Genomic DNA, 57671 nt, shown 5'->3' with positions numbered 1-57671 from the left:
CAGCTGGCGAAGACCGCTACGCTTTCCGAGGTGAAGGCGAAGATGAGCGCGACCTATGATCAGGACGAGGCGACTCAATGCAGTGAAACAGCGCCGCCATCGGATCCTCCCTTTCCACGCCTGTCTTCGGCCGAGGATGCCCAAAAGCGTCCTTTGCATGGCCTGAGTGAAGTCTCGACCGATGGCTTTGGTCGCGCGATGGCGACACAGCATCCCTTTTTCTCGACGCGTCTTGTTCAGTTCTATGAAGGGATTGAACGACAGCAGAATTGGGTCTGGAAATTCAAATGGGAAGGCGCGCCCGCGAGCTTTGAAAGCTTTCCTCCCGGTTATATTGCCAATCTCAGCACGATTGATGCAGAGAACAAAACAGTCGTTTTAAGAAACCGGGCCCTGAGCAACGTGATCCCGTCGGTGGATGTCGGAGCGAAATCGTTCCGCCTGACTCCGAGCATCCTTTATCCCACCGAAATCAGTCGCTACGAACTTGTCATAAAAACTGCGGATGCGAGCCGCACAGTTCTGCGCTGTCAGTATACAATAGATCAGGAAACACTCGTGATCCCGGATGACCATTATCAAAAGCTGGCGGCAGGGGAGTACCTGGCGACATTCGTTTTTGAAACCAACCAGATTCATTTTAAAGATGGGGCTGCCTATCCTCCCTGGTTGATTACGGCTCAGGATTGGATTCATTTCAAAATCAACAAGAAGATGTGAGGTCAACAACTGTGATCAGGACGATTCGATGGATCATCTTCCTTTTGTCCGTAAGCGCCACACCGGGCTTTGCCGCCAAGGTCATCAAGATCGATGCTGCTAAAAAAGTCATCACGATTGATGAGGGGACGGATACCCAGTTTCTGAAAAAGTCCAAGGTCTGCTTCTATGATGCGAACAATGTGAAGGTAGGCTGCAGTTTCATTCGGACGGCCAAGCCCAAGATCTCCTTTATTAAAATTAAAGGCGACAAGCTCTTCGCGAAAATTCAGATGGGAATGATGGCCAAGGTGGAAGCGGGGCCTCCGGCACCTGGCACGCCTGGAATTACTGCAGATCCTGCTGCGGCCGCTCCGGCTACACCCAGCGATACACCGAAGAGCTATGTGACAGGCCTCGTGCTTCTGCCTTTGGTGGGACCGATCAGCTATCAGAACCTGATCTATGAAACGCCGGTCGGACGCCAGGTGGATAGCATGTGGTCGGCGGATTCGGCGGTGAAAAGTCTGGGCTTTGGTCTGGAGCTGGGCCTCGGCATCAGTTCGTTTCAGCTGACAGCCGGTCTGCGCACGCGGATGTTCCTGCCGAAGAAAATTTCGTCGGACTATAATGACGAGAACAGTGACAATACTTTTGAACAGTATATGGACACGACGGCCACGGGTACGGGCTTTGGTGCGTGGCTCGACTTTTATTGGCTGATTGTGGATTTTGGAGTTGTCGATTTCCGTCTGGGGAATGGTCTTGAGTTTGATAGCTCGACCGTGAATTTCGAGGCGACCCAGCTGTCGGATTTGAATGGCGATTCCAAGGTGATGTATTCCGGCAAGTCGTCTTTGACCGCTCTTTCCTTGCGCCTTCTGCCCACACTTGATTTTATCTTTGGTCCGATTGATTTCACTTTGGGCGCGGTCATCTATATTCCGGTCTCGCAATCTTCGAAGTTCAGCCTCGGAACGTCCGAAGATCCTTTTGTGCAGTTCCTGAATCCGGAAAAAACCGTGGAAGAGGATCTGAAAACCTCTCTGAAGCATGAAGCAAAACCGGGCGCGGATCTTCTTTTAAGTGCCGGCTTTGTGTTCTGATCGGCTGAGGGGGCAGTGCCGTGGAGGACTGCCTGGAGCACGACGGCCGCTTCGAAAAAAGCGGCTGACATGAAAAGCTTCCCCAAATTCACTCAGGGGTTCTCCCTGAAGTTCACAGAGCAGCTGCTCGGCGCAGAGGTCGGCCAGCTGCAGGCCGTTCTTATAAAAACCTGTTAAAACTGAGAGTTTGGGCTGTTCAGGCCAAAGGCCGAGCGCAGGCATTCTGTCGGCAAAGCGAAGCCGCGTGCCCCAATTGGATTCAACGACATCGGAGGATGGGCGGGGAAAGCCGAAGGCAGCTGCTCCCTGATCCAAAAGCTGATCGCGGTCCAGGGCGATATCATGCGGGTGATGGGGATCGGGCTTCCACGAACTGGAGCCGAGTATTTTCCGATCAGAAAGAACGGCAAGGCTGAGTGTGGCCTTGACCAGAATACGGGGCGTGGCTTCAGGCTGGTGTTTCCACACAAGACTCTGGCCCGCGACCTGAAAGGATTTTGGGACTTCGAGTTTTAACGCTTTTAAGAGTTCCATGCTGCCCGCGCCGGCGGCTATGATGGTGTGATCATAACGATCGAGCAGAGTTTTCAGTTCGGTGACATCGGAGTCGATGAATGTGGCGCCTTTGAGTTCGCAGGCTTTTTCCAGGGAATTCATGGTGGCATCGACATCGAACCAGGCGTCATCAGGATAGTGGACGTAGCCTTCCGGTGTTCTGAAATCAGAGAGCCAGTCTTTGGCGGGACGATTCTGCGGCCGATAGCAGCCCCAGAAATTGCCGCGATAGACGCGCTGAAATGTTTTCTGGAAATCATCAGCAGACCAGTAGGGCTCATCCACACCAGTCCAGGTACGTGGGATGGCAAGGCCACTGGCTTTTTCCACAGAGCTGAGCCAATCTTCGAGCTTTTTTAAACTTTGAAGCTTGGCACGAAACAAAGGCGAGTCGGCGAAGATCAGGCCTTTATTGCAGACGATGCCCTGGGCGCAGCGACTGGCGTTGTCAGGACCGCGGGCGGCACCGAAAAGTGTAGGCTGATATCCCGCCTGGACCATGCGAAAACCGAGCGTGAGTCCCGCCAGGCCGCGGCCTATGATGGCGATTGTTTCATGGGCCAAGGCTTGCATCCAGAAGTTGAAAGACCTTCCTGCGAATATCGGTGATGCGTGGCGACACGCGGCCACTGATCACGCGATTGCTGAGGAAGATGCCATATTTTTTGCTGGACCATTCCAGCCAGAATGCGGTTCCGGTGAAACCAAGGTGGCCCATGCTGTTGCCGTTTGCAAAAAGGGCCGCGCTGACGCCGTTGCCGCGGCGGAATCCGAGCAGGCCTTCCCTTTGCGTGTCGCGGCGGACCTTGTCATTGGCTTCGAAATACTGAACGCCCATCGAATCGCGCAGCAGAGCTTTCAGATACTGACTGACAGAGGGCCCACTTCCGAAAAGGCCTGCATGACCGGAGATACCGCCGAAAGCTGCGCAGTTCTCATCATGGACTTCGCCGCGCAGTTCGCGCTCACGGATTTTGCAGAAGCCGGTTGGGATATAGGATTCCTTGGGAAGGTTCAGATCAGGGGCGTAACCGAAAGGCTCTGATACTGCTTCTGAAAGCCAGGGTTTCAGGCTTTTTTTGGCCTTTTTTTCGAGCAGATAACCGAGCAGGATATAGCCGACGTCGGAATAGAGATCTTTTTTTTCAGACCCAAAAGGGATTCGATTCAAGACCTTTTCCATGAGACCCAAGGCATCGGCACGGGTTGGCTTCTGCCTTTCATCCAGATGACGCATCCAAAAGTTCCACCAGGCAGGCAGACCCGAGACATGACCTAAAACCTCGTCCGTGGTCAGCTGAAGAAGAGACGCGGGCAGGCTGATGTCTCGGGGTGCCCACGCTGCAAGTGGAGCCTTCACGTCGAGATTTTCAGCCTTGAGCGTGATATGGACAAGAGGCCCTGTGACCAGGGCTTTGGTGAGGCTTGCAAGGTCGAAGATTCGAGCGTCGGGGCCCGTAAAATACTGTAAAGCCGGTTGAGCCTGATCGAGCTTACCGGATTCGACATAAGCCGCCGTGAAATAACCCTGCTGACGTTCCGCCTGCAGGAGGTTCTTCAACTCCAGCTCAGGACTTGCCATGCAAGGCTTCCTTCAGACATTCGTTCAGAAGGTTCGGGTTGAAGCGTCCGGCCGAGATCTTCATAACCTGACCCACCAGAAATCCGTAAACCTTTTGCTTGCCCGAGAGATACTGCGCGACCTGCTCGGGATGCGCGGCGATCACCTGATCCACAACGGCTTTGATGGCCGCGCTGTCGCTGATCTGCACAAGGCCCTTGGCTTCGATAATGCTGTCCGGATCGGAGCCGCTCGCCGCCATGTCCTCGAAAACGGCCTTGGCGATTTTGCCGGAAATGGTGCCTTCACCCAATAATTTCAAGAGCCTCGCAAAGCGTTCACTGGACACGAAGGGTTTATCAAAATGCCACTGGCGGGCGTTGAATTCCCGCAGATATTCACTAAGCATCCAGTTGGCCACGATTTTCGGAGCCACGGCGCCATCGACTTTCTGCACGACATCTTCAAAGAAGGCGGCCAGTTCCTTTTCCTCGGTCAACTGGCGGGCATCGGCTTCGGGAATGCTGAAAGTGTCCTGAAAGCGCTGGACCTTTTGCTCGGGCAGCTCAAGGATATTGGCGCGCACGTTCTGAACGCGGGCCTCATTGATAAGGAGAGCGCCGAGATCCGGATCAGGGAAATAGCGGTAATCCGGTGAATCCTCCTTGCTTCGCATGACGAGGGTGCGGCCGATGGCAGCATCAAACTGCAGTGTTACCTGTTTGACCTTGTCGCCGCTTTCCAGAACATCCGCCTGGCGCAGGATTTCATAGGTGATCGCCTTTTCCACGTTGCGAAAGGAGTTGAGGTTTTTAATCTCGGTGCGCGTCCCCAGGGTTTTCGAACCGACCGGGCGCAGGGAAACGTTGGCATCACAGCGGAAGGAGCCTTCTTCGAGGTTTCCGTCACTGATATCGAGATAGCGGGCGATCGCCCTCAATTTTTTCAAATAGTCGGCGGCTTCGGCCGGGCTTTTGATTTCCGGTGCGGAAACGATTTCAAGGAGAGGAATGCCGGCCCGATTAAGATCCACGTAGGAGGCGTTATCACCGTGAATATTTTTGCCGGCGTCCTCTTCCATGTGAATGCGCTGGATCGTGATCTTGCGGCCGTTGTCGAGCGTCAATGAACCGTTTTCGCAGTAGGGGAGATCGTATTGGGTCAGCTGATAACCCTTGGGCAGATCCGGATAGAAATACTGTTTGCGCGCAAAAACACTGCGCTCCCGAATGATGGCGCCGACGGCCAGAGCCATGCGGATGGCATATTCCACGGCTTCGTGGTTGAGGACGGGCAGTACACCCGGCAATCCAAGGCAGACGGGGCAGGTATTTTGGTTGGCCATGGCCCCGAAGTTGGTTTTACAGCCGCAGAAGAGTTTGCTCTCGGTCTTCAGCTGGCAGTGGACCTCAAGGCCAATGACCGGCTCGAAGCGGGAGAGGATGCTGTTAAATCCGTGGTCGGAACTTTTCTGTTCCGTTGATTTGCTGCTCATAGACCTGGGCGCTCCTTAGCAAAGTCTCTTCACCAAACGCCGGCGCCATCAGCTGCATCCCGATGGGCAAACCCTTGCGGCAAAGGCCGATCGGCTGGGAAAGCGCGGGTATTCCGGCGAGGTTGGCGGCAAGCGTATAGATGTCGCTGAGGTACATGGCCAGCGAATCCTGAGTTTTCTGTCCGAGTTCAAAGGCCGTGGTCGGGGAGGTCGGCGAGGCGATCAAATCGAAGCCCTGCTCAAAAACCCCCTGAATTTCCCGACGAATCATCTCGCGAATCCGATTGGCCTTGGCATAGTAGGCATCGTAGTAACCGGACGAGAGCACATAGGTGCCGAGCATAATGCGCTGCTTGACCTCACGACCGAAACCCTCGGAGCGGGACTGCGTATAGAGTTCACGCAGGCTGAGCCCTGGCTTCTGACTCCTGACGCCATAGCGAATGCCATCAAAACGCGCGAGGTTCGAGGAGGCCTCGGCTGTCGCGATGATATAATAAACCGGGATGCAGTGCAGAAGATGGGGGAGGGACACGGTTTCCACCGTCGCTCCCGCTGCGCGATACACATCGAGGGCCTGATCAAAATGCGTGCGAACGTCCTCGTCCAGGCCTTCGCTCATGAATTCCTTGATGATGGCAATCCTCTTGCCCTTCAAGGAAGACGTGGATGCGAGCGAGCCCTGAGGCGCAGCGATCCTGGCTGATGTGGAGTCCGCGGGATCATGACCGGCGATCACTTCATAGAGAAGCGCAGTATCCTGAACCGAGGTCGCAAAGGTTCCGATCTGGTCAAGCGAAGAACCATAGGCAATCAAACCGTAACGGCTCACGCGACCATACGTTGGTTTTAAACCGACAACCCCACAAAAGCTGGCTGGCTGCCGCACCGAGCCGCCGGTATCCGAACCGAGGGCGAGGGGCGTAAGGCGTGCCGCCACCGCAGCCGCCGATCCACCCGAAGATCCGCCTGCGACATGACGCCGATTCCAGGGATTGATCGTCGGACCGTAGCTGCTGTTTTCACAGGATGAACCCATCGCGAATTCATCCATATTGGTTCGACCGAAGAGCAGCGCCCCGGCCGCTTTGAGTTTTTGAATAACGGTCGCATCATAGGCGGCCCGATGATTGCGCAGAAGCTGTGAGCCGCAGCTGACCGTCTGCGAATCGACCATGATGTTGTCTTTGATGGCAATCGGCACGCCGGCGAGCGGCAGGGATTTTTGCGCGTAACGCGCGGCTTCGATGTAAGCGAGCTGCTTATCGACTTCATTCAGCACCGCTTCCTTATCCCACTCGATGTGAGTGTTGAGTTCGCGGTGCAGATTTTCCACACGCCGGGCATATGCGGCCGCCACATCATGGGCCTTCAGGCTGCCGGCGTTGACCTCCTGAGCCACTTGAGAAGCGGAAAGAGCCAAGGGTTCGAGTGCGCTCATAGGTGGCCTCTTCCGTCAATTACTCAATGATTCTAGGAACTTGAAAGGCCGTCCCAACGACCTTGGGAGCGGCCCTTAAAACTTTCTCCACGGCGTTTGAAGGCCGGGCAACATCCGGTCTTTCCGGTGTGACAGGTCCTACAAGGTCCGCCCGCCAATCGGCAGGCAGACTATCGGTGACACTGTCGAGCTGCTGCATGTAATCCAGGACGCGATCGAGCTGCTTTTGGTAGTAGGCGATTTCGTCTTCGCTCAGCTTGAGATAAGCAAGCGAAGCCACCTTTTCCACCGTTTGCCGATCAATCCGCGACACTAGATTTCTTCTCCTTCAAGCACCTGAATTTTTGCAAGACTGGTGACTTTTTCACCGGTTTCAACGTTCATCAAACGCACACCCTGGGTCAGACGACCGATGAGGCCGACTTCCGCCACGGTAAAGCGCATGACCTTGCCGGCGGATGTCATCACCATAAGGTGATCGTCATCAGCCACCTGCATGATACCCACCACAGGGCCGTTCCGTTCGGTGACCTTGATGGTGTAGATACCTTTGCCGGCGCGCGTTTGAACGCGATATTCCTCGATCGGAGTACGCTTTCCGTAGCCGTTTTCACAGACGGAAAGAATGGCATCCTTATTGTTCACCACTTCAAGGCCGATAACTTCATCGTTATCTTCCGAGAACTTGATCCCGGTCACGCCACGCGCGGAGCGGCCCATGGGGCGGGCTTCCTTCTCGTCAAAGCGGATGGCCTTGCCGAGTTTGGTGGCGATCAGGATGTGGTCCTCGCCCGAGGTGATTTTACAATCGACCAGGCGATCGCCTTCGTCCAAACCAAGACCAATGATACCAGTGGTCCGAAGGTTCGCGTAAGCCATGAGGTCAGTTTTTTTGATATAACCTTTGGCCGTAACAGAGATGATGTACTGGCCTTCCTTAAACTCCTTGACCGGCAGCACCGAAACCACCTTTTCGGTAGGATTCAGCTTGATCAGGTTGGCAAAGTGATTGCCGCGACCGGCCAGTGGGACTTCGGGAAGCCTGTAAACTTTCAGCTCGTAAACCCGGCCCTGATCCGTGAAACACATGATAGACTGATGGTTCGAGGTGATGAAAAGGTCCTTCACCACGTCGTCCGTCTTGGTCTTCATGCCCGAACGGCCTTTGCCGCCGCGTTTTTGAGCACGGATTTCCTCGAGCGGGGTTCGCTTCACGTAACCAGCCACTGTAATCGTGACCGCAACTTCCTCGTCGGCGACGAGGTTTTCCATCGTGAATTCATCGGCATCGCTGCTGACGATTTCCGTTTTGCGCTGATCACCGAACTGCTCGCGGGTTTCGTTCACCTCGGCTTTGATGATCGCCACAATCCGCGACGGAGTGGAAAGGATATCTTTCAAGTCCGCGATGATCGCCATGACTTCCGCATATTCGGCCAGAATCTTGTCGCGTTCCAGGCCGGTCAAGCGAGCAAGGCGCATATCGAGGATGGCCTTGGCCTGAATATCGGAGAGGCTGAAGCGCTGGACCAATCCCTGATGCGCGCTTTCAGTGTCGGGCGCGCTGCGGATCAGCTGGACGACTTCGTCCATGGATTCCACCGCAATCTTCAAACCTTCCAAAATATGAGCACGCTCTTCCGCCTTGCGCAGCTCAAAGGCCGTGCGGCGGATGGTGACTTCCTTCCGGTGCAGGTAGAACTGCTCCAGAACGTCCTTCAGGTTCACGATACGCGGCGTACCGTTGACCAAAGCCACCATGTTCACGCCGAAGCTCGACTGCAGCGGTGTGAGTTTGAAAAGGTTATTCAGAATGATCTCGCCCATCTCGCCTTTGCGGAGCTCGATGACGATACGCATGTCCTCCTGCGCGGATTCATCCCGCAGATCGGTAATGCCTTCGATCTTCTTTTCGTTGACCAGCTCGGCGATCTTCTCCACGAGCTTGGCCTTGTTCACCTGGTAGGGCAGTTCCGTCACGATAATGCGCTGCTTGCCCGAGTTGGGCATATCCTCGACGTGCGCGCGCGCCCGCATGCTGATGGCGCCACGACCGGTGAGATAGGCCTGCTGAATGCCGGCGCGACCATAGATCAAGCCGGCCGTTGGGAAGTCAGGGCCGCTGACATGCTCCATGAGTTCCATGATCGTGATATCGGGATTATCGATCAGGGCATCGAGGGCATTGAGTATTTCGGTCAGGTTATGCGGAGGAATGTTGGTGGCCATGCCGACCGCAATCCCGCTGGCTCCGTTGACCAGAAGACTTGGGAATTTGGCAGGCAGAACAAGGGGTTCCTCCTCCTTGTTGTCGTAGTTCGGACCGTAATCGACCGTATCCTTTTCGATGTCCTGCAAAAGGAGTTCGGTTAATTTTTGAAGGCGAACCTCGGTGTAACGCATGGCGGCAGCAGAGTCGCCGTCCACGGAACCGAAGTTGCCCTGACCATCGGCCAGGGGATAACGCATGGAAAAGTCCTGGGCCATGCGCACAAGGGCGTCATAGACCGCAGTATCACCATGCGGGTGGAAGCGACCGATCACGTCCCCGACGATACGCGCTGACTTCAGATAAGGTCGATTCTGAAAGTTCTTCAGCTGGTACATCGCATAGAGGATGCGTCGGTGCACAGGTTTCAAACCGTCTCGGATATCCGGCAGGGCCCGCGATACGATGACGCTCATCGAGTAGTCCAGGAATGAGGATTTCAGTTCTTCCTCAATGTGGACAGCCTGTATATTCTTGGTATCCATGCATCACCTAAAAAAAGTTAAGTATCCAGGTTCTTGACGTTCAGGGCGTTGGTCTGGATGAAGTCCCGTCGTGGTTCAACGTCATCACCCATCAGCGTCGAGAACAAAAGGTCGGCTTCGATGGCATCATCGATCTCGACCTTCAGGAGCGTGCGCTTCTCCGCGTCCATCGTCGTTTCCTGCAGCTGGTCGGCGTTCATCTCACCCAGACCTTTATAACGCTGCACATAAGCGCCTTTGCGGCCTTCCTGCACGATGAAATCACGGAGTTCATCGAAGGTCGCGAGCTGTCCACTCGCCGATGTATTGGTCACCGGGGGAGCGCCATCGGATCCTTCTTCCACTTCCGCTTTTTCCTTTTCCTTCTTGCCGCCTGTGCGTTCGAAGGAGAAGGGGGCTTCGGCGATTTCCTCGATCTGCTTTTTGATGCGGCGCAGCTCGATGATTTCACCGCCGCTGAAAATGCCTGCATCAATGAACGAGACCTTGGGCACGTCCCGCACGCGGGTTTCGAGCTTGATTTTATAGCGACTGTATTCCTGATCGAAGATCACCTGGCCTTCCGCTTGAATGCGGCTGGCTGGGTAAGCGGTCGTCAGATGGTGGACGATCGCGTCCAGGGTTTCCTTGGCCTTCTCTTCGCTGCTCATGGAGCTGGCGTCGATCTCGGGATGGGTCACGAGATATTCGATCAGCTCCTTGATGCGGCGCTTGCTGGCCATTTCCAGGAGCTCGCTGTAGCGGGCGAAACGGGACAGAAGGCCTTTGACCGTCGGCTTATCCAAAGAGCGGCCGGCCTTGTCCTTGATTTCCACGTTATTCATGCCGACTTCGCTCAGGAATTCGAGCAGTTCACGGTTGTCCTTGAGGTAGCGCTCCACCTTGCCCTTTTTATATTTATAAAGGGGTGGCTGGGCGATATAGAGGTAACCGCGTTCGATAATTTCCGGCATCTGCCGGAAAAAGAAGGTCAGAATCAGGGTTCGGATGTGGGCGCCGTCGACGTCCGCATCGGTCATGATCACGATTTTGTGATAGCGGATCTTGCTGACATCAAAATCCTCTTTGCCAATGCCCGTGCCGATCGCCTTGATCAAAAGCTTGATCTCCTGCGACGACAGCATCTTGTCATAACGGGCTTTTTCCACGTTCAGGATCTTACCACGCAGGGGAAGAACGGCCTGAACGCGGCGTTCACGAGCCTGTTTCGCGGAACCACCGGCGGAATCACCCTCGACGAGGAAGAGTTCGCACTCGGCCGGATCACGGGATTGGCAGTCAGCCATCTTCCCGGGAAGACCAGCGAAATCGAGCGCACCCTTGCGGCGGGTGAGTTCGCGGGCTTTCTTCGCAGCGAGGCGCGCGCGGGCCGCATCAATGATCTTTTGCACCACGCGTTTGACGATCGCGGGGTTCTCGGTGAAATAATCGGTAAGTTTTTCGGCCACGACGGTTTCCACCCACTGGCGGACTTCCGTGTTGCCGAGCTTGGTTTTGGTCTGGCCCTGGAATTCAGGGTTTTTCACGCGGACCGAGCAGATGCCGACAAGGCCTTCCCGGATATCTTCGCCCGTGATGCCTTCCTTGAAGTTCTTCAGCATGCCCGAGGATTCCGCGAAGGCGTTCACGACACGGGTCAATGCCGCTTTCAGACCGGTGAGGTGGGTTCCACCTTCCATGGTGCTGATGTTGTTGACGAAGGAGAAAAGGCTTTCGTTGTAAGCATCGGTCCACTGCAGAACGACTTCGACCTGGCCTTGCAGCTGGCCGCCGTCATTGAACTGCTGACCGAAGATATAAAGGGGCTTATCGTGCAAAGGCGTTTTGCCTTTGCCGAGAAACTCGCAGTAGGACACCAGTCCACCTTCGTAGACGAAGTCACCAACTTGATCGGTGCGCTCGTCATTCAGCTTGATGCGAAGGCCGCGGTTGAGGAACGCGAGTTCCTTCAGACGGCGACTCAGCGTTTCAAAGCTGAAACTCGTGTCCGGGAAGATGTCCGGGTCTGGTTTAAAGCGGGTATAGGTCCCATGCTCATCGGTGGTGCCGGTGATTTCCAAAGGACCAGTGGGTTTGCCGCGCTGATAGGCTTGCTTGTGGACCTTGGCATCGCGGCGAACTTCCACGTAGCACCACTCGGAGAGAGCGTTCACAACCGAAGCGCCCACACCGTGAAGACCACCCGAGAAGGCGAAGGCCTTGTCATCGAACTTGCCACCGGCGTGAAGGACAGTCATGACGACTTCCAGCGCCGATCTATTTTCCTTGGGGTGCATGGAAACGGGAATACCGCGGCCGTTATCACGAACGGATGCAGAACCGTCGAGATGGAGCATGACTTCAATGTGACTGCAATGCCCACCCATGGCTTCGTCGATGGAGTTATCCACGATCTCGTAGACGAGATGGTGAAGTCCGTCGACCGAAGTCGAGCCGATGTACATACCAGGACGCTTGCGAACCGCATCCAGGCCTTCGAGAACCTGGATATTATCGGCTGTATATTCCTCATCGCGGTTTTGCGCCTGCGTGCGATTCAGATCGCTCGTGGGTTCGTTAGGAGTGATCTCGCTCATACGCATCCTTTAGCTTTCTTTTATGGGAACCAAGACGTGCATCGAATGGCAACTGGTGGGTTCGGAAAAGGGTACCAGGACTATGGGATCTTCATCCGAGCCGAAATTAATCGTCACCTCGTCACTCGACATAGTCGAGAAAACATCTGTTAAGAACTTGCCGTTGATAGCCAGCTCGCGCTCACCGTCAGAGTAATCCGCCAATGCGATACTTTCCTGTCCTTCTGAGCTTCCCAGCGTCCTCGATCTTAGGGTAAGCGAGTAATCTGAAAAGCACAACTGCAAAGCTCGGGTCTTGTCCGAAGCCAGCAGTACGCGTTTGGCAACGTTTTGCAGGTACGGGCGCTGTACTTTCACATGGCTCAGACTGTTGCGCGGCAGGACCCCGTAATAGTTGGGATAACGCACTGCAGACAGTCGAACGAACAGCTGATAGCCGGGCACGCGGGCTTCCATGGTGGTCTGATCCTGCGAAACAGCAAGGGCAATCTCCGTGAAACCCTCGGAGCACATGCGATGCAGCTCCTGCAATGCGCGCTTGGAAAGACAAACGCCATTTTTCAGGAAGTGCTCGGGCAGTTCGAGTTCCACTTCGGCATAGGACAAGCGATAGCCATCGGTTCCGACGAGGCGCAGGCTGTTATCCTTGGGTCTGTGCAGATATCCAACAGAGCCATAGTTCCGTGGGGAATCCGGGACGACGCAGAACTGAACCTGGTCGATAATGTAAGCCAGTTTTTCCGTAGGAAGGAGAGCTTCGCTGGAGGCCTCAAGAACGGGAGGCTCCTGCCAGGCGCGATCTTCCACCCGCGGCAGCTTCATCGTGAATTCCTTCTTCTCACCTGCGATCACGATGACCTGGTTGTCCTCGGAAATGATCTCGACCATTCCATCGGGCAATTCCCTCACAACGTCCGAGAAGAGCTTCGCAGGGACAAAGACCGAGCCCTCCTGAAGAACTTCGCAGTCGAGGCGATTGTAGATGGCAATCACGCGATCTGCGGCTGCAATGTGGAGCTGACCCTCCCGAGCAAGAAAGCCCAGTTGAGCGAGGTTCCTTTCGGATACCGCTCCTTGCGACCTTGATGTCGCTGTGCTGAGTTGTCCCTTTTCGATCTTCACCCGCATTGTCTTTTTTCCTCCGGCTGCCTTCTTCTGTTTTTAAAATTATTTTTAATTTCTCTAGTAATAGTAGTAGTAGGTGAAGGGGCTTATCTGTGGAAAACTCGCCATCCTACTGTTTTTATTAACTTAAGAACCGCTTTGTCTTGTGGACAACCCTGTGGAAAACTTGTGGATTAAAATGTGGATAAGTTTTGGTTCGAAGTTATCCACATTTTATCCCCAGCTTATCCCCATGGTTATCCACAGCTTGTCCACAGGCGCATAATGACTCTGGCTCAGGAAATAACGTCCAATTTGCGTTCAATCGCCTCGAGCTGAGCCTTGAGTTCCAAGTCCTTTTTGCGGTCCTTCTCGATTTTCTTGACGGCGTGCATCACGGTTGTGTGGTCCTTGCCGCCAAAAAAGGTTCCAATCTCCGGAAACGAGGACTGGGTGCGAACACGTGCCAGAAACATCGCGATTTGCCTGGGAAAGGACAGGGCGCGCTGGCGCTTTTTGGACTTCAGATCGGACACCTTGATCTTGAAATGCTCCGCCACGATCTTTTGAATCGCTTCAATCGAGATGTTGCTGTCGCTATTTTTATCAACCAGCACGTCCTGGAGGATTTCCGAGGCCAGCTGCACGTTGATGGGCCGCCCCTGAAGAGCGGCAAAGGCGATCACGCGGCGTAAGGCGCCTTCCAGAACGCGGATATTGCCCTTGGCATGGGTGGCGATATATTCCGCCACGGCCGACTGCAGGATCATGCCCTGCTTCTCCGCCTTGTTCATAAGGATCGCCACGCGATGCTCGATATCAGGCGGCTGGATATCCGCGATCAGACCCCATTGAAAGCGGTTCCTCAGGCGGTCCTCGATATCCGGGATATCCTGGGGAAAGATATCGGAGGTCACCACGATCTGCTTTTTCGCTTCATAAAGAGCGTTGAAGGTGTGGAAAAATTCCTCCTGGGTCCGCTCTTTTCCCGAAATGAATTGGATATCGTCGACCAGAAGCACATCGCAGTTGCGATATTTCCGGCGGAAATCCCACATTTTATTGAAGCGCAGGCAGTAGATCAGTTCATTCATGAACCTTTCGCTGGTGATATAGGTGATCACAGCGTTGCTTTTCGTCTTCAAAACCTTGTTGCCCACGGCATGCAGAAGATGCGTCTTGCCGAGGCCGGTTCCGCCGTAAAGAAAGAGCGGGTTATAGGTTTGTCCTGGTGCATCCGCCACAGCCAGGCAGGATGCATGGGCAAACTGGTTACTGGGGCCGTTGACAAAGGTTTGGAAAGTATATTCCGCGTTCAGCTGGGACTGCAGAGTCAAAGCCCTTGCAACTATGTTCGAGGCTTCACGCTGATCGCTCGGGAATGCTCCATCCGGCTCGGGATAACCCGCAGGGGCCTGAGGTGTTTCGTTAAGCGCAGTGAAATCCAGGTCCAAAGGATCCGCATCGACTTCGGTGCTGCCCGCACCTTCGATCTCAAATCGAAGCAGGACAGGCAGGCCCAGAGTGGCTTTGCAGTAGTCGAGCTGATCCATATAGGAATTGAGAACCTTTTGATAGGAACTCATATCCGGAAATGTCAGGACTATCTCGGAGTCAGAGACGACGCGTGATTTCAGCGGCTCAATGGATTGCTGAAAATCCGCCTCGGGCAGCATCTGCCTGAGCGCCTCTTTGATACGTTGCCAGTTGTCGCTGCTCTCGCCGTCAAAACCTGGTGAAGGTTTCTTCGCGTCATGACCATGAGATGGAAAGAGAGTTTGCATGAGGTAAGAGTCCTGGCGTTCGGTTGCGTCGGAGTATAGGCTCCGAGGGAAGTCGTAGCTGACGAGAATGGAAAAAAGTATCACAGGGGGGGAGGCCTTATCAAGGCCAAAGGGTGTCAAAGATATTTAAGTAAAATTAGGAAGTTAACGATCGTACGAGGCTGTGGATAAACAGTCGTAGAGCACGAAGAATGATCGCTCACGCTCCGCCTGCTGCGTCTTAATAGTTTGATTTTTCCTCATAGGGGATTTTGAATTTCATGAAACCGATTCACCAAATGGGACACCTGCTCGCGGCCAATTTTGAAACTCTCGTTTACATAGGCATGGCATTTTGGGCGACAGGCTATCTGAATGAACACTATCCGAAGAGCTGGAGTTGGGCGAATGTGACCTACCCTTTGGGCTTGCTTCTGATTATTCGTTCCTGGTATGTCCTATTCCGCTCGCTCATGAAGTCCCAAAAAGATGGCGAAACACCGAAGAAAGAGTCCTTGGATGAAAAAAACCTTTGATCGTAACAGTGTCATTGGCTTGATCGTTGGACTGCTGGCCGCCGTTGGTGTGGCCAGCCTTACGACCGATTCGCATGCTGTGAAATCTTTGGCGGCGGGCTATGTGCTCTTCGCCTTGAATTTTTTGGCCCTGAAAAGCATCAGCCGCACGCTCGTGGATGTGGCTGCGCACGGACATAGCTCAGCGCGGGCCAAACTCTGGTTGACGCTCGGCTCGATGGCGAAGTTTCTGGGCCTGATTGGAGCGCTCTTCGTTCTGCTTGTGGTGCTGGAATTATCGGGCTTTTACGTGGCTTTGGGCTCTTTGCTTTCCCTGATCGTCTTGACGGGGATTCAGGTCGTAACCTATCTGCGAAGCCTGGCAGCCGGAACCACAGCTCCTCCGAAGTCCTGAGACTCGTTTTGTGCTGTTCACGAAGGCTAAAATCAGTTAGTAAGGACATCCATTTTAAGAATCTTTGATCAGTCTGGACATAAAGGGTAACGCCACAATGGGAAAAAAGACGCAGCATTTTCTGGCGGCTTTAGCGGTTGGATCCTCGGCTTCCCAAGCTTTCGCAGCAGGCGGGGGCGGGGTGACTTTTATCAGCTATTACGGAATGCTTTTGCATGCGTTGGGCGTTCATGACCATCATCTGATGGAAGACCTGAAGCCTTTGGTCGGTGCGGCTGTCACCTTCCTTATCACTCTGGTGATAGGCCTTATCTATAAAAGCCGCGTGAGCGCCACTCAGGATCAGACGCCATCGGGTAAATTCAACCTGAGAAGCATCGTGGAAATGATCGCGGAATTCGTTCACGACCTGGCGGCCAATTCCATCGGGCCCGAGAAAGCGCGTCCCTTCCTGCCCGTTCTCTTCGGTGTGTTCTTTTTTATTCTGATCAGTAACCTTACGGGCCTCGTTCCCGGCTTCACTCCAGCGACTGAGAGTATCAATACCAACCTTGTGCTGGGTCTTTTCATTTTCCTCGTGTTTAACTACGCGGGTGTCAGGGAGCATGGTTTCTTCGGTTACCTCAGAACCTATGCCGGTCCTGTGATCTGGATGATGCCTTTCCTTTTCGCGATTGAAATCATCGGTATGATGGCGCGTCCATTGTCCCTCAGTCTTCGTCTTTACGGGAACATCTTTGGTGACCATTTGGTTTTGTCCGTGTTTACCGGCTTGACCAAGCTTGTTTTCCCATCGTTCCTGCTCTTTTTCGGACTTCTGGTGGCCTGCCTCCAGAGCTTCGTGTTTACGCTGCTCAGCAGCATTTATATCTCGCTCGCGACTTCGCACGATCACTGATGCCTTCGGGATCCGCCCTTTGCCGGATCGGATGATGTGCCTGCTCCCGCCATAGAGCACCTGCAGCATCCGATCGAGACCAAGAGAAGGGAAGGGGCGGTTTTTCGGAAGGTGTCGTTAACCCTGGTTTTTTTTGAGGATTTTATGAAATTCAAATCGTTCGCAGTTCTCAGCACTCTCGCCGCTTCGTCGGCTGCTTTCGGTCAGGACGCAACCACTGTTGTTTCCACCAACCCTGGCCTCGTGGCTGTTGGTTCGGCACTGGCCATCGGCCTCGCCGCTCTCGGCGGTACCTTGGGTCAAGGTCGCGCTGCTGATGCTGCTCTCTCGGGTATCGCTCGCAACCCAACGGCTGCTGACAAGGTGTTCACACCTATGATCATCGCCCTCGCTCTGATCGAATTCCAGGCCATCATGGGCTTCATCATCGCATTCCTCTGGTACAACAAGTAAGTCTAATTGGCTTATTTTGGTTGGGAGTGTTTCACGTGGAACACTCCCTTCTTTTTTTGTGATTTTCCCGCCTTACGGCCTGCCTTTTGGGTTTCCTGCCCGGTGTTTAATTCTCTTGGATGATTGTTAGTTGAGGTGTTGTTGTTGGAGGCCTGTGAGGGGGCTTGGGTGACGTCTTGCGTGGAGTTGGGGTGTGAGTAGTGGGCATTCTGGACGAAAGTCGATTCCTGATTCCTGGAGGAGCTTGTTCGAAGTCCTTGTATCTTGGTTTATGTTGGGGTGTTTTCTTGAATGGTAAGAGGGAGGGACTGTCTAGACGATATGATGTTCTAGAATGAATTTATGATAGGGTTATCGGTTTTCAGTTTGCTTGTTAGGGTCTTTTTTTTGGATTATTTGTTCCTATTGATACGGATCTATCTTGTAAAGTGCTTGTTTCTTGCCTTGAATCGTCCTGATTCGGCTCTTATGTGATCGAATTCCGGGTTTAAATCTTCGATTTTACATCTATCTAGCTGTGTTTAGTTTGCATGGATCTAGATGGGTACGAATTTGCTATCGAGGAAGTCTAAAATGGGCTTTCTGGGATTTTCTTTGATGATTTTGGATGGGCGTGTGGATGGAACGGTATTCTATTGCGCTTTTGCCGGATTCTTCGTTTTCGGGTGCAGGCAAAACTCGGAGAATGTTCATCCAGCATTCATCTGAAGAAGATTGCCCCATGACGTGAGATTACGGGTTCAGAGTTTGAGATATTCAGTCCTATCTCACTGTTTCAGTTTATGGCGAAGAATTTTTGCTCCTACCTGCTGTAATTTTTGCAGATCCAGATCTTCCAGGTTTAGTGTCGGATTTTACTCCTATGATGGATTTTTGGGGAATCTGAGCTTTGACTTGGGCAGTCCTTCATCTCGTCATTAGAAAAGCTTCAAATCTAAAGTATTTCTCTGAAACATCTTGGGCGCGTCGGATTCTGGTTCTGGGTATTCCGAGCGAAGGAGAGACTGAGAGCAGGAGCAGTGATTCAATATTCCACTCGCAGCATTTAAGTGCTGGTCGTCTGCGGTACACGATGGCCGTTTTTTACAGGGTGGTGCTCCACATGATACAGGGAATACCCCTGAATGGTGGGGTAGTGATCCGCATGAAACATCTATCTGCAGGGAGTCCTTAATCACAGGTTCGAAGTTGGATACTGAGACGCAAGTCTACGGTGGAGTGTTTCACGTGAAACATTGACGAGCCGATCTGTCCTCGCCGAGTTCAAGGTGAAACATCCATGAGCAGGGAGTCCTCGGATTGAGTTCGAAGCTGAATAGTAGGGCTAAAATCTAAGTTGTAGTGTTCCACGTGAAACATTCAGCGGTGGTTACTTAGCTAATGTTCCACGTGAAACAAAAAGAGCCCCCGAAATTCCGGTCCAATTGTTCCACGTGAAACATTTGATGCCGGGGGCAGGGGCAGTGTTCCACGTGAAACATAAAGCGGCCCAGAAATGGTGTTCGACTGTTCCACGTGAAACATCCGGTGCTGAGTGCGCAGGGCAGTGTTCCACGTGAAACACAAAGTGGCCCAGAAATGGTTAACTACTGTTCTACGTGAAACATCATCATCACCATGAGAGTGTTCCACGTGAAACAAAAAGAGCCCCCGAAACTCCGGTCCAATTGTTCCACGTGAAACATTCGATGGCGGGGGGGCGGGGGCAGTGTTCCACGTGAAACATAAAGTGATCCAGAAATGGTGCTCGATTGTTCCACGTGAAACACTCAACAGCACCTAGGCTCTCGACAGTGTTCCACGTGAAACAATCAGCAGCGCCTAAGCCCTCCACAGTGTTCCACGTGAAACACTACACACAATATCCCCCTCCACTTGGCATGATCTCTATGCCAAAAAGATGAGATATATCCGAAAATGTTCCACGTGAAACGTGTTTTCAGTGAAAGCAAACTCGGCTTCATGTTAGATAAATGAGCTCATATTTTTCGGGATCTGCGTTGTGTGGGAGATGACCATTGTGGCACGGGTGATTGCAATTTCCAATCAGAAGGGTGGGGTGGGGAAGACAACAACAGCCGTTAATTTGGCCTGTTGTCTCGCCCAGAGTCAGAAAAAGGTTCTGCTGATCGACATGGATCCGCAGGCTAACGCGGGGAGCGGACTTGGCATCTACCCGCAAAATTTCCAGGACAGCATCTACCAGGTCCTGGTCGAAGAAAAACCGATGCGGGACATCATCCTGGAATCCCAGATTCCCCTTCTTCATTTCGCGCCAGCGAAGCAGGACCTGGCCGGGGCGGAGCTGGAACTGGTGTCGGCCTTCGGACGGGAGACAAGGCTCAAAGAGGCCCTTGAACCTGTGCGACCGCTCTACGACTTCATTATCATCGACACGCCACCCACCCTGGGCCTTGTGACGGTGAACGCCCTGACCGCCGCCGACTCGGTACTCATTCCGCTGCAGTCCGAGTACTATGCGATGGAAGGTCTCTCGCAGCTGGTCAAGACCACGACGCTCATCAAAAAGCGTCTGAATCCCGCCCTTGAGCGCGAGGGCATCCTGCTGACTATGTTCGATCGTCGAAATAATTTAAGCTCGCAGGTGGAGCAGGAGATACGCTCCCACTTTCAAGGCGAAGTCTTTACCTCGGTCATTCCCCGAAACGTTCGACTCTCGGAAGCCCCTTCTCATGGCAAACCGGCTTTGATATACGATCGCAGCTCCGCGGGCTCGCAGGCCTACTGGGAATTCTCCCAGGAACTCCTGGCCAAATATTTCAAGCCGACCGTTACGGAAAAACCCAAAACCGGCCGCTCGCGACGCAAATCCGAAGCCGCTGCTGATAGCGCCCACTGATGGGAAGAGGACAGACCATGGATAACAGCAAACAACCACTCAAAGGACCCCATAAACGCGAAGCCCTTGGCAAAGGCCTTGGCTCACTTCTGGGACTCGATCAGGACGAGGCACCGGCGACGGCTGCCACTCCGACGCCAAGCCCGGATACCGCGGCCGTTCAGAATATTCTGGAACTGCCCATCAACAGGATCACACCCAATCCCCGGCAGCCGCGCAAAATTTTCAAGGACAGCGACCTGCTCGCTCTGGCGCAGAGTCTGAAACAGGACGGCGTGATTCAGCCGCTCGTCGTATCGAAAGAAGGCGAGAATTACATTCTGATTGCGGGCGAACGCCGCTGGCGCGCTTCCCAGCTGGCCGGCTTTGAAAAAGTTCCGGTCATCGTCAAGGAAGTCACCCCGGAAGACATGCTGCGCCTCGCCATCATAGAAAACGTTCAAAGAGCGAATCTGAACGTGATCGAGGAAGCGGAAGCCTATGCCATGCTGATCAAGGATTACGGGCTCACGCAGGATGATTGCGCGCGGAAGGTCGGCAAGGATAGAACGACGATCGCCAACATGCTTCGCATTCTGGCGCTTCCTCAGGAAGTCCAGGATGATCTCATGAACGATAAACTGTCGATGGGTCATGGCCGGGCGCTGCTGGCGCTCGAAGATCGCCTTTTGATCCTGAAAGCACGCGACATTGTTCTGAGTAAGAAACTCAACGTTCGCCAGACCGAGCAGCTCGTCAAGAAGATGAAAAAGCAGGGACCACTCGACGACGCCGATAACGATCGTAATAAGGCAAACGCTGATCTGGACTACCTTGCAGACACACTTCGGAGCCAACTGCGCACAAAAGTAAAACTTTACGGATCCGGCGGCCGCGGTCGAATTGAGATATCTTACTTTTCTCCGGCAGAACTGGAACGTATCCTCCAGCTCATAGGCGGGGGTGGGTTTTAGCGTTTGGCGGCTTTGTTAGCCGCCTCCAAATCCGCGTCCAGGCTGGGTTTTATTAACATCAAAAAAAAGCTGTGAATTACAATTCCTTTCTTGAGAAACGGGCCATAATAAGTTACTTAGAGGTTCCCTTGCTTCAAAGGAATTTTATCTCTCAGCACTTAGCGAGGTGAATCCAAGGATGTCCTCTCTTAATCTGTCCCCCAATCCGGTTATTATGGCTGCCACGGCAGGGATTTTTGTTGCGAACTTGATCGTCGTCAAAAAACTCTTCCTTGAACCCTATCTGAAAGTCCGGGACCAACGCATCAAGGCCACCTTTGGCAATCAGGCCGCAGCCGAGCAGCTGGAGGTGGAAAACACCCGGGCCACGGAAAAAATCCGCGATCGTATTGCCCAGGCCAGTCTTGAGGCCCGCAATTTCCGCGATTCGAGCCTGGCGACCGCCAAGCACAAACGCGATGAATTGCTTGCCGCTGCGTCCAAGGAAGCTTCGGACGTCGTAACCGCCATGCGCGGCAATCTGGTGAAAGAATTGGCCGAACAGCGTCAAGCCGTTCCAGCCATCGTTCAGCAGCTGTCTCGCCAATTCGTTGATCGTCTCATCCCCCATTGAACGACTCGGACCACTCAAAGAGGTAATGCGTGGAAGGTGTAGATATCTTTACAGGTGTAATCGCTCCTTATATCAACCTGGCGATCTTTCTTGTGCTCGCCACTTTGATGCTGCGGGGCCCCATTCGGAACGCTTTGTCTGCTAAACGCAATGCGTACGAAGAACTTGTTAAAAAGGCCAGCGCCGCCAAGGAAGAAGCTGAGAAGCGGAACCTGGAGCTGAAAGAGCGCCTTGTGAAGCTGGATCGCGAAGTCGATGACATCCGCGTCAAAGCTCAGGCTCAAGCCGAACAGGAAGCCCGTCAGGTCGTGGCCAATGCCGAAGCCCTGGCCGAGCATCTGAAGCGCGAAGCCCGCCGCATCGCGGAAGCTGAAATCGCCGCGGCCAAGGAAAACCTGCAGCGCGAGATCATCGAGCAGGTCAAACTGCAGACTGTTGAACAACTGAAAGCCGCTCTGGATGACAATCGTCAGCATCAGGTCGTTCAGCAGAGTCTGAAAACCCTAGGTGGTGTTCGTGCCGTTCCTTCTGACTCCACAGACGCGGACGTACTGCCTCATCCCAGCGCCCTTCAATCCCAGACACCCAAGACCCCGGTTCGTGCGGAGGTAAATTCGTGAGCGCAGAAAAGATCGCGCATCGTTACTCGACTGCCCTAATGACCCTGACCGAGGGTCAAACCGCTGTTCAGGACAAAATCATCGATGACCTCGCGGCCATGGCGCAGCTTTACGATGACAAAGCCATTCGTAAGATCATCGCCAGCCCCATCGTCAATCCCGAGCTTCTGCAAAGCGTTTTCAATAACGTGACCGATCAGTTGAAGTCGAGCGATGTCCTGAAGAGATTCCTGGGAAGTTTGATCGAAAACAAAAGGACGGGACTCCTGCCCGAACTCGCGCAGGATTTCAAACGTCAGGTCCAAAAATCCCGCGGTATCGTCGACGCCACGGTTACAGCAGCCGTTCCTTTGAATGACGGCGAGTTGAGCGAGATCCGGACCAAACTCGAAAGCATGCTCAAAAAGCGTGTGAATCTGCTCCAGAAGGTCGACAAATCCATTCTGGGCGGCTTTGAGATTCGGATTGAAAACAGCGTCCTCGATATGACCCTGAAAACAAAACTTGAACATATGACGAAATTTGCCGTCAGCTAAGGAGTATGGGGCGACCATGGAAAAGATTCGCGTAGATGAAGTTAGCAAGATCATTAGCGATCGTATCAAGAACTTCGACCAGGCGGTCGAACTCGAAGAAACCGGTACCGTCCTTTCCGTTGGTGACGGCATTGCCCGTGTTTACGGTCTCGACAAAGTCATGGCCGGTGAATTGGTGCAGTTCAAGAACGGAACCCGCGGTGTGGTTCTGAACCTTGAAGAAGATAACGTCGGTGTCGCCGTTCTGGGTAACGTTTACGGTATTCAGGAAGGTGAGACTGTAAAAAGAACCCGCGAGATCAACTCGGTTCCTGTCGGACCCGGTCTGATCGGTCGCGTGGTGGACGCCCTGGGTCAGCCCCTGGACGGCCAAGGTCCTGTAAAGTTTGAAGAAATGGGCGTTGTTGAAGTCAAGGCCCCTGGTATCATCGCCCGTAAATCGGTGCATGAGCCGCTGCAAACTGGTCTGAAAGCTATCGATGCCATGGTTCCGATCGGCCGCGGTCAGCGCGAGCTCATCATCGGTGACCGTCAGACTGGTAAGACTGCTGTATGCGTGGACACGATCCTGACTCAAAAGGGCAAGGATGTGATCTGCGTTTACGTTGCAATCGGTCAGAAAGCTTCGACCGTGGCGCAGGTTGTGGACCGTCTGAAGCGTGAAGGCGCGATGGAATATACCATCGTCGTGGCCGCTTCGGCCCTTGATCCGGCTCCTATGCAATTCCTCGCTCCTTACTCGGGCTGCCGCATGGCGGAATACTTCCGCGATAAGGGCAAGCACGTCGTGATTTTCTACGATGACCTTTCCAAGCAGGCTGCTGCTTACCGCGAACTTTCGCTCCTTCTTCGCCGTCCTCCAGGACGCGAAGCTTATCCGGGCGACGTGTTCTATCTCCACAGCCGTCTTCTGGAACGCGCCTGTAAATTGAACGATCAGTTGGGTGCCGGATCCATCACCGCATTCCCCGTGATCGAGACCCAGGCCGGTGATATCTCGGCCTATATTCCGACCAACGTGATTTCGATCACCGACGGTCAGATCTTCCTTGAAGCCGACCTTTTCCACAGCGGTATCCGTCCTGCTATCAACGCCGGTCTCTCCGTATCGCGCGTCGGTGGTTCGGCCCAGGTGCCTGCGATGAAATCGGTTGCCGGTTCGCTGCGTCTTGACCTCGCTCAATACCGTGAGTTGGCTGCGTTTGCGCAGTTCGGTTCCGACCTTGATGCCTCGACCCAGAGAACTCTGGCTCGCGGTGCACGCTTGACCGAACTCCTGAAGCAGAAGCAGTACGCACCTTACGAAGTCGGTGTGGAAGTAGCTGTGATCTACGCGGGTACCTCGGGTTTCCTTGACAAGTATGAAGTGAAGCAGCTGAATGCCTGGGAAACCGGCTTTGTCAGTCACCTGCGCGCCAACCACAAGGGTCTCATCGACAAGATCGAGAACCGTGCGAAACTCGGCGAAGTGGAAGAAGAACTGAAAGCGGCGATCAATTCCTACGACAAGGGATATCAGGCTCATGGCTAACCTCAAGGATATCAAGCGTCGGATCGGAAGCGTGAAGAGTACGCAGAAGATCACCAACGCGATGAAACTGGTTTCTGCAGCAAAGTTTGCGCGAGCCAGCCATGCGGTTGACGCTGCCAGACCCTATGCAAAAGCCCTCGATCATATGGTCGAAAAGCTTTTGATGGGCCAAAGCGATCTGAATTCGCCCTTGCTCCGGCAGGGTGAGGAGAAGCGCTCTCTGGTCCTGGTTCTGGCAACCGATCGCGGCCTTTGCGGGGGTTTGAACGCAAACCTTTTCAAAGCTGTCTCGGGTTTCCTGAAAGAAAAAACCCAGGCCGGCGTCGCTGTCGACGTCTACGCCTGCGGCAGACGCGCAATTTCATTCGCCAGAAAGACCAATCTTACGATTGTCGGCCGGGAAGAAAAAGTCCTGGAAAAAGTGAATGTTGAAGTGGCCCGTCGGTTGGTGCGTGAAATGGAAAAGCTCTTCACGAGCGGCGCCTATGATCGCATCTATATCGCTTATCCGTTCTATAAATCGGCTCTCGATCAGGCTCCGACCATCGATCAGCTTCTGCCTGTGCGCATGAAGCGGGCAACCGAAGGCGACAACCTTCGCACCTATGCGATCGTGGAACCGGGTCTGGATCAGCTGCTGGATAAACTGCTCGAACGCAAGATCGTCAGTTACCTGCTCGCAGCACTCTTGAGCGGAACAGCGTCCGAACACGGCGCTCGTATGACGGCGATGGATTCAGCCACCAACAACGCCAAGGAAGTGATTCGCAAGTTGACCTTGCAGTACAACCGAGCGCGTCAGGCGGCGATTACCAAAGAGCTGATCGAAATTATCAGCGGCGCCGAAGCCCTTCACTAAAACGTAAGCAGGATCTAAAGGAGATATTTAATGCAAGCGGGAACTATCGTACAGGTCATGGGACCAGTCGTTGACGTCGAGTTTCCTATCGGCTCACTGCCTCCCATCTATAATGCTTTGAAATTGTCGAACCCACTGATCAGCAAGGATGCCGACAACCTCGTTCTGGAAGTCGCGCAGCACTTGGGTCAGGGCGTGGTTCGGACGATCGCTATGGATACAACCGAAGGTCTGACGCGCGGTCTGTCCGTAAGAGACACCGGTGACCAGATCACCGTTCCTGTCGGCCGCGGCGCTCTGGGCCGTATTTTGAACGTGATCGGCGATCCCATTGACGAAGCCGGTCCTGTGAAAACTGAGAAGCGTTACCCCATTCATCGGGCCGCTCCCATCTTCACCCAGCTCGCCACGCAGGCCGAAATCCTGGAAACAGGCATCAAGGTTGTGGACTTGATCGCTCCTTACGCCAAAGGCGGTAAGATCGGTCTTTTCGGTGGCGCCGGCGTAGGCAAGACCGTTTTGATCCAGGAGCTGATTAACAACGTTGCTATCCAGCACGGTGGTTTCTCGGTGTTTGCCGGTGTGGGCGAGCGTACCCGTGAAGGTAACGACTTGTTCCATGAAATGAAAGACGCGGGCGTTATCGACAAGACAGCCCTGGTATTCGGCCAGATGAATGAGCCGCCTGGAGCCCGTGCACGCGTGGCTTTGTCGGCACTCTCCCTCGCTGAATATTTCCGTGACGAAGAAAATCAGGACGTACTTCTCTTCGTCGACAACATCTTCCGCTTTACCCAGGCGGGTTCGGAAGTATCCGCTCTCCTCGGCCGTATCCCTTCTGCTGTGGGTTACCAGCCGACACTCGCCTCGGAAATGGGCGAGCTGCAGGAGCGTATTACCACGACCAAGAACGGTTCGATTACATCGGTGCAGGCCGTTTACGTACCTGCGGATGACTATACCGACCCGGCTCCAGCCACGACCTTTGCTCACTTGGATGCGTCGACAGTATTGTCCCGCCCCATCGCCGAGCTCGGTATCTATCCTGCTGTGGATCCACTGGGATCGAACTCGCGTATGCTTGACCCGCAAATCGTCGGTGACGAGCACTACAACACAGCCCGTCGCGTTCAGCAGATTCTGCAGCGCTACAAGGAACTTCTCGACATCATCGCCATCCTTGGTATGGACGAGCTGTCGGAAGAAGATAAGCTGATCGTGGCCCGCGCCCGTAAAGTGCAGCGTTTCATGAGCCAGCCGTTCTTCGTTGCGGAGCAGTTTACCAGTAACCCTGGTAAGTATGTGAAGCTGGAAGACACCATCAAGGGCTTCAAAGGCATCTGTGATGGCCAGTACGATCATATCCCCGAGCAGGCTTTCCTCTACGTGGGTACGATTGAAGAAGTTGTCGAAAAAGCCAAGAAATTCCAATAAGGACAGGTAGCTTATGGCTGCTAATTTTGACCTCAAAGTCCTGTCTCCCAGCCGCGCCGTGGCCACGGTCAAGGCGTCTGCTGTGACTCTGCCTGGTACCCTTGGGTACATGACGATCCTTCCGGATCATGCAGGCATGGTTGCGGAATTGGATCAGGGTGAAGTGACGATCACGACAGCGGACAACGCCGTGGAGCGATTCTTTATCGCCGGCGGATACGTTGAAGTCGAAAGCAACCGCGTGACCTTGTTGGCTGACGTTATCGAACGTGCCGGTGAGATCGATGTGGCTCGCGCGCAGACGGCCAGAAAGCGCGCTGCGGAACGTCTTGCGAACATTGGACCGGACACCGATCTGGAGCGTGCCAACCGCGCTCTGAGACGAGCGGATCAACGGATCCAAATGTCCCAGTCGACCTTGAAGCATTGATATGCCTATGAGCGGCAGGTCCAAAGCTGATCCTGGAGTCATCCTCTGGGATGGCTTTGGCCTGCAGTCTCTTTACTCCGGCGTCGGCCGGCATGCCTGGGAACTCCTTCAGGCCCTGAAGCGACAGGCCGTGTCACCCCGCATCATTCCTTCCGTTCCTGCACTCGACGCCCCATTTCTTCCGAATATTTTGCCGAAAACCATAGGTTGGCCGCAGTCGCGGATCAAGCCCTGGGCCTTGTTTTGGTTGGGACAGTGGACGCAAAACTTTCTGCGTGAACATGAAGGCATTGCCATCGTTCATGGCCTGAGCAACTATAATGTGCCGACTCTGAAATCCTCGAAACTGAGGAAGGTCCTTACGGTTCACGATCTGATTCCCATCCTGCAAAAGGAAGAAGTATCGGCAGCTTTGGGACTTTATCTTCGCTATCAATTGCCCCGTGCGGTCGCGGCCGCTGATGCGATCATCTGTGTTTCGCATTGGACCGAGCACACGCTTCATGAATTTTATCCTGCGAGCCACGGCAAGACCGTGATGATTCCGAATGGATGGCCTCATCCGCGGGAAAAAAACCTGAAAAACAAGGGTTCTGAGCTACTCACGATCAGTCGCCATGAATCCTATAAGCGTCTCGACCTTATTCCAAAGGTCCTGCGCCATCTCCCGCCGCAGGTGCGATGGACTGTCGTCACCGATGAAGGTGGGCTTGATGCGCTGAAAGCCGATGCCGATTCCCGCCTGATCCTGAAAACGCGCATCAGCGAGCATGAAATGCAGGATCTGCATGCAGCCGCTGACCTTTACGTACATCCCAGCCGCCTTGAAGGTTTCTGCCTTCCGGCTGCAGCCAGTATCAGCCATGGTGTTCCGGTGATCTTCACCCGTGGCAGCGGTATTGATGAAGTCGTTGGCGAGGCCGGCATGGGTCTTTTACCTGGGGATGACGCGCGCCGATGGTCCGCCGCCATCGAGGAGCTGTTGTCCAGCACCGACAGAGCCGGGCTCTGCAGGGCCCGCAATACTGCGGCCATGAGTTGGGATGATGTCGCTGCCAGGACCCGCGCGCTTTATGGTGACGTCCTCAACGGTTAAACGCTCATCGCGTTATAGCCGGAGCTTCCCTTGTGAGAATTTGTTTTCTCACTCAGCGTTCCACGCCCGGAACGGAGAATGTATACGGCAGAGTTTATGTCGCGATCATGTACCGCTCCACAAATCTGACAGGTCCACTCTCTTATACTCAACCCACTTAGTCCACTCGGGCCACATCTTGAAAGGCAGCTTGAGCAAGTGACAGTCGAGAATTTTTCGCTCACTTTGAGCACGATTCCTCCACGCCTTAGGGACTTATATTGAAGGAATGTGTATATTTGATGCCAGCTTGCATCCAAAATGCTTTTTGCCATTCTGGTTCGGGCTAGCTTGCTTGAATCCGCGTCGCCTAAGTAGATCTTCGTAGTCGCGTGTTAAGTTTTCACGTTCGAATTTTTCACCGTCAGACGTCGTCAGCACCGTCCTCGTACCGGGATCGATCCCAATATCCAAGTTGGGAGCCAAAGGTAGCATCACAACGTCATCTGCAACTTCGATATTCAGATTAAGATACCAACGGCCCCGCGAATCTTCAGCGAATGATCCACTTTTGATCCTACATCCTTCAGGAAGCTTGCGGTGATCCCAAAAACGAAACTTAAATCCGTTGTAGTTGATAAAGTTACCACAAAACTTCACAGTCTGGCCATTGAAAGGAATCCAACCTAGGTTCTTGCGACTCGTGCGGAAGCGAACCCGCTTCTTTGACTTTTGTGTTCTTAGCAGACATTCATAGGCGACGGCCTGAATAGTCTGCGAGTTAATATCAAGCTCTTGAGAGGCACCTTTGGTCAAAACATGCAGATCATTCCTGGTCGTGTATTTCCGTGACCGGCGCCAGTTTTCGCGCATAACTTCGTTTGAGAAGTTCCAGACGAAGTTCACTTGGCCCGAAAGCCGTTTGAGCTGGCTTCTTTGATTGCCGTCCTTGAGTCTGTAGCGGTAAGTTAAAACCATACTTTCTTCGGGTGACTTCGAGACGTATATCTGAAGGCGAAGAACTTTGTCAATCTTCAAGGATTAAAAAAGCGGTTGCCGTCACCGTTTAGGAAAATCTGTACATCTCTTTGCCGGCTCGGAACGGCTATGACTGGAGAATTGCGGTTCTGATTGCTAAACTCGGTAGTGGGTAACTCATTCAGGAGGTGACGCGTGACCAGGAAAAACCAGGGCTCCGCTCCCGTGAAATCCGCCGCCACAGTTCTTGTTTCCGGTTCCGCCGGCTTTATCGGCCGCCATCTGCTCCGCCGTTTATCCGAAAAAAGCAAGGCTTCAATCGGCCTTTATCGTGCGCATCTGCCCGAGCCCATGGCTCATGCTCTGCCGGTCTTCGGCGATCTTCTGCGTATCGAGCATCTGCCTCCCGCACTCGATGGCATTGAAACGGTCGTGCATCTCGCGTGGAATCAGAGTTTTCGTTCGCGCATGGAGGACGCCCTTTGGGGGAATGAGGAAACGGTGATGACCAGCCGTAACCTTGAAATGCTGCGCAATCTGATCCAGGCCATGGAAGAGGCCGGCACCCGCCGCATTATCTTTGTCAGCGCACTCGGGGCCTCCCGCACGGCGGAATCCCTTTATCTGCAGGAAAAGTATCAGGCCGAGCTGATGATCCTGAATTCAAAAATACCTGAAAAAATCATCCTGCGCTCCGCACTGGCCTTCGGTGATTTGAAATACAAGGACCGTCTGGTCACCGCTATCGAACGCCTGATGCGCTTTCCCTGGTTTTATCCCGTCCCAAAATCCAAGGAAAAACTCGCGCCGCTGCATGTCAGCGACCTGAGCGAGATTCTCGAAAAGCTGATCGATCTTCCCCTGCCGGAAGAGGCGCAGATTCTTGAAGTGACCGGTCAGCAGGAATTCGCCCTGGAGGAAGTCTTCCGCATCGTTTCGCAGGGGATAGGGAAGGGGACGCATATTCCTTTGAAAGGCTTTTTGGGCGAGGCATTGACACCTCTTTTTGAAAGGTTAAGAAAGGACGCAGCACCCAGCGGACCTCATATGCGTGATCTGCTGACCATCGGCAACCGCCGCGATAAGGCCACGACCATCAACAGCCCCTTGCAGCAGAATCTTCCGACGGGATCGCATCGCTTTCAGGATGCCATGCAGCAGGGTCAACCCCAGCTTCTTCAATGAAATAAAAAAAGCCTGGATCAACTCCAGGCTTTCTTTTTTGAAGGGAAGGCCCGGTTTCCCGGGCATTTCCATCAGGACAGCGAGAGGTCCTTCGAGGATTTTCTGAGGAATGAAGGAATATCGAGATCTTCATCATCCTGAGGACGGTGCGGGGCCTTGCTCAACTGCTCCGCGATCTTCAGAGCTTCATCAATTTTACGATCCATCTCTTCGCTCAGGGACACAAGGGCTGGAGCCGACTCGTCCTTGGCAAAGAGTTCAGGATCATCAAAGGATTCGAGCGACTCATTATTCAGATGACCAACGGCCGCAGCGGATGCGCCTTCGATGCGAAGATCACGGTCCTGAGGCTTCAATTCCATCGCCGTGAATTCGCTGGAGCTCCCTTCCATGGTCAGACGCGCAAGGCTTTCTTCCAGGGAAGGGCCTTCATCCATGACCTTGGGTTCCTGAACGGGCGCTGCCACATAGGGAGCAGGTGCCGGTACAGGCGCTGAAACCGCTGGCATGACAGGACGCGCAGGACTTGCCATGCTTGCAGCCGGACGGGCTGCTGGTGCAGGGGCCGCTTCACGACGGGGTTCCACCGGAGCGCGAACAGGCTCTGGAGTGCGGATGGGAGTCGTGCTCATGCTCAATCCGAGAGGAGCCGGCTTCATAAAGCCAGGACGGCGATTTCTGTGCGAGTTGCTATCGCGGATGTGCTCCAGATCGCGGCTGGGAAAGCCGGTGGCGATCACGGTCACACGCATCATCGCGCCCACGTTCTCATCAATCACAGCACCGAAGATGATATTGGCATCTTCATGGGCGGCTTCCTGGATGATCGAGCAGGCTTTGTTGACTTCATGAATCGAAACGCTCTCACCGGCCGTGATATTGATCAGAATGCCGGTCGCGCCTTCGATGCTGACGTCTTCCAGAAGAGGCGAGTTGATGGCACGACGCGCGGCTTCCTCGGCACGATCGGGACCTTCGGCTGTGCCGATGCCCATGAGCGCAAGGCCCATCGAGGACATGACCGTCTTCACATCGGCAAAGTCAACATTCACCTGGCCTGGGATATTGATGATGTCGGAGATGCCTTTCACAGCATTCACAAGCACGTTGTCGGCCATGCGGAACGCATCAATCATGCTCAGATCAGGACTGGCGATTTCAAGCAGACGCTGGTTGGGAATCGTGATCAGGGTGTCCACGCTTTCTTCCAGACGCTTGATGCCTTCCTCGGCGTATTTCATGCGTCTTTTGCCTTCGAAAGCGAAGGGCTTGGTGACCACGGCGACCGTCAAAGCACCCATTTCACGGGCTATTTGCGCAGCGATCGCAGCGCCGCCGGTTCCCGTACCGCCGCCCATGCCGGCAGTGATGAAGACCATGTGCGCACCCTGCAGAGCTTCCGTAATCGCCGCGCGGTCTTCGAGCATCGCGTCGCGACCGATATCCGGATCAGCGCCAGCGCCCAGGCCGCGGGTGAGTTCCTTGCCGATCTGAATTTTCCTTTCGGCCAAAGAAAAACGGAGGGACTGGACATCGGTATTGGCCGCGATGAACGTAACCCCTTCGATATTGGTGCGAATCATGGTGTTGATTGCATTCCCGCCACCGCCGCCGATGCCGATGACTTTGATGTTCGCTGTTGGAGGGACAAAATGATCCGAGTCAAGAGCCATGAAAAACTCCTTCGCGACCTTCACCGAGGCTGTGAAACTTTTTTGGATAGGATTGGACTTATGAAAATTATAGAGAGGAACGCGCCTGACTGTCAAATTTTTGACCGCTTCGAATCAGGACAGCTCGCGAATCCAATTCACGAACTGATCCAGATAGCGCCGCGACCATGAACCGTTCATCTGCTGCGCACTCACACGGCGACCAAGCTCCAAGTTAAGGAGGCCCAATGCCGTGGCGTGACGCGTGGTATGAACGCCGAGCCCCATCTGATCCACCGATAGCTGGGGTGGGGCGACTTTTACCTGAACTTTGAAGCGGTCCGCCAGGAAGCGGTCGATGCCAATCACCTGGGAACCACCGCCGGTCAGAAGAATGCCGGCCCCCAGTTGTCCCCGGAATTCCAGAAGATCATTGGCCAGATGCGCACCCAGTTCATGAATGCGCGAGCCGAGCACAATAAAAACCTTCTTGGCCATTGGATCAAGCTGATGCCGGAGTTCCTTCGGAGTATCGTAGTATTTCAGCCCATAGGTATGCTTCAGCTGTTCGGCTTCCTGAAGGCTGACATTCAAACCCACCGCGATATCACGGGTCATCATGGAACCGGCGATATTGATGGTAAAGGCCTTGACGGGTTTGCCGTTCTGAAAGATGACTCCGTCCGTGGTGCCGCCGCCGATATCTGCAATGGCCATCCCGAGCTGCTTCGCTTCATCGGCGACGCAGACGGATGCCGAGGCAAATGGCTCTGAAAAGAGACGCATTACTTCAAGGCCGTTGGCGTTGCAGACGCGGATGATGTCGCGGAGATAGTCCTTGTCCGCATCGATGACGAAGGTGCGACCGCTCAGACTGGAGGCCGTGAATCCTACAGGATTGCTGGTTTCCTCGCGCGAGTCAATGCGGTAGGCGATGGGCACGCAGTGCAAGAGTTCGCGAAACGGTGTTTCCGATTTGCTCTCCACTTCCTCAAGAAGACGCTTCAGATGCCGCGTCTGCACAGGCTGGTGGGGGATTGTCAGAGCGTGCTCGACGATAGTGCTGCGGAGGTGGCTGCCGGCCACGCCGACGATCACTTTATCTATAAGGACGTTAAGCTGCTTCTCAGCTTTTTCGATGAGGTCTTTGATGCAGCGTTCCGCTTTGGAAAAATCGGATACCATGCCCCGATGCATGCCGTCGGCGGGAACCTCGACCAGCTCAAGCTTCGGCACACCCGATCCCCAGATCAAAGCGGCGAGGCAAAATTTCGTTGTCCCAAGATCGAGGGCAAAAAGTTGCTTGGATTGCACGATAATTCCTAATGTCTAGAGTACACTCTCTTTGACGAAGGCTTTGCCTTTGTAATCAACTTCAATCGTAGCCGATGTAAGGCCGCGCTCTTTCAAGCTGAGTATGATCTTTTCAAGCTTCATGTATTTGTTGGAGTAAGGTTTAAAACCGAGTGTGACTCGATAATTTGAGGCTTCAAGATCACCGCTGATTCCGCGAAAATCATCATAAACAAGGCTGCGATATTTAATATTGTACTTGCTTCCTTCCCCGATGGCGAGAAGGGCCTCGTTAATAATCTTCTGGTTCCCTATGCTGACACCATAGGTTCCATTGGCCGTTCGTGTCATCGTCTGACGACGGTCCAACCCCTTGAGCACCGGGAGAGGCGAGACCTGACCTTCGCTGAGTTCGCCAAAGATGATGCCATCGGCCGTCGCAAAGCGACGACGATCAAGTTCGACTATCATCGCGGCCGCAAAGGGTTCCGTTCCGATGGCAAGACGCTCGGGAGCGGTACGGATCAAGGTGATGGAACGCAGGCCCATCTTCTGATGCAGCTTCTCCGCAAACTGCGGCAGGGTTGTTCCATCCATTTTTGCGAGCTGCGTATAAGCCTCGCGAATCGGCGCATCATCCTCGACTCCGATGCTGCTGAGTACCTGAAGCTCAGGTCTTTCATCGTTTCTGAGGAAGTCAAAACCGGAGGAGGCGAGGCGAGGTTTGAGCCAGAGGCTGAGGCCAACGCCGCCGGCAATCACGAGCACCGGCGGCAGAAGTTTCTTCAATACGGGCAGAAGGCGATAGCGTCGCTTGAGTTTTTGACTATCGAGGAGTCCTTTCTTGCGCCGTTTTTTGCTCATGGAGAGCGTCCTTCCATTCCTGGCTCAACTGCGAAACGTCGCCGGCACCAACCGTAATGAGGACGGTGGGCCGACGCGGGCTTTGCAAAAGTTTATTGAGGGTTTCCTTGCTATAAGGCTGGGCTTTCACGCGACTCACGCGACTCAGATCTTCCGCCAGAACACTGGGGGAAAAGTCCTTATCGGTCGACTCACCGGCCGCATACACAGGCATGATGAGCACTTCGTCCGCCGCTGCAAAAGAAGCCATGGTTTCATTATACATAGTTTCCAGTCGCGAGTATCGGTGCGGCTGAAAGATAACAATCAGTCGCTCATTCGGAAAAGCCTCGCGCGCACCTTCTATACATGACTGGATTTTTCCCGGGTTGTGGGCATAGTCATCAAATATTTTGACGCCATCAATATCGGCAACCAGCGAAAAGCGACGTTTGACTCCGGGATAGCGGGAAAGGGCGTCCGCGGCTTTCTGCAAATCAAGGTCAAGAGCCTTCGCAACGGCCAGGCAGCAGAGGATGTTCTGCAGGTTATGGCGACCGACGACGGGCGCGCGACCCTTTATCAAAATTTTATCCACGACCGCTTCATAGTTGGCAACCGCACCCTGGCTTTTGAAATTGAGTCCGCGGACCTCGGAGCCAATACGCGTCCCAAAGGTGAGGCGCTGGCCGGTGAACTCGTGAGCCACCTCCCGCGCCGCGTGATTATCCCAGCCGAAGATCGCCCAACCTTCGGCATGGGTTTTATTCACAAAGGTGAGAAACCCGCGCTTCAGCCCTTCCAGATCCTGATAATAATCGAGATGGTCGAGGTCGATGTTGGTGACGATGCTGAGGAAGGGCTCATAGCGTAGAAAGCTGCCGTCCGATTCATCGCATTCGGCGACGAACCATGGCCCTGAGCCGCTCATCGAATAGCTGCTGGTTCCGACGAGTTCTCCGCCGATAGCGGCCGTGGGATCCAGACCCAGCTCGCGCAGCATGAAAGCGACCATAGCCGTCGTGGAAGTCTTGCCGTGCGTTCCGCTGATACAGATGGGCTTAAAGCGACTCATCAGCTCATGCAGAAATTCCGAACGATGAAGAATCGGTAAACCCAGTCTTTGCGCCTCGGCCACTTCGGGGTTGGCGCCTTTGATCGCGGTGGACGCCACGATGCGAACCGGACCTTCCGGTATGGCTTCCGCACGATGGCCAATCGTCACACGGGCTCCACGGGACACAAGCTCATCCGTACTGCTCGTCTGATTCTGATCGGAACCGCTGACCTGATAGCCTTGAGCCAGAGCAATTTCGGCGAGCGGGCGCATGCCACTTCCACCGATCCCGATAAAATGCACAAGCCTTGGGGAATCGTCTTTCATTTTTTTTAACTCAGTCGCATGGAAAGATCAGGTTGCAAGGCAGTCCCTACCGCCCAGGTTGGCCTTAGGGTTCAGCGGATGCGAAGGACCTTCAGCCTGCTCGGCTGGGTGCAACCTTCGCGAGCCGGGCGAGGATTCCCACCATCAGCAAAAAACTGAGGAGAGAACTCGATCCATAGCTGACGAAGGGCAGAGGCATCCCTTTCGTCGGCAAAAGCCCCATGGCGACTCCCATATTTACGATAGCCTGGATGGAAATTAAAGAGCTTATCCCCATCGCGAGGAATTTTCGGTAGGTCTCATTCTGCAGGGTTGTGATGCGAAGCCCCAGCCACGCAATGTAAGCAAAGCATAAGACGACGAGACAAACACCCAAAAGCCCGGTTTCCTCGCCGATCACCGACAGGATGAAATCGGTATGCGCTTCGGGCAAAAAGAAGAGTTTCTGCCGGGATTCGCCCAGTCCGACGCCCAAAAGACCGCCGTTGTGAAATCCCAGATAACTTTGCACGATCTGAAAGCCACCGGTGCGTATGCTTTCCCATGGATCCAGGAAACTGGTAATCCGAGCCAGGCGATAGGGAGCATGAAGAATGGCGGCAACGACCCCGACCACGCCCAGGCAGAACGCGGTGATGATATATCGAACGGGAAGCCCCGCAACAAAAAGCATCAGCATGGTGATCGACACATAGACCACGGTGGAACCGAAGTCGGGCTGCATCATCAGAAGCAGGACAAAACCGCTTAAAACACCAAGATTGGGCAGGATGGCCATCGGCCTTTTATCAATACGGGCGGACGGACGGCTGAGATTGCGCGCCAGAAAAAGGATCATCGCCACCTTGCCGAGCTCGGAGGGTTGAAAGGTGAACCAGGCGAGGCGCACCCAGCGGGCGGCGCCGTTGGCCTTATACTGGAGTCCAGGAATCAATGTAAAAAGAAGCATCAGGGCCGAGATGGCAACCAAAGGCAGGGTCAGTATTTCAATCCAGCGAAGGGGCAGCGTCTGCAGCAGCATGATCATGCCAAAACCCAGCGCCGCGAGCACAAACTGTTTGCGTACAAAAAAAAGCGTATCGTGGAATTTGATTTCCGCGGGAATGCTGGACGAGGTGTAGATCGCCAGTAGCCCCAGCGCGGTTAAAAGGAACACCGTGAAGAGCAGGGCGTTGCGATAGAATCGACCTTCGGAGGCAGAAGGTGTTTCCATGTGATTCTCCTCACGTCACATCATGGGCATCCTTCTATTGTTTCCTTTTGCCTTATCCTTTGTCCAGCAGCGGGCTCAAATTTTGATTGAAAAAGGCACCTCTTTCCTCGAAGTTTTTGAACTCATCAAAAGACGAGCAGGCCGGAGAAAAGACAATGGGTGCAGGGCTTTGCCGGGCAATATCACCGATTTCGCTGAGCGCAGCTTTCAGCGTCGGGTAGACCTTGGGCTTCAAGTCTTTAAGATCATTCTCAATTTTAGTTCCGGCCGCGCCGAAGCCGATCAGGATTCCGATGCGGTCCCGATACTGCGCGATGGGCGCAAAGGACTCGCCTTTGGGATAACCACCCAGCAAGACGATGGCTGGTACACGCATACTCTGAAGTGCGACCAAGGTCGATTCCACATTGGTTGATTTACTATCGTTGAAGACGGGATGACCCAAAAACGTTCCAATCTTTTGAAAGCGATAGGGAAGCCACTCATAGCTGGCCACGGCACGCATCAGATCGCTCCACGGCACCTCGCTGATGAGGCTCCGCACGGCCAGTATGGAGGCGACCACATTCAGCTGATTATGAAAGCTGAGTTCGGCGGGAAGAGTTTCCGGACGTGAAAAGCCATCGCCACTCACTATCCCTTTTTGCGAATCGATATGCACGATGTTTGTGCGTCCATAATCCCTGTATGGTGTTTCACCATCGACCACAATCTGCGTGATCGGCGCTTTTGGAAAGGGCACTCCATACTCTTTCGCGTGCTCCAGGATACGCCGCGGCATAATCAGCCGACCGCTTTCCACGGTCGCAAGCATGAGCTTCCACTTCGCCTTGAAATAATTTTCCATGGTCCCGTGCCGCTCCAAATGATCAGGCGAAAAGGACATGAAAAGGCTGCAGTGGTTGCGAATGGGCTGAGAAAAATCGAGCTGATACGAAGACAGCTCCAGCACCAGAATTTCCGGCACGCGCCCTTCCGCCAGCAAAAGACTGGGCGCAATTCCGATATTACCGCTGGCCTCGGCTTCACTGCCCAACTCTTTCAGAAGATGGGCCAGAAGCGTGGTCGTGGTCGACTTGCCGTTGGTGCCCGTCACGCCCATAACGGTGCCTTCAAAGGCCGCCAGAGCCAGATCAATCTCGCTCAGAATGGGCAGACCGCGTTTGCGCGCTTCCTGCAGGATGGGAATATCAGGCGAAAGCCCGGGGCTCACAACCAGCTGGGATATACCGTTCAAAAGTTCGGGAGTTTGCGGGCCGATCACCAGGTCCGCGCCCGCAGCCCGGATGTCCTGGGCCACTTCGGGGAATTTCTCGGCTATGTCAGAAACCAGGGGTTTTTGCCCCTGGCTTAAAAGCAGTTTGGCAGCACCCAGGGCCGAACGTCCGGCCCCGATAATCAAAGTCTTGTTCATTTTATCGTCTCAGCGCAGTTTCAGGCTCATGAGACCGATAATGGCAAGAATGATCGAAATAATCCAGAAGCGAACGATAACTCGCGGCTCCGGCCAGCCTTTCAGTTCAAAGTGGTGATGAATCGGCGCCATGCGGAAAATACGCTTGCCGCGCAGTTTAAAGCTGCCGACCTGAAGGATCACCGAAAGAGCCTCGACCACAAAGATACCGCCGACGACAACGAGCAGGATTTCATTTTTGGTAAAGACCGCGATGGCACCCAGCGCACCGCCCAGGGGCAAAGAACCCACGTCACCCATGAAGACCTGAGCGGGGAAGGTGTTATACCAAAGAAAACCCATGCCAGCGCCGATCAGACAGGCGCAGAAAATCGCGAGCTCGCCGGTATCCTTCAGATAATGCAGCTGCAGATACTCCGAGATTTTCACGTTCCCGCCGACATAGGCGAGGATCGCAAAGCAGGCCGCGGTGGTCATCACAGGGCCGATGGCAAGTCCGTCGAGTCCATCGGTAAGGTTCACGGCGTTGCTCGATCCGACAATCACAAAAGCGGCGAAGGGAATGTAGAACCAGCTGAGGTCGATGATCCATTCCTTGAAGAAGGGAAAATGCAGCTCGCCGTTGCGGTAGATCCAAAAATGCGCCGTGCAGATGATCAGGGCCACCGACCACTGTCCGACCAGCTTTTTCTTGCCGGAAAGACCCTTGGTATTTTTCTTGGACACTTTCAAATAATCATCAAGAAAGCCAATCAAACCATAGGTCATGGTCACGACCGTCACAAACCAAAGATGGGGGTTGGTCCAGTCCATCCAAAGCAGGGCGGGAATCAAGGTCGCGGCGAGGATAAGGCCGCCGCCCATGGTCGGCGTTCCGGCCTTGGAAAAGTGCGACTGCGGCCCATCATTGCGAACCTGCTGGCCGATCTGCTTGTTCTTGAGTTTACGGATAAACCAGGGCGAGAAGACAAAACTGATACCCAAAGCCGTCAGCAGTGCCGCCATGGAACGAAAGGTGATGTAACGGGTCACGTTCAGGACCGTGAAGCTCTCGGCCAGGTTGTGGAAGATGTGGTAAAGCAAGGCGGTGTCCTATGGAGTGAGAAGGGTATCAATGATTTTACTTAATCTTAGACCATTGGAAGCTTTAACGTAAAGCAGCTCAGCATCAGGCCAAAACGCAGGCAATTGTGCGATCACCTGATCGACGCTTTCAAACTGCATGACGCGATCCGAAGGAAGCCCCGCTTTGATCGCTTCCTCGGCCATCCAACGCGACATCGGACCCACGGTCAGAAGCTTCGCGGGTTTGATTTCGCGGGCGCAGAACGCTCCGACATCCCGATGCGCGCTTTCCGAACTGTCGCCGAGTTCGAGCATATCACCCAGGACCAGATGAGTTCTCCGATTCCCATAGGCTTCCTTAAGGGTGGTGAGACCGGCCTTCATGCTCTCGGGATTGGCGTTGTAGCAGTCATCGATCAGAAGCTGATCACGCAGCGTGTGAACCTTGAAGCGACCTTTGACCCCATGAAAATGTTGCAGTGCGGTCACGCAGTCCTTCGGCTCAAGCTTGAGCGCAAGACCGATGGCAAGACAGGCGGCGGCGTTGATGGGAAAGCTGCTGTGATAGAAATTCGATTCGACCGTCTGCTTTTGCCCACGGATTTCAAAATGAATGCGAACCTTGCCGCGTCCATCCAGGTCGGTCGTGAGCAGGCGGACATCAGCGGAAGGATCGCGGCCGAAGGTCACCAGAGTCTTATTTTTAAGGGCTTTCATGGCCCGATCAATGCGTTCGTCATCCTTGAAGTAAACCGCCGTCCTTGCCGCGGCAATCTCCATTTTGGCTTCCAGAATTTTTAAAGGGCTGCCAAATTCCCCGACATGCGCGCTGCCGACGTTGAGCAGAACGCCGATGTCCTGAAGCACGATGGTCGAGAGGAATTCAATATCACCCTTGTGCCGCGCACCCATCTCGATCACCGCAAAGCGATGCAGCGGCGTCAGCCGGCAAAGGGTGAGGGGAGTGCCCAGCTCGTTATTCAGACTGCCTTCTGTTTTCAGGGTCGGCGCGATGCCATGCAGCATGGCGGCCACCATCTCTTTCACCGTGGTCTTGCCCGACGAACCTGTAATCCCGACAACCTTGCAGCCTATCTCCTGGCGCCACCAGCGCGCGAGATCCTGCAAGGCCTTGGTTGTATCCGTAACTTCAATGCCGCGGCTGCGAAGGTCAGGCTTCAGCTGCTCACGCAGGCGGGATTCATAGAAAAAACCGTCAGCACCCTTGTCCATGGCCGCCTGGATGAAGTCATGGCCATCGAAGTTTGCGCCGCGGATGGGCATAAACCACTGGCCGGCTTCAATCCGACGACTGTCACTGCTCACACGGTTAGGAAGATCAAATGGAAGGGATTCACGTTCTGTACGCCAACCCAGGTCTTTCACGGGATTTTTGACCATGGTCTGCCGGACTCCTTAAAGGGCTTGATTGCCCTGGCTTTCTGACTTTTGTAGATGATCGTTGGTTCCTTTTGCAAGCACGTCTTTTGCCGGAAACTTGTCGGGAGCTACATTCAGATAACGCAGGGCTTCCTCGGCGATCTCATGGAAGATGGGCGCTGCATGGATGCCACCGGTGTAGGGTTTGACAAAGGGTTCATCGACTACGACATAAATCACGAGGTGCGGATCCACGCTCGGAGCGAAACCTATGAAACTGGCAATCCGCAGATGATCGGAATATTTGCGGGTCTGCGGATCCACCTTTTCACTCGTGCCGGTTTTTCCAGCAGACGACCAGGATGTCAAGGCCGCCTTGCGACCTGTTCCCTCATCAACGACCTTGCGGAGGACTAGCCGCATGCTGGCGGCTGTCGTGGGCGAGAATACGCGGCGCACGATCTCGGAGGCATGCGATTCAATCATGCCGCCTTCCGGCGACTCGATATGGTCTATGAAAAAGGGCTTCATAAGGTTGCCGCCGTTGGCGATCGCCCCAAAGGCCTGCACCAGTTCGAGTCCGGACGCATAAAAGCCTTGTCCGAAAGCCACGTTGGCGAAACGCACAGGTCGCCATTTCTGCCAGGGACTCACGCGACCGAATTGTTGTCCGGGAAAACCAATCTGATTATCACGCGCGCCAAAGCCAAACTCGGCCAGCGTCGTGGCGAGTTTCTCGGGCCCCATGCGTTTGGCAATGCGATAGGTTCCGATGTTACTCGATTCGATGAGGATCTCTTCGGTCGTCATCGAAGCGGAGCCGTGAGTATCCCGAATGGTCCACTTGTCTTCATGATAGGTGCCGTTGAAGGTATCATGCACTTCATCCAGCCGGGTCAGACCAAGTTCGACCGCCCGGCCGATGACCAAAGGCTTCACGACCGAGCCAGGTTCGAAAATGTCGGTCAGCGCCCGGTTGCGATTGATTTCCGATGGTGCGCTGTTGACATTCGCAATCGCGAGGATACGGCCGGTATGGGGATCAGAGACGATCGCGAAGCCACCTTTGGCCTTGGCTTTTTCCACACCTTTTTGCAGGGCGCGCTGGGCCGTGTTTTGTATGGCACTGTCCAGAGTCAGAACGATGTTTTTGCCGGTTTTTTCCGGTAAGGCCAAAAGCGAATCACGGTAAATGGATTGACCGCGGGCGTCGCGATTACGGAAGGTCGTCAGAACTTCGCCCTGCAGCATGCCGTCGTAAGCCAGCTCCACACCCTGAAGACCATGATTGTCAATTCCCACCGAACCAATCAAAGGCACAAGGTCTATTCCATTCGGATAGAAGCGCGCGGGTTCGGTGATTTCGAAGAGTCCTTCGATCTTGAGCGCATTGACTTTCTCAGCCCGAGAAAACTCCACCTTGCGCGCAAGCCAGGCAAAATAGTTGGTCCGCTTCGCCACTTTTCGTACATGAGCCGGCGACAGTTCCAACAGCTGAGCCAGCTGCCTTGTTTCCTGGGGAGTCGGATCGAAAATGCGCGGGTTCACGTAAAAGGAAGGACGACGGATACTGATCGCCAGGGGTTCGCCCCGACGATCATAGATATTGCCGCGATAGGGAGACAGGTCGATCTTGGTTTGATACTGACGCCGCGCGAGCGTTTCCAGAATATCCGCCGACGGGCTCAGAATATGAATCATAACCGCACGACCCGCGAGGATCGTGAAGAGTCCGAAGAAACCCACCGCGATCAAACGATAGCGTCCGCCATAGAAAGGCCCCAGCGTCTGGCTGGGCTTTTGCCGGCGCACACTGATCCAAAGCTGACGAAGCTGCGAGGGTCGCAGGCGTCGTAAGCTGCTCCCCAGGTTTGCAATTTTTGGCATTTTCAATGGGCGGCCCAAACATCTTTATGGTTTTCAGCATCACGAGCCGAAATGCTCATGAGGCTTTCGCGCCTTGTGATCTTGGCGAGTTCCATTTTCAGAGTGCTTTGAGATTCGAGGAGGTCGGTTTCGGTCTGTTTCATCTGGCCAATCTTATAGCCGATGATGGTCGTCTGAATGGTGATGTAGGCTTTGAAGGAGGCGAGGCCGAACCCTCCGATCAGAAGAACGAAGGGCAATTTGTTCCAGATACGAGTGAACGTCGAAAGCTTCATGTCGCGAATCTCCCCGAGGGACCTTTGGTGAGGTCATGCATTAAGGATATCAGGACTCAGGCAAACTGTTGCCTGTGTTTTAGAGCTTTTCTATCACGCGCAGTTTGGCACTTCGGGCTCTTGGGTTTCGTTCGACTTCCTGGTCAGACGGTTCCAGAGGAAAGGGTTTGATGATTTGGAACCGTTTTTCGTACATGGCATCCAATTGAGCGGCGGTGATGGGGACGTGCCGATCAAACTGGGGCTTGTTTCCGTCGACCAGGTGTTTGAAACCCTGCTTGACCAGCCGGTCTTCCAGGGAATGAAAGCTGATAATCCCGCAGCGGCCTTTCGGTGCAAGGACCTTGGGAAAATCCCGAAGCAGGATTTCAAGCTCCTCGAGTTCCGCATTCACCGCGATGCGCAGGGCCTGGAAGACCTTGGTCGCCGGGTGCTTGCGACTGCGTTCCTTGTAAAAGGAAGCGGCGGCCACCACATTCGCAAGGTCTGTGGTTTCGGTGAAGGGTTTGTCCGCACGGCGTTTTAAAATGGCCCGGGCCACCGAGCGGGCCTGCGGGTCTTCGCCATAATCGCGGAAGATGCGAATGAGTTCCTCTTCCGTACTTTCATTGACAAGGTCGGCCGCCGTCGGTCCCCGGGTCTGGTCCATGCGCATATCGAGTGGACCGGATTTCGCAAACGAGAAACCGCGTTCGGCATGATCAAGCTGCGGCGACGACACACCGATATCAGCACAAAGGCCTTGAATGCGGCCGATGACTCCGCGGCTTTCAAGTTCCGGCACAAGATCCGAAAAGGGAGCTTGAATCAAAGTGAGTTGGCCGCTCGCCACTTCCGCCGGGAAGCGCTTATTCAAAACCGACTGAGCCCAGGCATCACGATCAAACGCATACACTTTTCCGCTGGGTCCGACCTGATCGAGCAGAATGCGGGTGTGACCCCCGCCGCCGGCTGTACAGTCGACTGCATAATCACCCGGCTTAAGTCCGAGACTATCCACCAGTTCTTCGCGTAGAACACTGATATGTTCGAAGTTTTCCATAGGTCCCCTCGTCCACGAGAAGGCTTTGTCATACTTGAGGGGCGGTCATGGAGCAACTGGTATTAGCTTATCGCGTCTAAACTGGTATGGTCAAACACCCGCCTGATCACCTTGTCAAAACGATAGATCACGCTTCATCACCCGCCTAAAAACAGCAGAACAGGCAGAAATTCTCGAGGGAAAGCAGGAAATCCATGCCGCTTGCGGGCTTCAGGAATTCCGTATGTAATGGCTAAAGGGTCGGAGTTTTTTTACCGACTCGTAACGTCAGGTATTGTTTCACCAGAACATATGGAGGTGTCTTCATGGTGAGAGTTAGTTCGAAAACCTTGCGTCACAAAGGGGAGGGGTCATGAGATCACATTGGGTTAGGTTCCTATGCCTTGCCACACTCATGTTCTCGCTGCAGTTTCTGAACCTTGGCTGTTCGAGCTCCAGCTCGGGCGAAGAAGGCTCGGAAGAGGTCGCAGCGTCGAACGAGGAAGAGCAGGCCGCGGCAGAGAACAATGCCACGGAAAACGAAGAGATGGTGAACGGAGAAGCCGGTAACAACGAACAGATGGCCAACGGCGAGACCAATGGTGCTGAAACCAACGGTCTGAACAACGATGGCCAGGGCAATGCCCTTGGTGCAGAAAACGATGCGATGGCGAACAACAGCCAGGGTCAGCAGGGTGGCGAAGAAGACCTGCAGCAGATCATCGAAGAGATGAACACAGCCAACGGTCAGCTTCCTGCCAATAACGGCGGCCAGGGCATGAACGCAGGTATGGACGGCGGCAACGCCATGGCCAACGACGCAGGCATGGGCAACGCAGGCATGGGTAACGCCGCCATGGATTCCGGTATGAATGCTGGTATGAACCAGGCTTCAGCCGCTCCTGAAGCAGCACCCGCAGCTGGCGGTGCGGTCAGCGGTACTCCTGTTGGTCCCGGTCTTCCCGAACTCGGCTCCAAGATGTCTTACATTGTTCAGAAGGGTGACACGCTCGGCAAGATTGCAGCCCGTATCTACGGTGACTCCAACAAGTGGACAGAGATCGCCAACTTCACTGGTCTGGCCAACCCCCGCCTCATCTATCCTGGTGATGTGGTCTACTATCAGTTGACCGAGCAGTCGATGCAGTTCGCTTCCACCTACGAAAGCGTAAAACGTTCTGAAGTTCAGATCCAGCAGGGTGATACCCTCGCCACCATCGCCGGTCGCGTGTTTGGTAACTCGTCCCTTTGGAAGTTGATCTGGCGCCACAACGATATGATCGACAACCCTGATCGCCTGACGGCCGGCACCACTCTTTATTATGTGGATCCAGCAAGCATGGCTTCTGCTGACGGCAAAAGCGAGCAGAAATTCGTGAAAGGCCAAACCAAGACCCATAGCAAAGTCGTTACAGTATCCAAAGTGAAAGCCAGCAAGACGGTCCTTGAAGTGGCCAATGATTCGCTGGATGACCTGTTTTCGCAAACTGTTTCCAAAGATTTCTTAAAACGCACTTAATATAAGAAACCCTAACTTTTGACCTCGAACATTCTTTGGAGCAGCTAACGAAGGCCTGATTTAAAAATCGAATCGCAATGACTTTAACCAGAAGACTTATAGCGATGAAGATTTTAAAGACGAGCGTCGTGGCTTCCCTCTTCTCCTCCTCATCAGTCTCCTCACACGATCTGCATATTCACTTCCGGCGTAATAATCCCATGCTTCAGACTCTGACCAGGCTTGATCACGCTTGATGGATAGACCAGGCATGATTGTATAGGCTCATCACCCTGATCACCCTGTATAGGCCCAAAGAGAAAGCTGTTCCGCCTATTCTTTGGAAAAGGACCAGGCCCGCAGAGTGCGGAATCACCTTCAAAGCGTATACCCTGATCAAGCCCAAGCCTTTGACAAAGCCTTGTCCGATCCGGATGAGCCAGCACCGCCTGATGCGCGGCGAAATAATCCTTCGGCGTCCCCAGATCCTCCCAGAATCCGCGATGAATGAAACTTCGAATCTTCGCGCCTTCCGCCAGCAAGCGAATGTAGGCCTCGATTATCGACGGAGAACCGCTCGCAGGAATCGCCCGCACGAGCCTTGGACCGACGATATGGATACCGCTGAAGGTCGCCAGGGTGTGCCTTTCCGTGGCTTTGACCGGCTGGTCGCCAATGGCTCTGATTTCGCTGTTTTCACAGGCGACCGGATTGGTCCCTTTCTTGTGCCGATCGAGGAGCACCATCGTCGCGTCTGAACCGGATTCCCGGTGCTGCTGCACAAGGGCTTTCAGGTCGATGTCGGCGATCACATCCCCATTGCAGATCAAAAGGTCCTCATCCCCGAGCCAGGCGCGCAAAGGGTTCAGAGCACCCCCGGTGCCGAGGATTTCCGGTTCGAATGAGATGTGAGGAGGCGGTGTATAGACAGTCGGATGCTTTTGTATATGCTGAGTAATCACCTGAGGAAGATGATGCGTATTGATCGCAATGCCCTGAATACCCGCGCGTTTGATCTGTTCATACACAAGATCCAGTATAGGCCGGCCGTAGAACAGGCATAAAGGTTTCGGCAGTACCTCGGTCAGAGGACGCAGCCGGGTCCCGAGTCCGGCCGCAAGCAGGAGAGCCTTCATTGCGCTCCCCGCTCCTGCCAGCGTCTTTTGATTTCCTGAATCAGAGTTTTCGAAAGGAAGGGCCAACGGCTGTCTTCGATCAGGTCGGCATCGAGCGTTGCCAAAGCCGGAGCAATATTCCTAAGGTAGTTGCCGCGGTTTTTCTTCACCGTCAGATAACCGAAGCTGCCGATCGCCTTGATCTGCCTTTGCAGAAGCATGGGCCCGATCTCTTCTTCAAGGTCGGATTTGTCCAGCGACCGGTTGGTCGCCAACAGGGCCTGGATCCCCTGCTTGATCAGGGCGCGGCGTTCGGCGCTGCTCAGCGGTATGTAGGAATCAAAGCAAAGCGATACGAGATCATAGGTCGGTGGCCCGAGGCGCGCGTCCTGGAAGTCGATGACCGCCAGGTTTTTGTCTTTGATCATGATATTGCGCGAATGGAAGTCGCGATGCACGAAAAAATGCGAGCGTTCCGCCAGCCACTCGGCAAGAGCGCGGGCATCTTTTTTGAAAGCGACGGCTTCTTCCGCAGTGAACGTCCATTCCAGGACGGCTTCCAAAAACTGCTCCTTGAAAAAGTGCAGCTCCCAATCGAGGCGCGCGGCATCAAAGGAACGTTCCCGCCAGTGCGAGCGTCCGGCTTCCGTGATTTCCAGAAAATGCCCGAGCATGCCAAAGGCCTGATGATAAAGCTGCAAAACTTCGCTTCTTTGGCCTTTTTCCAAAGCCTCCAGAGCGAAGGTCTCCATCATCACATCCCCGTAATCCTCGATGATGAGGGCGGCGAAATCGGGCAGCGCAGCGATCGTCCGCGGCGCGGGAATTTCATGGTCGGCGAGCAGGGCGCTGATCTTCACCCATTCATAACCGTCTTTGGCGAGCAGCGCGGCGTCATCACCGGAAAGCTGCATAAGGACAAAGGTTTTTTCACTGTTTTTGTCATGAAGCCGATAGTAGCAGCGGTCCGATCCGTCGCCCGCCAGCCAGCTGACTCGAATGCCTTCGAGGCCAAGTGCCTGACTGATGGCCCATTCCGGGGGCGGCGGCAGGGTTTTGGAACGCATATTTGCTCCTGATTGATCGAGCGGCACCGTGACCACGGCTGCCGGGGTCTTGACTCTGCTGATGTCGTGATCCATATGATCCACCTTCACCTGTTAGCTGCAAACAAATTCCAGCTCCGGGCCCGCTTCGATTTTTAGCGAACCGGTGGGGTTCACATAAATTTCGCCATCCACCGTGAAATGGACCGAACCCTCGTACCGAAGATTCGCCTGTTCACAGCAAAAACTGTGCTTTCCTGATGCGGGGCCTTCCTTTTGTTGTAACATGATCGCGGGCATGTACCATAGCAACTTTTCTGGAGGGCAAGTCACGACTGTGACTTGGAAATGTCCCGAACGTTCCCGGGCCAAAGGCAGAAATTGGAGGCCCATGGGAAACTTGGTGATGGTTCCCGCAAAGGAACCAAGAGCAGTGGAACGCAATCGACCGCCTGGTTTAAACGTCGCTTCGAGTCGATGCGAGCGAATCACCCGCTTGATGAGCGGTCCACGCAGAAGAAAGGAATTGATGAGGCGCACGCTGAGCCATGTGGCCCCGACGTGACCGTTCTTCTTCTGATAAAACTCTTCGAGGATCGCCGTGGACGATTGATCCGCATAGAGAAAGCCATAGATCTCGCCGATCTTGAGAGTCGCGAGTTTCTGATGCCGAAGTGATTGCGGTCGTTCGAGCGTTTCGAGCATACGCTGCAAGACCTCGTGCGGACTGCCCCGCACACCCAGCTGGGACGCCACGAGGTTCATGGTGCCGCCGCCGAGGACGCAGAGTTGCGGCAGGGGATCCTTGCCATAAATGCTGATAATCCGGCTGATGGCGCGGGAGATGCTGCCGTCGCCGCCATTTATGCCAATAATATCAATGCTTTTTTCTTTGTATTCGTGAATAATGCGATCGAGGTGAGCGAGGTCCTGGCTCAAGGAAAAGATGCCTTTTTGGCCAAGAACATCCTGTAAAAGCTTTAATTCCTCGGGAGAACGCTTATTTAACTTAGAGTGGGGATTTGCTATGATCCCAATTCCTGGCATATTTCAGTCCCATTTGTCAGGTTGAAGCAGAGGTGAATTGATGTCGAAAAATCTGCCAACTCCCAAGGCTAGCCAGGCTGTAAGCAAGTTATCACCTCTCCAACTTTATCTGCAAGAAATCTCCAAATATTCCCTGCTGACGCCAGAAGAAGAATTGGAAGCTGCCCGCAAGCATTTTGAAGAGGGAGATATAGCAGCTGCCCACCGTCTTGTAACCTCGAATCTCCGCCTTGTTGTCAAAATCGCCAACGACTTCCGTCAGGCTCAGGCCAACCTTCTCGATCTGATTCAGGAAGGCAACTATGGTCTCATGCAGGCGGTGAAAAAGTACAACCCTTATAAGGGGGTGAAACTTTCGAGTTACGCCGCCTGGTGGATAAGGGCCTATATTCTCAAGTACATCATGGACAACAAAAGCCAGGTTAAGATTGGCACAACAGCCGCCCAACGCAAGCTTTTCTTCAACTTGCGCAAAGAGATGGACAAACTCCTGGCCGAATACGATCGCATCGATACCAAGCTCCTGGCCGCAAACCTGGATGTTCGGGAAAAGGATGTGATCGACATGCAGATGCGCCTCAACGGGCCGGATTATTCCCTGGATGCGCCGGTGGGTTCGGATGATGACGGCGAGGGTGTGACCAGGGGGTCGATGCTCTCCGATCAGCGGCCCAGCATCGAAGAAACCCTGGCCAACAATGAACTCAAAGCTATTTTTGGCGAACAGCTGGAAAACTTTCGGCAGACGCTCAAAGGCCGTGATCGCGAGATCTTCGAAGACCGGATCATGAATGAAAATCCGGTGACCCTGCAGGAAATCGGCGACCGTTACGGCATCAGTCGTGAACGGGCCCGACAGATCGAAGCCCGCATTGTAAATAATCTGAAAAATTTCGTGAAAGACAAAGGCGTCATCGATCTGGAAGTCGAGGACTAATCGCGCCGCGCAAACCCGCTCCGCAGCTCCTGTTTGAGCTTCGAGAGCCGGCTCATATTGATTTCCTTCTTCTGCTCTTCCTCGACCATCGACCGCATCTCGGCATCGTGTTCCGTTTCGACGCCCTTATTGGGGAGTTCGTCTATGAAACGACTCGGTTTTCTTGTCTGTTTTTTGAACTGGGAAAATCGCTCGCGTGCGTAAGTCAAATGGAGTCTTATTTTCGCGCGGGTGATCGCAACGTAAAAGAGCCGACGTTCTTCCATCAGCGCTTGATCGGAGTTCACGCTGTTTTTGTGCGGCAGCTGATCCTCTTCCACACCGCACAGGAAGACGACCGGGAACTCCAGGCCTTTCGAGGCGTGGATGGTCATGAGCGAAACGTGATTATCGTTGCCGCCCTTCTGCTCTTTTTCATTATCACCAAGACTGAGCGCATCCAGAAGATCAAGCAGCTGCAGCTGGCCGCGGTCCTCGACCTGGCGTTCGGCAAGGGTTCGAATCCAGGTCGGGAGTTTTTTCATCGACTCGATTTTGCGGCGGCGGGCCCCTTCATGCGTGGTCTTATGCCGAATCTCATCTTCCAGCCCGAATTCCTTGATGATCCGCTGGCCTCTGAGCTCCAGATCCTCCACGCCGACGAGCGGCGTATCATGAAGACTGCGGATCGCCTGCACGAATTCCTGCGTGGCCTTCTGCGCCCGGCTATCGAGTTCGACAAGGCCGAGGTTCAAAACCTCAAGAGGGCTCTTGTCATGCTTTTTCGCAGCTTCTTCGATTTTTTCCAAAGTTTTGAGACCGATGCCGCGCACAGGCGTGTTGATGATCCGCCAGAAAGCGAGGCGATCGCCTGGATTCACGGAAAGCCTGAAATAACAGAGGAAATCCTTCACTTCCTTGCGTTCGAAGAAACTCGTCCCGCCATAGACTTTATAGGCCACCTGCATCTCGCGCAGAGCCATCTCCACAGCCTTGGCCTGGGCATTGGCGCGATAGAGGATGCCGATGTCTTTGGGTTTAAACCCCTGGCCGAGGAGCGTGAAGCATTTTTTCGCAATCCACTTCGCTTCATTCACATCATCCGCATGCGAAGCGAGAGTGATGGGCTGCTGATTCTGTGAAGAACTCCAGAGCGTCTTGGACTTTCGGCCCGTGTTATTGCGGATCACCGTGTTCGCCGCGTGCAGGATCACGTTCGAGCAGCGGTAGTTCTGCTCCAATTTAATCAAAAGCGTCCCAGGGAAAATCTGCTCGAAGCGATCGAGCGTTTCCACCAGGGCCCCCCGCCAGCTGTAGATCGACTGATCATCATCGCCGACCACACAGATATTGCGTGACTCTTTGGCAAGCAGTTCCAAAACATAAAGCTGGGCGAAGTTGGTATCCTGAAACTCATCGACCAGGAAATAACGCCAACGGGCCTGGAGCCTTTCGCAAAGCTCCTTGTCGTTTTTCAAAAGCAGCGCCGTTTTGAAAATACAATCATCGAAGTCAATCACGCGGTTGAGCTTCAGCTGCCGTTCATAAACATCATAGATGGCCGCGAGCACCGCCGGATCCTTGTCCGAAAACCGCAAAGGATCCGCACTCAGAACATCCTGGGGCCGCAGCAGAGCATTCTTCGCATTGCTGATCCGCGCGAGCAGGTCTTCGGGCCGATAAAGCCCCTGCCAGCCGCGTTCCTCCATCGCTTTTCGCACAAGGTCGAGCTGATCCGAGGTCCCTGCCAGGGAAAAACGTGAATCCAGGCCCGCCTCATGCGCAAACTCCCGAAGCACGCGCAGACAGAAACTGTGAAAGGTGCCGATGATGATGCCTTTCGCACTGCGCCCCACCAGTTCGGTCAGACGCTCTTTCATTTCGCGGGCGGCTTTGTTGGTAAAGGTCATCGCGACGATTTCCGTCGGATTCACGCCCGCATGCAGCATGAACGCCATCCGGTAGGTGATAACGCGGGTTTTCCCGGTTCCGGCGCCGGCTATAATCATGACCGGCCCCTGGATGCGGGTGACGGCCTGATGCTGTTCAGGATTGAGCTGCGAAAAATCGACCATGTTCTTCTCTCGGCAGGAGGACGTTGGATCGCAATCCATACTCGGATTCGATGCCCGGGTCAAACACCTAGGGATTTCATGGCATAATTCCTGGGAACTTTCTTCATTTTACTGTGAGCATTGTGTTAGGATGCTGTGATCAGTCAATAATTTAAGTGAGGTTCAGGGAGTGGCAGTCGCCATCGCAAGTCTGCCTGCAGAACTTCCAGCAGTACTCGTTTTGATAGCCACAGCGCTCGTGACCTATGGTGAACGGCGTGTGCATGGCTACAATTATGCCTACCTCAAAGTGGTCGGCGGCGAGGAGCTGATACCGGAACAGATGAAGCGCTACTATCATATCCAGCAGGCTCTGCCGTGGGTCGCCTGGCTTTCGCACTTTCTTTTGCCGGGTTTTTTGCGCTGGACCGCAATCCCTGTGCTGGGTCTGACCCTTCTGATGACCAGTCTTCTTCTGCGTATCTGGTCGATGCGAAGCCTCGGCCGACTCTGGAGCCATCGCTGCGTGTTCGTTCCCGGCATGCCGCGCACCAGACAGGGACCTTACCGTTTTGTGCGTCACCCTGAATATGCTTCCCATGCTCTTGAGGGCCTCGGACTTTTGCTCTTTTTCGGCGCCAATCCCCTGGTTTTGGCGCTTTGGATTTGGAACAGCAATAATGCCGCCAAAATCTGCAAAATCGAGTCCCGCCAGCTTTATGAGCTTTCGGTTGCTCCGTTGCAAATGCCGGAAGCATCCAGTACAGTCGGAGCCTCTGATTAGCACAGTGCGGGAGGTATCATGACGCTGTTTTCACTGATCGACGTTGCTTATGCCCAAGGCGCAAAACCGGCGCAGCCGAGCACCTTGGAAATTCTCATCATGCCTCTGGCATTTATTGTGATCATGTATTTCCTGGTGATCCGGCCCCAACAAAAAAAGGCCAAGGAGCATCAGGCGCTTCTTACGACTCTGAAGGTCGGCGACGAAGTGGTGACCACGGGCGGCATCATCGGTCGTATTAAAGCCATCGCCGACGCCTTTGTAACTTTGGAAGCGGGTCCCAATACCACGCTGAAAGTTCAAAAGAGCCACATCACAGCTACCCCGAAAGTGGCTGCAGCGAAGGCCGAGAAGTAAGCCTTGCCCGTTTACGCCAGGAGTTATGTTCATGCGGAGCCCCCTTGTATCCGGTCTTTTGCTTGCGTTCCAAGGTCTGGCTCTGACCAGCAATCTCCAGGCGGCTGAAACGAGTGATCGCAATGCCTGGTCACTTCCCGAGGAAATCGAAGCCGTCAGCGGCAGCGGGGCAGCCCTGGCCGGTTCCGGGGTGGCGAGTGTCAGCGATCAGGGCGCCATTCGCCTGAATCCTGCCATGCTTTACCTGCATCGCTCCTATGATGTGGGGGGCGGGTATTACTGGCCCTCTCAAGGCCGCCCCTTCTATAAAGTTTCCGTCATTGATGGGATCACATCCCGTTATGTGGCTGGCTTTGAGTACACAGGCTTCGCGGAAAACCTGAAGGAACGCAACCGTGCCGATGCCGAGGGAGATTCGCCCGTGCATAAGCGCGGTTCCGTGGCCATTTCCATTCCCACTGATTATTTTGCAATAGGTTTCTCGGGCCATTACGTGGAAGCTGAAGACACCATCACCGACCCGGCAAATCCTGAAGTGTATAAGGGAATTTCCCTGGGAGCGGGTGTGATCGCGATGCTCGGGACTCAGGTCCGCCTCGGCCTATCGCTGGAAAATTTCAACAATCGCCGCATCGCCGAGGTGGCTCCGAAGACGGCTCGCGTGGGCCTGGCCTGGGAGGATAAAACCCAGACCGTGACCGTGCATGGTGAAGTGAGACAGCGCGATCGGGCGGTGAACCTTGAATGGAATGATCCGATTGTGGACGGGCTGGCTCTGGCGCCGTCGGAAGTTGATGATAGACCCGAACGCATGGCGTTTGGTGGAGTTCAGGTGAAGACCTTTGACATCCTCAGGCTCTTCGCGGCCCATGGGCGCACGATTCGCGGCGATGCCCGTGAAGTGACCGGCGCCGGCATCGGAATTTATCAAAAGCAATTTTCATTCAGCTACGCGACCAGTAAGAAAGATGATGCCAAGGACTGGCAAAGTTCCCTGCACCTGTCTCTGACGATGAAAATCTAATACAGAAGTGAGGCCTACATGCTGCGCAAGCGTTTGGAGAATGGCATTGATGTCGTGATCCAGGAGAACCAATTTTCTAAAATGTTTGCCCTGCAGTGCTGGATCGGTGTGGGATCCCTGCACGAAGAAAAAGGTGAAGAAGGGATCAGCCACTGCATCGAGCATATGCTGTTCAAAGGCACAAAGCGCTTTGCCGTCGGTGAAATATCCCGGCGCGTGGAGTTCCTCGGCGGCGAGATGAACGCCTACACGAGCTTCGAACACACTGTTTTCTATCTGACCCTGCCCGCCACGCATGCGGCAGAAGCCATTGATATCCTTGCAGATTCCATCTTCAATAGCAGCTTCGATCCGGAAGAACTGTCCCGTGAGAAGGAAGTGATCCTGGAAGAGCTGAAGCGGAACGAAGACAGCCCGGGCTATATGCTCGGCCGCAAGGTTTTTGGTTCCATCTATGAAGGAACCCCGGCCTCGAAGCCCATTATCGGTTTTGAAGAAACCATCAAGAATTATTCGCGTGAACAGATCTTTGCCTTCATGAAGAAATGGTATCAGCCCGACAACATGAAGGTCGTGGCCGTGGGTGCGGTGAACGCCGAGAGTCTTATCAATGATATTCAAAAGGCTTTTGGCGCCGCGCAGGGCAAGGCCAAGGACCGCACGCTGAACTTGAAACTGCCGAGCATCAAAGAACCCCAGGTTCATATCGTCAAAGGTGACTTCGAACAGCCGCGCATCGAGATCGCCTTTCCCGCGCCTGCGCTTTTGCATGATGACCTTTTGCCTTTGGATCTGGCCGCCTTCGCCCTCGGCAGTGGCGAGTCCTCGCGCCTTCACCGCCGCGTACGCGATGAGCAGCAGCTGACCAGCGTCGTCGGCGCTTCCGTCTATGCTCCGAGTTTCGGCGGCGTGTTCGAACTCAGCGCCATGCCGCACGCTGAAACCTATTTGGAATGCGTGACTGCGCTGGGCGCGGAACTCGCTCGTTTAAAATACGAAGAGCCTGTGACCCGCGAAGAACTGGAACGCGCCCGCGCCAATGCCAAGGCTGATCGCATCTATGCCGAGGAAACCGTCTCAGGCCAGGCCCGTTCCCTGGGCAATGCTCTGCAAACGCCGCACGATCTTCTGCACGACTACGTGGTCGAGGCCCAGATCAACCGTTTGAATACCTATGAAGTCGAGCAGGCTGTGCATCGGTGGATTCGTGAGGATGGCTGCATCATGGCCTGTATACTGCCGAAAGACAGTCAGCATACGGCGGATGACGTGCGCAAAGCCTTTCTTTCCGGCTTCCGCGCGCCTCAGGCGAATAACGTCGGCACCGGCAAGTCCGCGACGACCATCCATGTGACCAAACTCACGCCCCAGGTCACCTTCATCTATAAGCAGCAGAATCACAACGATCTGATGAATATAACCGCGGTCTGCTCGGGCGGTCTGCGCTCCGAGAATCCCGCGCAGGCTGGTATGTACCATATCCTGGCCGATCTTCTCGGTTCGGCGACCGCCACGCATAATTATGCGGATATGCTGCGTCGCCTCGAAGGTCAGGGCGCAGTACTTGGCGGTTTCTCCGGCAAGGACACTTTGGGCGTAAAATTCCAATGTCTTTCCGAGCAGGTCGAGGACCTTCTTCCCCTTTGGGCGGAATCGATTTTGGATCCGCGTTTCCCCGATATGCAGCTGCAAACCGCACAGATGGAAGTCTTCGATAACATCCAGGCGGAAAAGGATTCCCCTTCCGCTCTTGCCATGCGCCGCTTCCAGCAGGCTGTTTACGGCAAACACCCTTACGCGAGCCCGGTCTGGGGTTCTGAAGAGGTCGTGCGCGGCTTTACCTGCGATGCGCTTTTGGAAGAATACAACGCGATCCGCGATCGCTCGCACTGGATCATCAGCGCGGTGGGCCGCCTGCCCTTCGAACCCATGGCCCGCATGATGGAGCGTCTCCTGCAGCCGCTGCATAGAAACGTGGCCCGTCCGACCAATATCGTGCAGGCGTTGCCAGCCGAGCTGAAGGCTCAGGTCACCAATCTTCATAAGGACCGTGAGCAGGTTCACCTTGTGATGGGTACCCTCGGCCTCAGCTGGAATGACAAGGATCGCTATGCCCTGGACGTCCTGAGCAACGTGCTCGGCGGCAGTGGAGGACGATTCTTTGTCAAGCTGCGCGACGAACAGAGCCTCGCTTACTCCGTCGCACCGCTTCATTCCTACGGTTGCCACCGCGGGATCTTTGGGGCCTATATGGCATGTACGCCGCATAAGCTTAAAGACGCCGAGCTGGGGATCCGCAACGTCTGGAATGACATTTGTCAAAACGGTGTGAGTCAGGACGAGATCGATCGCGCCCGTAACTATCTGATTGGCGGGCATGAGTCGGACATGCAGCGGGGCGATGCCCAGGCGATGTCGATGGCGCTCATGGAACTCTATGGTCTTGGCTACGACGATTTTGAAAACTACGCGAACCGCCTGCTTGAAGTCGATCGTGCAGCTGTGCAAAATGTCGCGAAACGCCTGCTCGAATCCCAGGAGCAGGTCATCGTGCGCGTTGGCCCTGTCAGCGAATCCCACTCCTAAAGCCATACGGCGGCGCGAGGCTCGGCCCAGATTCAAGGGCCCGCGCCGCTGCATTTCCGGCCTTTTTCATGGAAAAAAACTCTGCATTGTTATAAGAAAGTCCGGGTTAAGTTCATAGCTTGCCTGGACAGAGAGCCTTTGCTCATCTGCAATTGTCAGAATTTCCCGTGGAGAGATCTATGAGTTGGATCGTTCGTCTCATGAAGTCCTCACTAGGTGCCAAGTATGTGATGGCCGTGACGGGCGCAGGCCTGTTCGCCTTCCTGGTTGGTCACATAGCAGGCAACCTGCTCCTGTACGTTGGTCAGGACGCGATGAATCAGTACGCAGTAGGCCTGCGCAACCTGCCTTACGGTTTGCTCTGGATCGCCCGGGGTGGACTGCTGGTTTTCTTCCTTCTGCACGTGATCACGGCCTATAGCCTTGCCGCAGAGAACAAAGCCGCTCGGCCGCGCGCTTACGCCTTCGAAGATACCTTCAAGGCTTCGTACGCATCGCGGACCATGGCGCGAACCGGAACCATCGTTCTTCTCTTCGTGCTTTATCATCTCGCTCATTATACTTTCAGAATCACCAACTATGCCGGCCCCTATATCGACAACCAGGGCCGGGACGACGTTTACACGATGGTCGTGGCAGGTTTCCAACAGCCGTTCATTTCGATCACTTATGTCGCCGCGATGCTCGTGCTCGGTTACCATTTGAGTCACGGTCTTTCGAGCATGTTTCAGTCGGTTGGCCTGAACCATAGCAAATACAACCCCTTCTTCCGGAAGTTCATGCCTCTGGTCGGTTGGGTTGTGACGCTGGCCGGTGCCACGATCCCATTGGCCGTTCTGTTTGGAATCATTCGGTAAACGCGACGAATTCGAGGAGCACACAAAGATGAAATTGGATTCTAAAATTCCAAGCGGTCCACTTGCGGAAAAATGGAGCAACCACCGCTTTAATATGAAGTTGGTCAACCCTGCCAACCGCCGTAAATATCATGTGATCGTGGTCGGTTCCGGTCTTGCCGGCGCCGCCGCAGCCGCGACTCTGGCTGAAATGGGCTATCAGGTCTCCTGCTACTGCTATCAGGACAGTCCGCGCCGCGCCCATAGTATCGCCGCCCAGGGCGGTATCAACGCTGCGAAAAACTATAAAAACGACGGTGATTCGGTGCACCGCCTGTTCTATGACACCATCAAAGGCGGTGACTTCCGCTCGCGTGAAGCCAACGTCTATCGCCTGGCCGAAGTCAGCGTGAACATCATCGACCAGTGCGTGGCGCAGGGTGTTCCTTTCGCGCGTGAATACGGCGGCACTCTCGCAAATCGATCGTTCGGCGGTGCCCAGGTTTCCCGTACGTTCTATGCCCGGGGACAGACGGGGCAACAATTGCTGATCGGCGCGTATCAGGCGCTGG

At 54.3% G+C, this 57671-nt stretch carries 51 protein-coding genes (1 of these 51 running past the window's edge); 25 read left to right on the top strand and 26 right to left on the bottom strand.

Features of this window, described 5'->3' with window-relative positions:
* Both VFO10_RS16680 and VFO10_RS16675 read left to right on the top strand, forming a co-directional pair.
* Positions 1-720, top strand: the 3' portion of a protein-coding gene (locus tag VFO10_RS16680; RefSeq protein WP_325142178.1) for a hypothetical protein. 462 nt of this gene lie to the left of the window's left edge; 720 of the gene's 1182 nt are visible here — the last part of the coding sequence; its start codon lies off the left edge, out of view; it ends in the stop codon at positions 718-720.
* 11 nt (positions 721-731) lie between these two features.
* Positions 732-1805 carry a hypothetical protein gene (locus VFO10_RS16675; protein WP_325142176.1) on the top strand — a complete coding sequence of 358 codons (1074 nt, stop codon included), beginning with the start codon at positions 732-734 and terminating at the stop codon, positions 1803-1805.
* Here the strand turns inward: VFO10_RS16675 and VFO10_RS16670 are convergent.
* From VFO10_RS16670 to dnaA, 9 genes are all read right to left on the bottom strand, one after another.
* On the bottom strand, positions 1782-2924 hold the full coding sequence (locus VFO10_RS16670) for an FAD-dependent oxidoreductase (RefSeq protein WP_325142173.1): 1143 nt from the start codon (positions 2922-2924) through the stop codon (positions 1782-1784). The two genes, VFO10_RS16675 and VFO10_RS16670, sit on opposite strands and share 24 nt — an antisense overlap.
* On the bottom strand, positions 2914-3942 hold the full coding sequence (locus tag VFO10_RS16665; RefSeq protein WP_325142171.1) for a serine hydrolase: 1029 nt from the start codon (positions 3940-3942) through the stop codon (positions 2914-2916). Before VFO10_RS16665 ends, VFO10_RS16670 begins: the two co-directional genes overlap by 11 nt.
* Entirely contained in the window at positions 3929-5416 is a 1488-nt protein-coding gene (gene gatB / locus VFO10_RS16660) for an Asp-tRNA(Asn)/Glu-tRNA(Gln) amidotransferase subunit GatB (protein ID WP_325142170.1), read from the bottom strand. Before gatB ends, VFO10_RS16665 begins: the two co-directional genes overlap by 14 nt.
* Positions 5370-6857, bottom strand: coding sequence for an Asp-tRNA(Asn)/Glu-tRNA(Gln) amidotransferase subunit GatA (gene gatA / locus VFO10_RS16655; RefSeq protein WP_325142168.1), 1488 nt, complete (start codon positions 6855-6857; stop codon positions 5370-5372). The genes gatB and gatA overlap by 47 nt, the downstream gene beginning before the upstream one ends.
* A gap of 19 nt (positions 6858-6876) precedes the next feature.
* Positions 6877-7170 (bottom strand): aspartyl/glutamyl-tRNA amidotransferase subunit C, encoded by a 294-nt coding sequence (locus VFO10_RS16650; protein WP_325142166.1) that lies wholly within the window; start codon positions 7168-7170, stop codon positions 6877-6879.
* A complete protein-coding gene (gyrA, locus tag VFO10_RS16645; RefSeq protein WP_325142162.1) occupies positions 7170-9611 on the bottom strand; it encodes a DNA gyrase subunit A in 2442 nt (813 codons plus the stop codon). The genes VFO10_RS16650 and gyrA overlap by 1 nt, the downstream gene beginning before the upstream one ends.
* A 17-nt stretch (positions 9612-9628) precedes the next feature.
* A complete protein-coding gene (gene gyrB / locus VFO10_RS16640; protein WP_325142160.1) occupies positions 9629-12187 on the bottom strand; it encodes a DNA topoisomerase (ATP-hydrolyzing) subunit B in 2559 nt (852 codons plus the stop codon).
* Positions 12188-12196: 9 nt separating this feature from the next.
* Positions 12197-13315: a DNA polymerase III subunit beta gene (gene dnaN, locus VFO10_RS16635; protein WP_325142158.1), complete on the bottom strand. Its 1119-nt coding sequence runs from the start codon at positions 13313-13315 to the stop codon at positions 12197-12199.
* 272 nt (positions 13316-13587) lie between these two features.
* Positions 13588-15075: a chromosomal replication initiator protein DnaA gene (gene dnaA, locus VFO10_RS16630; RefSeq protein ID WP_325142156.1), complete on the bottom strand. Its 1488-nt coding sequence runs from the start codon at positions 15073-15075 to the stop codon at positions 13588-13590.
* A gap of 260 nt (positions 15076-15335) precedes the next feature.
* Here dnaA and VFO10_RS16625 point away from each other — a divergent pair, with 260 nt between their 5' ends.
* The 14 genes from VFO10_RS16625 (at position 15336) to VFO10_RS16560 (ending at position 28267) form a co-directional block, all read left to right on the top strand.
* Positions 15336-15590 carry a hypothetical protein gene (locus VFO10_RS16625; RefSeq protein ID WP_325142154.1) on the top strand — a complete coding sequence of 85 codons (255 nt, stop codon included), beginning with the start codon at positions 15336-15338 and terminating at the stop codon, positions 15588-15590.
* Entirely contained in the window at positions 15574-15984 is a 411-nt protein-coding gene (locus VFO10_RS16620) for a hypothetical protein (protein WP_325142153.1), read from the top strand. The genes VFO10_RS16625 and VFO10_RS16620 overlap by 17 nt, the downstream gene beginning before the upstream one ends.
* A gap of 97 nt (positions 15985-16081) precedes the next feature.
* Complete coding sequence (gene atpB / locus VFO10_RS16615; protein ID WP_325142150.1) at positions 16082-16882, top strand: F0F1 ATP synthase subunit A; 801 nt, start codon at positions 16082-16084, stop codon at positions 16880-16882.
* Positions 16883-17026: 144 nt separating this feature from the next.
* The gene (locus tag VFO10_RS16610; RefSeq protein WP_325142148.1) at positions 17027-17335 is read left to right on the top strand and encodes an ATP synthase F0 subunit C; all 309 of its coding nucleotides are present in this window, start codon (positions 17027-17029) and stop codon (positions 17333-17335) included.
* 2020 nt (positions 17336-19355) lie between these two features.
* Complete coding sequence (locus tag VFO10_RS16605; protein WP_325142146.1) at positions 19356-20195, top strand: AAA family ATPase; 840 nt, start codon at positions 19356-19358, stop codon at positions 20193-20195.
* Positions 20196-20212: 17 nt separating this feature from the next.
* The gene (locus tag VFO10_RS16600; RefSeq protein ID WP_325142144.1) at positions 20213-21148 is read left to right on the top strand and encodes a ParB/RepB/Spo0J family partition protein; all 936 of its coding nucleotides are present in this window, start codon (positions 20213-20215) and stop codon (positions 21146-21148) included.
* Positions 21149-21326: 178 nt separating this feature from the next.
* Positions 21327-21761: a hypothetical protein gene (locus tag VFO10_RS16595; protein ID WP_325142142.1), complete on the top strand. Its 435-nt coding sequence runs from the start codon at positions 21327-21329 to the stop codon at positions 21759-21761.
* Between the two features lie 29 nt (positions 21762-21790).
* Positions 21791-22381, top strand: a complete 591-nt coding sequence (locus tag VFO10_RS16590; RefSeq protein ID WP_325142140.1) for an ATP synthase F0 subunit B — start codon at positions 21791-21793, stop codon at positions 22379-22381.
* Positions 22378-22917 carry an ATP synthase F1 subunit delta gene (gene atpH / locus VFO10_RS16585; protein ID WP_325142138.1) on the top strand — a complete coding sequence of 180 codons (540 nt, stop codon included), beginning with the start codon at positions 22378-22380 and terminating at the stop codon, positions 22915-22917. The genes VFO10_RS16590 and atpH overlap by 4 nt, the downstream gene beginning before the upstream one ends.
* Positions 22918-22933: 16 nt before the next feature.
* Positions 22934-24448: a F0F1 ATP synthase subunit alpha gene (gene atpA / locus VFO10_RS16580; RefSeq protein WP_325142136.1), complete on the top strand. Its 1515-nt coding sequence runs from the start codon at positions 22934-22936 to the stop codon at positions 24446-24448.
* The gene (gene atpG, locus VFO10_RS16575; RefSeq protein WP_325142133.1) at positions 24441-25307 is read left to right on the top strand and encodes an ATP synthase F1 subunit gamma; all 867 of its coding nucleotides are present in this window, start codon (positions 24441-24443) and stop codon (positions 25305-25307) included. The genes atpA and atpG overlap by 8 nt, the downstream gene beginning before the upstream one ends.
* A 30-nt stretch (positions 25308-25337) precedes the next feature.
* Entirely contained in the window at positions 25338-26741 is a 1404-nt protein-coding gene (gene atpD, locus VFO10_RS16570) for a F0F1 ATP synthase subunit beta (protein ID WP_325142131.1), read from the top strand.
* Positions 26742-26754: 13 nt separating this feature from the next.
* Positions 26755-27171: an ATP synthase F1 subunit epsilon gene (gene atpC, locus VFO10_RS16565; protein ID WP_325142129.1), complete on the top strand. Its 417-nt coding sequence runs from the start codon at positions 26755-26757 to the stop codon at positions 27169-27171.
* A 7-nt stretch (positions 27172-27178) separates the two neighbouring features.
* Positions 27179-28267, top strand: coding sequence for a glycosyltransferase family 1 protein (locus VFO10_RS16560; protein WP_325142127.1), 1089 nt, complete (start codon positions 27179-27181; stop codon positions 28265-28267).
* Here the strand turns inward: VFO10_RS16560 and VFO10_RS31455 are convergent.
* Together VFO10_RS31455 and VFO10_RS16555 are read right to left on the bottom strand one after the other, a co-directional pair.
* The gene (locus VFO10_RS31455) at positions 28264-28581 is read right to left on the bottom strand and encodes a zinc ribbon domain-containing protein (RefSeq protein ID WP_414697036.1); all 318 of its coding nucleotides are present in this window, start codon (positions 28579-28581) and stop codon (positions 28264-28266) included. The genes VFO10_RS16560 and VFO10_RS31455 overlap by 4 nt on opposite strands.
* The gene (locus VFO10_RS16555) at positions 28523-29224 is read right to left on the bottom strand and encodes a transposase (RefSeq protein ID WP_325142125.1); all 702 of its coding nucleotides are present in this window, start codon (positions 29222-29224) and stop codon (positions 28523-28525) included. Before VFO10_RS16555 ends, VFO10_RS31455 begins: the two co-directional genes overlap by 59 nt.
* 195 nt (positions 29225-29419) lie before the next feature.
* On the opposite strand from VFO10_RS16555, the gene VFO10_RS16550 reads away from it, so the two are divergent.
* A complete protein-coding gene (locus VFO10_RS16550) occupies positions 29420-30409 on the top strand; it encodes an NAD(P)H-binding protein (protein ID WP_325142123.1) in 990 nt (329 codons plus the stop codon).
* Between the two features lie 71 nt (positions 30410-30480).
* On the opposite strand, the gene ftsZ is transcribed toward VFO10_RS16550, so the two are convergent.
* From ftsZ to rsmH, 11 genes are all read right to left on the bottom strand, one after another.
* A complete protein-coding gene (gene ftsZ / locus VFO10_RS16545) occupies positions 30481-32082 on the bottom strand; it encodes a cell division protein FtsZ (RefSeq protein WP_325142121.1) in 1602 nt (533 codons plus the stop codon).
* Positions 32083-32196: 114 nt separating this feature from the next.
* On the bottom strand, positions 32197-33375 hold the full coding sequence (gene ftsA / locus VFO10_RS16540) for a cell division protein FtsA (protein ID WP_325142119.1): 1179 nt from the start codon (positions 33373-33375) through the stop codon (positions 32197-32199).
* Positions 33376-33390: 15 nt separating this feature from the next.
* Positions 33391-34218, bottom strand: a complete 828-nt coding sequence (locus VFO10_RS16535) for a hypothetical protein (RefSeq protein ID WP_325142118.1) — start codon at positions 34216-34218, stop codon at positions 33391-33393.
* Positions 34181-35581 (bottom strand): UDP-N-acetylmuramate--L-alanine ligase, encoded by a 1401-nt coding sequence (murC, locus tag VFO10_RS16530; protein WP_325142116.1) that lies wholly within the window; start codon positions 35579-35581, stop codon positions 34181-34183. The genes VFO10_RS16535 and murC overlap by 38 nt, the downstream gene beginning before the upstream one ends.
* Before the next feature lie 91 nt (positions 35582-35672).
* Entirely contained in the window at positions 35673-36794 is a 1122-nt protein-coding gene (gene ftsW, locus VFO10_RS16525) for a putative lipid II flippase FtsW (RefSeq protein WP_325142114.1), read from the bottom strand.
* 52 nt (positions 36795-36846) lie between these two features.
* Positions 36847-38208: a UDP-N-acetylmuramoyl-L-alanine--D-glutamate ligase gene (gene murD, locus VFO10_RS16520; RefSeq protein WP_325142111.1), complete on the bottom strand. Its 1362-nt coding sequence runs from the start codon at positions 38206-38208 to the stop codon at positions 36847-36849.
* A gap of 9 nt (positions 38209-38217) precedes the next feature.
* A complete protein-coding gene (gene mraY, locus VFO10_RS16515) occupies positions 38218-39291 on the bottom strand; it encodes a phospho-N-acetylmuramoyl-pentapeptide-transferase (protein WP_325142109.1) in 1074 nt (357 codons plus the stop codon).
* 9 nt (positions 39292-39300) lie between these two features.
* Entirely contained in the window at positions 39301-40674 is a 1374-nt protein-coding gene (locus tag VFO10_RS16510; RefSeq protein WP_325142107.1) for a UDP-N-acetylmuramoyl-tripeptide--D-alanyl-D-alanine ligase, read from the bottom strand.
* A gap of 15 nt (positions 40675-40689) precedes the next feature.
* Positions 40690-42540 (bottom strand): penicillin-binding protein 2, encoded by a 1851-nt coding sequence (locus VFO10_RS16505; RefSeq protein WP_325142104.1) that lies wholly within the window; start codon positions 42538-42540, stop codon positions 40690-40692.
* A gap of 2 nt (positions 42541-42542) precedes the next feature.
* Complete coding sequence (locus VFO10_RS16500; RefSeq protein WP_325142102.1) at positions 42543-42815, bottom strand: hypothetical protein; 273 nt, start codon at positions 42813-42815, stop codon at positions 42543-42545.
* A 79-nt stretch (positions 42816-42894) separates the two neighbouring features.
* Positions 42895-43857, bottom strand: coding sequence for a 16S rRNA (cytosine(1402)-N(4))-methyltransferase RsmH (gene rsmH, locus VFO10_RS16495; protein WP_325142100.1), 963 nt, complete (start codon positions 43855-43857; stop codon positions 42895-42897).
* A gap of 352 nt (positions 43858-44209) precedes the next feature.
* Between rsmH and VFO10_RS16490 the strand changes: the two genes are divergently transcribed.
* Positions 44210-45355, top strand: a complete 1146-nt coding sequence (locus tag VFO10_RS16490) for a LysM peptidoglycan-binding domain-containing protein (RefSeq protein ID WP_325142098.1) — start codon at positions 44210-44212, stop codon at positions 45353-45355.
* A 161-nt stretch (positions 45356-45516) separates the two neighbouring features.
* Here the strand turns inward: VFO10_RS16490 and VFO10_RS16485 are convergent, their stop codons facing one another.
* Genes VFO10_RS16485 through VFO10_RS16475 form a run of 3 tightly spaced genes read right to left on the bottom strand, consistent with a single transcriptional unit; the run spans position 45517 to position 48542 of the window.
* Positions 45517-46470 (bottom strand): nucleotidyltransferase family protein, encoded by a 954-nt coding sequence (locus VFO10_RS16485; protein WP_325142096.1) that lies wholly within the window; start codon positions 46468-46470, stop codon positions 45517-45519.
* Positions 46467-47591, bottom strand: coding sequence for an aminoglycoside phosphotransferase family protein (locus tag VFO10_RS16480; protein ID WP_325142095.1), 1125 nt, complete (start codon positions 47589-47591; stop codon positions 46467-46469). Before VFO10_RS16480 ends, VFO10_RS16485 begins: the two co-directional genes overlap by 4 nt.
* Before the next feature lie 18 nt (positions 47592-47609).
* Positions 47610-48542: a diacylglycerol/lipid kinase family protein gene (locus VFO10_RS16475; protein ID WP_325142093.1), complete on the bottom strand. Its 933-nt coding sequence runs from the start codon at positions 48540-48542 to the stop codon at positions 47610-47612.
* Positions 48543-48582: 40 nt separating this feature from the next.
* On the opposite strand from VFO10_RS16475, the gene VFO10_RS16470 reads away from it, so the two are divergent.
* Positions 48583-49479 carry an RNA polymerase factor sigma-32 gene (locus tag VFO10_RS16470; protein WP_325142091.1) on the top strand — a complete coding sequence of 299 codons (897 nt, stop codon included), beginning with the start codon at positions 48583-48585 and terminating at the stop codon, positions 49477-49479.
* Here VFO10_RS16470 and VFO10_RS16465 read toward each other — a convergent pair.
* On the bottom strand, positions 49476-51533 hold the full coding sequence (locus VFO10_RS16465; RefSeq protein ID WP_325142089.1) for an ATP-dependent helicase: 2058 nt from the start codon (positions 51531-51533) through the stop codon (positions 49476-49478). The two genes, VFO10_RS16470 and VFO10_RS16465, sit on opposite strands and share 4 nt — an antisense overlap.
* A 169-nt stretch (positions 51534-51702) precedes the next feature.
* Between VFO10_RS16465 and VFO10_RS16460 the strand changes: the two genes are divergently transcribed.
* From VFO10_RS16460 to VFO10_RS16435, 6 genes are all read left to right on the top strand, one after another.
* Positions 51703-52296 (top strand): isoprenylcysteine carboxylmethyltransferase family protein, encoded by a 594-nt coding sequence (locus VFO10_RS16460; protein ID WP_325142087.1) that lies wholly within the window; start codon positions 51703-51705, stop codon positions 52294-52296.
* An 18-nt stretch (positions 52297-52314) separates the two neighbouring features.
* Positions 52315-52653, top strand: a complete 339-nt coding sequence (gene yajC, locus VFO10_RS16455) for a preprotein translocase subunit YajC (protein ID WP_325142085.1) — start codon at positions 52315-52317, stop codon at positions 52651-52653.
* A 31-nt stretch (positions 52654-52684) separates the two neighbouring features.
* On the top strand, positions 52685-53677 hold the full coding sequence (locus tag VFO10_RS16450; RefSeq protein ID WP_325142083.1) for a hypothetical protein: 993 nt from the start codon (positions 52685-52687) through the stop codon (positions 53675-53677).
* 18 nt (positions 53678-53695) lie between these two features.
* Positions 53696-56263, top strand: a complete 2568-nt coding sequence (locus tag VFO10_RS16445; RefSeq protein WP_325142081.1) for a pitrilysin family protein — start codon at positions 53696-53698, stop codon at positions 56261-56263.
* A gap of 179 nt (positions 56264-56442) precedes the next feature.
* Positions 56443-57120 (top strand): succinate dehydrogenase cytochrome b subunit, encoded by a 678-nt coding sequence (locus VFO10_RS16440; RefSeq protein ID WP_325142079.1) that lies wholly within the window; start codon positions 56443-56445, stop codon positions 57118-57120.
* Between the two features lie 28 nt (positions 57121-57148).
* Positions 57149-57671: FAD-binding protein (locus VFO10_RS16435; protein WP_325142077.1), on the top strand; the 523-nt coding region annotated here is incomplete at its 3' end.

Origin of the sequence: Oligoflexus sp. (assembly GCF_035712445.1) — a bacterium.
Taxonomy (GTDB): Bacteria; Bdellovibrionota_B; Oligoflexia; order Oligoflexales; family Oligoflexaceae; genus Oligoflexus.
This window is presented reverse-complemented; position numbering and strand designations above follow the sequence as displayed.

Bases quoted from the DNA above. Each gene is read 5' to 3' on its own strand.
- VFO10_RS16560 (WP_325142127.1), top strand. From the start codon at position 27,179: ATGAGCGGCAGGTCCAAAGCTGATCCTGGAGTCATCCTCTGGGATGGC.
- atpG (WP_325142133.1), top strand. From the start codon at position 24,441: ATGGCTAACCTCAAGGATATCAAGCGTCGGATCGGAAGCGTGAAGAGT.
- VFO10_RS31455 (WP_414697036.1), bottom strand. From the start codon at position 28,581: ATGGCAAAAAGCATTTTGGATGCAAGCTGGCATCAAATATACACATTC.
- VFO10_RS16485 (WP_325142096.1), bottom strand. From the start codon at position 46,470: ATGAAGGCTCTCCTGCTTGCGGCCGGACTCGGGACCCGGCTGCGTCCT.
- VFO10_RS16555 (WP_325142125.1), bottom strand. From the start codon at position 29,224: ATGGTTTTAACTTACCGCTACAGACTCAAGGACGGCAATCAAAGAAGC.
- yajC (WP_325142085.1), top strand. From the start codon at position 52,315: ATGACGCTGTTTTCACTGATCGACGTTGCTTATGCCCAAGGCGCAAAA.
- rsmH (WP_325142100.1), bottom strand. From the start codon at position 43,857: ATGGAAAACTTCGAACATATCAGTGTTCTACGCGAAGAACTGGTGGAT.
- murD (WP_325142111.1), bottom strand. From the start codon at position 38,208: ATGAACAAGACTTTGATTATCGGGGCCGGACGTTCGGCCCTGGGTGCT.
- VFO10_RS16625 (WP_325142154.1), top strand. From the start codon at position 15,336: ATGAAACCGATTCACCAAATGGGACACCTGCTCGCGGCCAATTTTGAA.
- gatA (WP_325142168.1), bottom strand. From the start codon at position 6,857: ATGAGCGCACTCGAACCCTTGGCTCTTTCCGCTTCTCAAGTGGCTCAG.
- VFO10_RS16600 (WP_325142144.1), top strand. From the start codon at position 20,213: ATGGATAACAGCAAACAACCACTCAAAGGACCCCATAAACGCGAAGCC.
- murC (WP_325142116.1), bottom strand. From the start codon at position 35,581: ATGAAAGACGATTCCCCAAGGCTTGTGCATTTTATCGGGATCGGTGGA.
- VFO10_RS16500 (WP_325142102.1), bottom strand. From the start codon at position 42,815: ATGAAGCTTTCGACGTTCACTCGTATCTGGAACAAATTGCCCTTCGTT.
- dnaN (WP_325142158.1), bottom strand. From the start codon at position 13,315: ATGCGGGTGAAGATCGAAAAGGGACAACTCAGCACAGCGACATCAAGG.
- ftsZ (WP_325142121.1), bottom strand. From the start codon at position 32,082: ATGGCTCTTGACTCGGATCATTTTGTCCCTCCAACAGCGAACATCAAA.
- atpC (WP_325142129.1), top strand. From the start codon at position 26,755: ATGGCTGCTAATTTTGACCTCAAAGTCCTGTCTCCCAGCCGCGCCGTG.
- atpD (WP_325142131.1), top strand. From the start codon at position 25,338: ATGCAAGCGGGAACTATCGTACAGGTCATGGGACCAGTCGTTGACGTC.
- VFO10_RS16505 (WP_325142104.1), bottom strand. From the start codon at position 42,540: ATGCCAAAAATTGCAAACCTGGGGAGCAGCTTACGACGCCTGCGACCC.
- VFO10_RS16510 (WP_325142107.1), bottom strand. From the start codon at position 40,674: ATGGTCAAAAATCCCGTGAAAGACCTGGGTTGGCGTACAGAACGTGAA.
- VFO10_RS16595 (WP_325142142.1), top strand. From the start codon at position 21,327: ATGTCCTCTCTTAATCTGTCCCCCAATCCGGTTATTATGGCTGCCACG.
- VFO10_RS16475 (WP_325142093.1), bottom strand. From the start codon at position 48,542: ATGCCAGGAATTGGGATCATAGCAAATCCCCACTCTAAGTTAAATAAG.
- gatB (WP_325142170.1), bottom strand. From the start codon at position 5,416: ATGAGCAGCAAATCAACGGAACAGAAAAGTTCCGACCACGGATTTAAC.
- VFO10_RS16450 (WP_325142083.1), top strand. From the start codon at position 52,685: ATGCGGAGCCCCCTTGTATCCGGTCTTTTGCTTGCGTTCCAAGGTCTG.
- VFO10_RS16535 (WP_325142118.1), bottom strand. From the start codon at position 34,218: ATGAGCAAAAAACGGCGCAAGAAAGGACTCCTCGATAGTCAAAAACTC.
- VFO10_RS16470 (WP_325142091.1), top strand. From the start codon at position 48,583: ATGTCGAAAAATCTGCCAACTCCCAAGGCTAGCCAGGCTGTAAGCAAG.
- VFO10_RS16480 (WP_325142095.1), bottom strand. From the start codon at position 47,591: ATGGATCACGACATCAGCAGAGTCAAGACCCCGGCAGCCGTGGTCACG.
- VFO10_RS16445 (WP_325142081.1), top strand. From the start codon at position 53,696: ATGCTGCGCAAGCGTTTGGAGAATGGCATTGATGTCGTGATCCAGGAG.
- VFO10_RS16490 (WP_325142098.1), top strand. From the start codon at position 44,210: ATGAGATCACATTGGGTTAGGTTCCTATGCCTTGCCACACTCATGTTC.
- VFO10_RS16665 (WP_325142171.1), bottom strand. From the start codon at position 3,942: ATGGCAAGTCCTGAGCTGGAGTTGAAGAACCTCCTGCAGGCGGAACGT.
- gyrA (WP_325142162.1), bottom strand. From the start codon at position 9,611: ATGGATACCAAGAATATACAGGCTGTCCACATTGAGGAAGAACTGAAA.
- ftsW (WP_325142114.1), bottom strand. From the start codon at position 36,794: ATGGAAACACCTTCTGCCTCCGAAGGTCGATTCTATCGCAACGCCCTG.
- VFO10_RS16620 (WP_325142153.1), top strand. From the start codon at position 15,574: ATGAAAAAAACCTTTGATCGTAACAGTGTCATTGGCTTGATCGTTGGA.
- atpA (WP_325142136.1), top strand. From the start codon at position 22,934: ATGGAAAAGATTCGCGTAGATGAAGTTAGCAAGATCATTAGCGATCGT.
- dnaA (WP_325142156.1), bottom strand. From the start codon at position 15,075: ATGCAAACTCTCTTTCCATCTCATGGTCATGACGCGAAGAAACCTTCA.
- VFO10_RS16465 (WP_325142089.1), bottom strand. From the start codon at position 51,533: ATGGTCGATTTTTCGCAGCTCAATCCTGAACAGCATCAGGCCGTCACC.
- atpB (WP_325142150.1), top strand. From the start codon at position 16,082: ATGGGAAAAAAGACGCAGCATTTTCTGGCGGCTTTAGCGGTTGGATCC.
- VFO10_RS16610 (WP_325142148.1), top strand. From the start codon at position 17,027: ATGAAATTCAAATCGTTCGCAGTTCTCAGCACTCTCGCCGCTTCGTCG.
- VFO10_RS16440 (WP_325142079.1), top strand. From the start codon at position 56,443: ATGAGTTGGATCGTTCGTCTCATGAAGTCCTCACTAGGTGCCAAGTAT.
- gyrB (WP_325142160.1), bottom strand. From the start codon at position 12,187: ATGAGCGAGATCACTCCTAACGAACCCACGAGCGATCTGAATCGCACG.